This is a genomic window from Cellulomonas sp. P4_H12 (assembly GCF_056400905.1).
Map to the genome: position 1 here is coordinate 1 of NZ_JBFUKJ010000004.1, position 57266 is coordinate 57266.

Below are 57266 nucleotides of genomic sequence, written 5' to 3' on the forward strand. Positions count from 1 at the left end.
AGCCGCCGCCGTGCGCCGCGGCCCCGCCCGACCGGCGCGGCGCCGGCCGACGATGGGCGCCCCCGGCAGGACTCGAACCTGCAACCGACGGATTAGAAGGCCGTTGCTCTATCCGTTGAGCTACGGGGGCTGGACGTGCGCCCACAGCCTAACGGCGGGGCGCGCGATCCTCCGTTCCGGACGAACCGCACGTATCTGCCCCGCGTGGCGCGTTTTGCCAGGTCAGGTCACACCGCGACAATGGTCGGGTGAGCGCGCAGCCCGGCACCGCGCCAGTGCAACCCGCGCAACCCGTGCGGCCGCTGGCTGCACCGGCGCGCCACGCTGCCGTGGACCCGCGCGACGTCCTGGCCCGACCGCTCGCGGCGACCTCCCTGCTGGACGCGGTCCGTGACCTGCGGCGCGACGTGGAGGGGACCGGCTTCCCCCTCGAGATCGAGGGCATCGACTCCGCGCGGGCCTCCCGCGCGCGCCTGGTCGACCAGCTGGGCGAGCACCTGGTGCCGCGCCTGACGGAGCTGTCGGCACCCGCGGTCGTGGTGGTGTCGGGGTCGACCGGCGCGGGCAAGTCCACGCTGGTGAACTCGCTGGTCGGGGCCGAGGTGAGCACCGCCGGCGTGCTGCGACCCACCACCCGCCGCCCGGTGCTGGTGCACCACCCGCTCGACTCCGAGCTCCTGTCTCACCATCCCGTCCTCGAGTCGGTGACGGTCGTGTCGGACGAGCACGTGCCGCGCGGCATCGCGCTCCTCGACGCCCCCGACCTCGACTCCGTGCTGGAGTCCAACCGGGAGTCGGCGCACCGGCTCCTCGAGGCCGCGGACCTCTGGCTGTTCGTCACCACGGCGGCGCGGTACGGCGACGCGCTGCCCTGGCGGGTGCTGCAGGGCGCCGTCGAACGCGGTGCCTCGATCGCGATGGTGCTCAACCGGGTCCCGCCGGAGTCCCTGCCCACGGTCCGCGGCGACCTGCTCGAGCGGCTGCGCGGGCACGGGCTGCAGGGGTCCCCGCTGTTCGTCGTCCCGGACCTCGGCCCGCACGAGGGGCTGCTGCCCGCGGCGGTCGTCGCGCCGATCCAGCGCTGGCTCGCGATGCTGGCCGGCCCGGACCGGGCGCGCACGGTGATCGGCCGCACGCTGCGGGGGTCCCTGGCGGCGCTGCGCCCGTGGGTCGACGAGCTGGCCGAGGCGGTGCAGGCGCAGGCGGACGCGGCGAGCATGATCGCGACCGTGCTCGACCAGGTCATCGAGGCGCCCACCGCGCAGGCGGTCGCGTCGATCCGCGGCGGGGCCGTCGCGGACGGCGCCGTCCGGGCGCGCTGGTCGGAGCTCACCGCCGACGGGGCTCCGCTCGCGGGCGTGGTCCGGTCGTCCGGCCGCGTGCGCGGCTCGGCGCGCGAGGGACGGGCGCGGGCCGCCGCGGTCGCCCCGCTCGTCGACGACCTGACCCGGTCAGCCGCCGCGGTGCTCACCGCCGCGGGCGCGCACACCGAGGAGGTGCTGCGCGCGGCGCTGACCGCGCCCGACCAGCCCGAGGGCGGCGCCTCGGTCGACGCGGCGTGGGCGGCCACCGGGGTGCGAGCCGGGCGGCGCACCGCGGCYGAACAGGCCGCGCGCGCCTGGACCGCGCAAGGACCCCGCGTGGTGCGGGCGGCCCTCACCACCGGCCCGGCGGAGGCGTCGGCGGACGGCATCGCCCGGCCGCGCCGGGACGTGACGCGCGAGGCTCGTCGACGCCGCAAGGCCGAGCACGCGCTCGGCGACGACGGGCTCGCCGCCGTCGCGCTGGCCGCCGCCGCCGGCGTCCGCGAGGCGCAGGACCTGCTGGTGGACCTCATCGACACCGCGGGGGAGCGTGCGATCGACGAGCTGCGCGCCGACCTGGTCGCGCAGGTGGCGGGTCAGGTCGCGGTCGAGCGTTCCGCCGTCGGCGACGTGCTGGCCGACCCCGACCTCGCCGAGGACGCCGCCTCGCGGCTCCGCCTGCGGCTCGCCGTGCTGAAGGGACTCACGTGAGCACGCTGCCCGACGGACCGCTGCACGGCGACGAGACGGCCGCGCTGGCGGCCCGGGTCGACGCGCTCCACGACGCTCTCGCGGTCGGCGGCGAGCGGCTCGCTCCCACCGTCGTGGCCAGCGTCGTCGCGACCGTGGACGGCGTGCGGGAACGGCTCGCGCTGGGCGTGGACCACACGGTGGTCGCGCTGGTGGGCGGCACCGGCTCCGGCAAGTCCAGCCTGTTCAACGCGATCTGCCGGCTCGACTTCGCGGACGTCGGCGTGCGACGCCCGACGACGTCCGAGATCACCGCGTGCGTCTGGGGGCACGACGGAGGACCGCTGCTCGACTGGCTCGGCGTCGTGCCCGACCGCCGCATCGAGCGCGAGAGCCTGCTCGACGGGGAGTCGGAGGCCCCCCTGCGCGGCCTGGTGCTGCTGGACCTGCCCGACCACGACTCCATCGCCCCCGAGCACCGCGAGGTGGTCGACCGCCTCCTGCCCCAGGCCGACCTGCTCGCCTGGGTGGTGGACCCGCAGAAGTACGCCGACGACGCGCTGCACAGCGGCTACCTGCGCCGGCTGGTCGGGCACGAGGCGTCGATGGTGGTGGTGCTGAACCAGGTGGACACGGTCCCCGAGGAGGTCCGGGCCGAGCTCGTCGCGGACGTCGAGCACCTGCTCGTCGACGACGGGCTCACCGGCGTGCCCGTCCGGGAGGCCTCGGCGCGCACCGGCGAGGGCGTCGGGGTGCTGCGCGAGCTGCTGGCGACGGCCGTGAGCTCGCGCTCGTCCGCCGCCCGGCACGCGGGCGCCGAGCTCAACGACGCCGCGGCCCTGCTGGCCGCCGAGGTCGCCGCCCGGGAGCCGTCGCCCGCCGCGCTGTCCGTCGCCGACGTCGTCGACCGGCTGTCCACCGCGGTCGGGCTGCCGTCCGTGGCCGCCGGTGTCGGCTCCGCGGTCCGCACCGGCGCGGCCGGCGCCCCCGCGTTCGGCGTCGTCCAGGAGGACACGGTCGCGCTCGCGCGCGCGTCCTGGCTGGACGCCGTGACCAGCGGGCTGCCCCGGCGGTGGGGGCAGGACGTCGCGTCCCGGGTCGCCTCGACCACGGAGCTGCGGCTCGCGGTGTCCGACGCGGTCACGCAGCTCGCGGTCTCCACCCGGCGCTCCACGCTGTCCGTGGCGCTGCTGGTCGCCTCCGTGGTCCTCGCGGGTGCGGCGGTGCTGGTCGGCTCGATCGCCGTCGGCTCGCTGGTCGGCGGGGCGCGCTCGAACACGTGGGCGCCGATCGCGGCCGTCGTCCTGCTCGTGGCCGCTGTCGCGGCCGCGATCTGGTCCGTCGGGGCCCGTCGCTCGGCGGCCCGCCGGCGGTCCGCCCGGGTGCTGCAGGACGGGCGTGTGGCGCTCGAGAGCGTGGCCCGCGCGCGGCTCGCCGTGCCCACCGAGGCCGTGCTGGCCGAGCACCGCACGGTGCGCGAGCGCATCGAGGCCGCGCGCGGCTGAGTGTGGGCGGCCCGCTGAGCCGCCCACAGCCCCCGGTCCGGTGCGCGGCGTCCCCGATCCGCGGGATGGGGCGGTCGCACCCGCCGGTTCGCGCGCAGCCTGGTCGCACCAGCCCCGCAGCCGCCGGGGCGCAGCGCACTGGAGGCATCGCATGAGCACGCAGACCCTGGACCTGACCGTGGTGGGGTGGATCGGCACCGAGCCCAAGATCTTCCACGAGACCGACGGCGGTGTGCCGTACGCGACGTTCCGCGTGGGCAGCACGCGCCGGTGGTTCGACAAGGGCCTCGGTGCCTGGCGGGACGCGCAGACGGAGTGGTTCCACGTGAAGGTGTTCCGCGCGACCGCCGTCAACGCCGCCCGGTCCCTGCGCAAGGGAGACCCGGTGATCGTGCAGGGCCAGCTCTCGACCGAGGAGTGGGTCGGCCCCGAGGGGCCGCGCACGACGCTCGTGCTCGAGGCGAGCGCGCTCGGCCACAACCTGGTCTTCGGCAGCAGCCACTTCGCGCGCACCGTCAGTGCGGCCGCGACGCCGGGGTCCGACGACGCCCCAGCCGACGTCTCCGGCCTCGAGGAGCTCCCGGACGACGACGAGGCGGGCCGGGAACCCGTCGACGAGCCCGAGGTGGAGCCGGAGCTCGCGCTGGCCGCGGCCAGGTGATCGCCTAGGCTGGGGGACCGGCGACCCGACGACGCGACAGGTCGGACCGCGCGCACCCGTGCTGCGCGGTCGGCCCGTCGCCGACGGCGCCGGTCAGCAGTGCCCCGGGCCCGTTCGAGCAAGGTCAGCGCCGGGGCGACCCCCACGAGCACCGAGGCGGACGAAGAGCCAGTGGCTGAGTTCATCTACTCCATGTACAAGACGCGCAAGGCGCACGGCGACAAGGTCATCCTCGACGACGTCACCCTGAACTTCCTGCCGGGCGCGAAGATCGGCGTCGTCGGCCCTAACGGTGCCGGCAAGTCGACGATCCTCAAGATCATGGCCGGCCTGGACCAGCCGTCCAACGGCGAGGCGCGCCTGAGCCCCGGGTACACCGTCGGGATCCTGCAGCAGGAGCCGCCGCTGAACGAGGCCAAGACGGTGCTCGGGAACGTCGAGGAGGGCGTCGCCGAGATCAAGGGCAAGCTCGACCGCTACAACGAGATCTCGGCCCTCATGGCCGAGCCCGACGCCGACTTCGACGCGCTGCTCGCCGAGATGGGTGTGCTGCAGGAGGCCATCGACGCCGCCGACGCGTGGGACCTCGACGCCCAGCTGGAGCAGGCCATGGACGCGCTGCGCTGCCCGCCGGCGGACGCCGACGTGACGGTGCTGTCCGGTGGTGAGCGCCGCCGGGTCGCCCTGTGCAAGCTGCTGCTGGAGAAGCCGGACCTGCTGCTGCTCGACGAGCCGACCAACCACCTGGACGCCGAGAGCGTGCTCTGGCTCGAGGCGCACCTGAAGGACTACCCTGGCGCCATCCTGGCCGTCACGCACGACCGGTACTTCCTCGACCACGTCGCGGAGTGGATCTGCGAGGTCGACCGCGGCCGCCTGTACCCGTACGAGGGCAACTACTCGACGTACCTCGAGAAGAAGCAGGAGCGCCTGGCCATCCAGGGCAAGAAGGACCTCAAGCTGGCCAAGCGCCTCAAGGACGAGCTGGAGTGGGTCCGGTCCAACGCCAAGGGCCGCCAGACCAAGTCGAAGTCGCGCCTCGCGCGCTACGAGGAGATGGCGGCGGAGGCGGACCGCACGAGGAAGCTCGACTTCGAGGAGATCCAGATCCCGCCGGGCCCGCGCCTGGGCTCGATCGTGCTCGAGGCGAAGGGCCTGGGCAAGGGCTTCGACGGGCGCGTGCTCATCGACGACCTGAGCTTCACGCTGCCGCGCAACGGCATCGTCGGGGTCATCGGCCCGAACGGCGTCGGCAAGACGACGCTGTTCAAGACGATCGTGGGGCTCGAGCCGCTCGACAAGGGCGAGCTCAAGGTCGGCGAGACCGTGTCGATCTCCTACGTCGACCAGTCGCGCGGTGGCATCGACCCCAAGAAGACCCTCTTCGAGGTGGTCTCCGACGGGCTCGACTTCCTCAAGGTCGGCAACGTCGAGATGCCGTCGCGGGCGTACGTCGCCGCGTTCGGGTTCAAGGGTCCGGACCAGCAGAAGCCGGCCGGCGTCCTGTCCGGCGGCGAGCGCAACCGCCTCAACCTCGCGCTCACGCTCAAGCAGGGCGGCAACCTGCTGCTGCTCGACGAGCCCACCAACGACCTGGACGTCGAGACCCTCGGCTCGCTGGAGAACGCCCTGCTGGAGTTCCCCGGCTGCGCGGTCGTGGTGTCCCACGACCGGTGGTTCCTCGACCGGGTGGCCACGCACATCCTGGCCTACGAGGGGACCGAGGAGGACCCGGCGAACTGGTACTGGTTCGAGGGCAACTTCGCCTCCTACGAGGAGAACAAGGTCGCCCGTCTCGGGGCCGACGCGGCGCGCCCGCACCGCGTGACGTACCGCAAGCTGCGGCGCGACTGAGCGGCCCACCAGCGCTGGACCGATCTCGACCGGCCGCCCGTTCCTCCGGGAGCGGGCGGCCTCGTCGTCGGTGAGCCGCCTGCGACCTGCGCGGATACGCTCGTGGCGACCCGGGAGAGGCGGTGCCGACGATGGAGCACGACGAGCTCGTCGCTGCGCTGCTCGCGCTGCGCTCCGAGGTGGCCGACCTGCGGCTCCCGCTGGAGACCGCGACGGCCGCGGCCGGCCGGGCGGACCGCACGAGGGTCCTGGACCAGCTCGACGACTACCTGCTGCCGCGCCTGCGCGACCCCGGGGCGCCCGTGCTCGTGGTGGTCGGCGGCTCGACCGGCGCGGGCAAGTCGACGGTCGTGAACTCCCTCGTCGGCGCGGAGGTCAGCCCGTCGGGGGTGCTGCGGCCGACCACCCGGTGGCCGGTGCTGGTGCACCACCCGCTGGACGTGCGCTGGTTCAGCTCGGACCGGGTGCTGCCGACCCTCACGCGCGCCACGGCCGGGCAGGAGGCGAGCCTCGCGGGCGCGCGGCCCGGGCTGCGCCTGGTGGCCTCGGAGGCCCTGCCGGTGGGGCTCGCGCTGCTCGACGCGCCCGACGTGGACTCCGTCGAGGAGGGCAACCGGATCCTCGCGGCCCAGCTGCTCGGCGCCGCCGACGTGTGGCTGTTCGTGACCACGGCGGCGCGGTACGCCGACGCGGTGCCGTGGGAGCTGCTGGCCGACGCCGCACAGCGCGGGACGCATCTGGCCCTCGTGCTGGACCGCGTGGACCCGGGCGCCGAGACCGCGGTCGGGGACCACCTGCGGCAGATGCTCGCGGAGGCGGGCCTCGCGTCCGCGACGGTCATCGTCGTGCCGGAGGTCCCGCTCGAGGACGGGCTGCTCCCCGAGGCGGCCGTCGGTCCGATCGCCGACTTCCTCACCAGCACGGCGACCGACCCGCAGGTGCGGGCGACCGCGCTCGCCGAGACGTGGGACGGCGCGGTGGCGGACGTGTCCCGCCGGGCGCTCGACCTCGCGGCGGCGGCCGACGACCAGCGGGCGGCGGACGAGCGGCTGCGGGGCGCCGTGACGTCCGCGTACAGCCTCGCCGCGACGCGCGTCGCGACCGCGACGTCCGACGGCTCGCTGCTGCGCGGTGAGGTCCTGGCGCGGTGGCAGGACGTCGTCGGGACCAGCGAGTGGTTCCGGGCTCTGGAGCAGGGCGTCTCCCGGGTGCGCGACCGCGTCGTCGGCTTCGTGCGCGGGCGCCGGCCGGCCGAGCCGGCGCTGGTCGAGGCCGTGGCGCACGGGCTCGCGGCGGTGCTGCAGGACGCCGCCGAGGAGGCCGCGGAGACCTCGCACGCCGCGTGGCGCCACGACMCCGCGGGACGGGCGCTGCTCGACGGCCTCGCCCTGTCGAGGGCATCGGGGGACCTGCGCGCGCGGGCGGCCGAGCAGGTGCGCGCCTGGCAGAGCGACGTGCTCGCGCTGGTCGAGACCGAGGGCGCCGGGCGGCGGACGGCCGCGCGGGCGTACTCGTACGGGATCAACGGGCTGGGCGCCGTCCTCATGGTCGCCGTCTTCGCCTCGACCGGCGGGCTCACGGGCGCCGAGGTCGGCATCGTCGGCGGCACGGCGCTCCTCGCGCAGCGCGTGCTCGAGGCCGTGTTCGGCGACGACGCCGTCCGCCGGCTCACGCAGGAGGCGCACGAGCGGCTCGCCGTCCGCACGGACGTCCTGCTCGACGAGGAGGCGGCCCGGTTCACGCGGCAGCTGGACGCGACGGGCGCGGCGTCGCGCGACGGCGAGGGCCTGCGCGGGTCCGCCGAGCGGCTGCGCGCGGCGATGGCGGCCCGGTCGACAGCGACCGCCTGGGGTGCCGGAGAGCTCCCCGCCGGGGGCGACGGGCACCTGCGCGGGACGGGCGTCGTCGCGCGGGCGGCCGCGGTGGCCGATCACGCGCCGTCGTCACAGGAGCGTGGCCACTGGTGGACCCGGTGGCGCGGGGGGACCGGGTGAGCCGGGGCGCGAGCCCCGGGGCGACCCTCCGCGACCGGGTCGCCGCCCTGGACGAGGCGGTCGGGCTGGCGCGGGGTCGGCTGCCCGACGCGACGCTCGACGTGCCCGCCGCGGTCGTGGCCAAGGCGCGGGACCGCGCGGCGCTCTCGGGCGAGTACACGGTCGTCGCGCTCGCGGGCGCGACGGGGTCGGGGAAGTCGTCCCTGCTGAACGCCCTGGCCGAGGCGCGGATCGCGGAGCCCGGGATCCGCCGACCGACCACGGGGCGGCCCGTCGCCGTCATCGTGCCGGCGCTGGGCTCGACGGACGACGGCGCCGACGAGCTGCTCGACTGGCTCGACGTTCAGGAGCGGCACGTGGCCGGCAGCCGGGTGCTCCAGGAGTCGGCCACCGGGCTGGTGCTGCTGGACCTGCCCGACCACGACTCGGTGGTGACCGAGCACCGCACCATCGCCGAGCGGCTCTACGAGCGCGTCGACCTTCTCGTCTGGGTGGTCGACCCGCAGAAGTACGCCGACGCCGCCCTGCACGCGCGCTACCTGCGCGGGCTCGCCGACCACGCGGGTGTCGTCGTCCTCGTGCTCAACCAGGCCGACCGGCTCGGTCCCGCCGAGCAGCGGGCGATGGTGGCCGACCTGCAGCGGCTGGCCGCCGACGACGGGCTCGCCGCGTCGCCCGTCCTGGCGGTCAGCGCGGCCACCGGCGCCGGTGTGCCGGAGCTGCGGGACCTGCTCGCCCGGGCCGCCCAGCGCCGGCTCGCCGCGACCCAGCGCGTGACGGGTGACGTGCGGCTCGCGGCGCGGGGGCTGGTCGACGCGTGCGGTCGCCCGCCGAGCACCCGCCGCGAGGCCGGCGCCGCGGAGGCCCTGGTGCGCGCGTGGGGGTCGGCGGCCGGGATCGACGAGGTCGCCGACGCCGTGCGCCGCTCGACCCGGCGGTCCGCGCGGGCCGCCACCGGCTGGCCCGTGACGCGGTGGGTCGCCCGGCTGCGCCCCGATCCGTTGCGCCGGCTCGGCCTGGGACACGAGCGGCTCCAGGCCGGCCAGGACGACCTGCTGCGGTCGTCGCGCTCGGCGCCGGCCGCGGGGGAGCGCGCGGCGGCCGTGAGCGCGGTCCGCACGTACGTCGACGCGGCGACGTCCGGAGCGCCCGACGACTGGGTCCTGGCCGCGCGCTCGCGGGCCGCCGGCGTGGACCTCGACGACGTGCTGGACCGGTCGGTGGTGCGCGTGCCCGTCGGGAGCGCCCGGGTGCCGTGGACGTGGCGGGCGCTCGGGCTGCTGCAGTGGCTGCTGCTCGCCGTCGCGGCGGCGGGGCTCGTCTGGCTGCTGCTGCTCGCCGGGCTCGGCTGGCTCCAGCTGCCGGCGCCCGAGACCCCGATGTGGTGGGGCCTGCCCGCGCCGACGGCCCTGCTGCTCGCCGGGGTTCTCGCAGGCCTCCTGGTGGCCGGCCTCGGGTGGGTGCTCGGCGCGCTCGCGGGCAGGCGCCGGGCCGCACGCGCCCGGCGGAGCCTCGGCGCGTCGGTGGCGCTCGCGGTGCAGGAGCATGTCATCGGCCCGGTCAGCACCGAGATGGACGCGCTCGCCCGGTGCCGGGCGGCCGCGTCGAGGGCGGCCGCCTGATCCTCCTAGGATCGAGCGCATGACTCGGCTCGAGGTCCCGGTCCAGCTGCGCTGGTCGGACATGGACGCGTACCAGCACGTCAACAACGTGGAGATGCTGCGGCTCCTCGAGGAGGCTCGCATCGAGGCGTTCTGGAGCCACCCGGCGGCGCCCGACGGCAGCCGGGTGGAGAGCTCCTGGCCCACGGCCGTGCTGGACGCAGGCCCCGGTGCCGAGCTGTCGACGCTCGTCGCCCGGCAGGAGATCGAGTACCTCAAGCCGCTCGGCTACCGCCGCACCCCAGTCATCGTCGAGATGTGGATCGGGCACCTCGGCGGCGCGAGCCTCGACGTCTGCTACGAGGTGCGCGACGCCGGCGAGCCCGGACCCGAGCGCGTCACCTACGCCCGCGCGCTCACGACCCTCGTGCTCGTGGACGCCGCGACCGGGTCGCCGCGGCGCATCGACGCGGCCGGGCGCGCGGCGTGGAGCGCGTTCCTGGAGGAGCCGGTCGTCATCCGCCGGCGGCGCTGACCCGTCGGTCCGTGCGGGCGCGCTCGGCGGTCTCCGCGGCCCGGGCGATGTTGCGCTGCATCCCGCCGAACACCACGCCGTGGAACGGGTAGACCGACCACCAGTACAGCTGCCCGACCAGGCCCTTCGGATGGAACAGCGCGCGCTGCGCGAACACCGTGGGTGCGGAGTCGGGCGAGGAGCCGGCCGGCTCGACGCGCAGCTCGAGCCACGCGAGGCCCGGCACCCGCATCTCCGCTCGGAGGCGCAGCAGCCGGCCCTCCTCGATGGCCTCGACCCGCCAGAAGTCCACGGCGTCGTCCACCAGCAGCAGCCGCGGGTCGCGACGACCGCGGCGCAGGCCCGGACCGCCGACGAGGCGGTCGGCCAGCCCGCGCACCCGCCACGCGAGCCCCCACGAGTACCAGCCGTGCTCGCCCCCGACCGACTCGAGCACGCGCCACAGGGCCGCCGGCGACGCGTCGACCGTGACCTGACGCTCGTCGACGAACAGGGAGCCACCCGCCCAGTCGGGGTCGCCGGGCAACGGGTCGCTCGGTGCTCCGGGCACGGCTGCCGACGACCACCGCGTGGCGACGGCCGCCTCCTGCACCCGCCGCAGGGCGAGCCGGACCGCCCGGTCGAACCCGATCAGGCCGTCCGGCGGGTCGGGCACGTGCGCGGCGATATCGTGCTCGTCGCAGACGACCTCGTGCACCAGCGACTCGACGAGCGGGCGCGCGAGCCCGGACGGCACGGGCGTGACGAGGGAGACCCAGAGGCTGGACAGCCGCGGGGTGAGCACGCCGACGCCGACGATGACCCGCCGGTGCAGGCCGGCCGCCTGGGCGTAGCGCTGCATCATCTCGCGGTACGTCAGCACGTCCGGGCCGCCGATGTCGAAGCCCCGGCTGACGTCCGGAGCCATCGCGGCGGAGCCCACCAGGTAGCGGAGCACGTCGCGGATCGCGATCGGCTGGATCCGGTTCTCCACCCAGCGCGGCACCGTCATCGCCGGCAGCCGCTCGGTGAGGTAGCGCATCATCTCGAAGGACGCGGAGCCCGAGCCCAGGATGACCGCCGCACGCAGGACGGTGGTCGGGACGCCGGAGGCCAGGAGGATCTCGCCCACCTCCGTGCGCGACGCCAGGTGCGGGGAGAGGTCCTCGCCCTCGGGGTACAGCCCGCCGAGGTAGACGATCCGCCCGACGCCGGCCTCGCGCGCGGCCTGCGCGAACGTCAGCGCGGTGTGCCGGTCGGTGGACTCGAAGCTGCGGCCCGAGCCGAGCGAGTGGATGAGGTAGTACGCGACGTCCGTGCCGTCGAGCGCCTTGCGGATCTGCTCGGGCTCGTTGGCGTCCGCCGAGGCCGTCTCGACGTCGGCGTACCAGGGCCGCCCGCGCAGCCGGTCGGGGTGGCGGGCGATCGCGCGGACCCGGTAGCCGGCGGCGAGCAGCTCGGGGACGAGGCGGCCGCCCACGTACCCGGTGACGCCGGTGACCGCGACCAGCGGGGCGTCTGCGCGGGGGCGCCCGTCGGGCCCGAGCCCGGGCACGAGCCCCTCGAGGGTGTCGGCGACGGGCGCGGGCAGGAGGTCGTCCGGAGCGGTGGCCATCTGGGCAGTCTGCGATGTCGCGCTCGGACCCGCACCCGGTCGCGCTCGATCCTCAGCCTGCGCTCAGCAACCGGAGCGTCTCCTTCTCGGCGACCGCCTGCGACCGCGTGGGCCGGATCGTCCGGCCGTGCTCCCAGAGGTCGACGATCCGGGGGTCGATGTACGACGCGCGGCACACGGCCGGCGTGTTCCCGAGCTCCTCGGCGACCTCGCGCACCACCTCGGTCACCACGCGGCGGCGCGCCCGCTCGGAGGTCGGCGGGGCGCCGGCGTCCGCGAGGCCGCGCGCCGCCAGCACGGTCGCGTGCCAGGTCCGGAAGTCCTTCGGGGTGGCCTCGGGGCCCAGCTGCAGCTTGACGTAGGCGCCGACGTCCGCGCTGGTCACGTCGTGCCACGTCCCGGCGTCGTCGCGCCACGCCAGCAGCTCCTCGCCCTCGTCCCGCCGGCGGACGAGCGCGCGCACGATCGTCGCGACGTCGTCGTCCTCGACCACCGTGTCCCGCACCTGGCCGGACTTGGCGGGGAAGTGCAGGTGCACCCGACCGGGGTCGCCCTCGTTCTCGGGGGCCAGGACGCGCACGTGCGAGCGGAGCAGCGTGGCCAGGCCGTAGGAGCCGTGCTGGAGCGCGTAGCCCTCGCCGCCCACCCGCAGGTACGCCAGGTCGAGCAGCCGGAACGCCAGGGCGAGCACCTTCTCGCGCGGCATCCCCTCGAGCTCCAGGTGGGCGCGGACGCGTCGCCGGGCGCCCCGCAGCCGTCGCGCGATCTCGAGCACGCGGTCGTGCTTCAGGCGGGCGCGGCGTCGCGTCCACTGCTGGTGGTAGAGGTACTGGCGGCGCGCGGCGTCGTCGAGGCCTGCGGCCTGGATGTGCCCGTTCGGCCACGGGCTGATCCAGACGTCCTTCCACGCGGGAGGGATGGCGAGCGTGGTGATGCGCTCGAGGTGCTCCTCGTCGACGATCCGGACCTTGTCGAGGTCGAGGTAGACGAACCCCCGGCCGGCGCGACGTCGCGACCAGCCGGGGGCGTCGATGCGGACGCGGCGCAGGCGGACCATGCCGGAAGTGTCACCCGGCGGCGGTCACACCGCGCGGGGAGCGCGGGTGTCAGTCCGGGAACCGGACCATGCCCTCCTGCGCGACGGAGGCGACGAGCACGCCGTCGCGGGTGAACACGCGCGCGGCCCCGAGCCCGCGGCCGCCCTGGGCGCTGGGCGTGGACTGCACGTACACGAGCCAGTCGTCGACGCGGACGTCACGGTGCCACCACATGGCGTGGTCCAGGCTCGCGATGGACAGGCCCCGCGTCATCCACGACTTGCCGGCCCGCCGCAGGATCGGCTCGAGCATCACCTGGTCGCACGCGTACGCCAGCAGCGCGCGGTGGAGCAGCTGGTCGTCGGGCAGGGGGCCGCGCGACCGGAACCACACGCACTGCTGCCCGGAGGGCTCGGCGGGCGGCCCGAGGTAGATCGCGCCGCCGACGTGCCGCACGTCGAACGCCGCCTCCTGCGTCCAGAACTTGGCGACGGGGTGGTCGATCCCGCCCAGCATCTCCAGCGCCGACGGCACGTCCTCGGGCGCGGGGATGCCCTCCGGCATGGCATCGGCGTAGTCGAGGCCCGGCTGCTGCTCCTGGAACGACGTGATCATCGAGAGGATCGCCTCGCCGCCCTGCAGCGCGTGCGTCCGGCGCGCGGTGAACGAGCGGCCGTCGCGCAGCCGCTCGACCGCGAAGGTGATGGGCTCGCGCACGTCGCCGGCGCGCAGGAAGTAGCCGTGCAGCGAGTGCGGCAGCCGGCCCTCGGGGACCGTCCGGCCCGCGGCGAGCAGCGCCTGGGCCAGCACCTGGCCGCCGAACACGCGCCCGCTGGGCTGCGGGAGGCTGCGCCCGGTGAAGACGTCGGGGGTGACCGGGTCGTTCTCCAGCCGCAGGATGTCGAGGACGGGAGCGGTCAGGTCGGGCTCGGTCGTCATGGACGGCAGCGTCTCACGACCGCGCCGCCCGGCACGGTGTCCTGGCGGCGTGACCTGCGTCGCTCAGTCCTCGAACGTGTTGAGCATCGAGTGCGCTGCCCGCTCCAGGTAGTCCCACAGCTGCGCGCGGTGCATCGGCGCCAGGTCGAGGCTGTCGACGGCCGCGCGCATGTGCAGCAGCCAGCGGTCGCGCGCGTCCGGGTTCACCTTGAACGGGGCGTGCCGCATGCGCAGGCGGGGGTGGCCGCGCTCGTCCGAGTAGGTGGTCGGGCCGCCCCAGTACTGCTCGAGGAACAGGGTGAGGCGCTCGGCCGCCGGGCCGAGGTCCTGCTCGGGGTACATCGGGCGCAGCACCGGGTCGTCGGCGACGCCGCGGTAGAACTCGTCGACCAGGGCGACGAACGTCTCGTGGCCGCCGATCGCCGCGTAGAAGGAGTCGGATCTCACCCCGTCATCCTCACACGCGGGCTCAGAGCCCCAGGTCCTCCAGCACGGGCAGCGCGGCGCGGACGACCGCCCGCGCGTCGGCGGCGCTCGAGGCGGCCAGGGCCAGCTGCGCGAGCCGTCGGCACTCCTCCAGCGACGTCGCCGCGAGCAGGGCGGCGACGTCGGGCAGCGCCCGCGGGGTCATCGACAGCGACKAGACCCCGAGCCCGACGAGGACCACGGCGAGGGCCGGGTTGGCGGCGGCCTCGCCGCACACGCCGACCGGGCGACCCTGCTGGGCGCCGCCGTTGCACGCCGCGGCGACGAGGTGCAGGACGGCCGGCTGCCACGGGTCGGACAGCTCGGCCACCGCGCCCAGCAGGCGGTCGGCGGCCATCGCGTACTGCGTGAGGTCGTTGGTGCCGATGCTCGCGAAGCTGGCGCGCGCCAGGATCGGCCCGGCCAGCAGGGCGGCGCTGGGGACCTCGATCATCACGCCGGCGACACCGAGCCCGTGGGCCGCGCACGCCGCGACGAACCGCTCCGTCTCCTCGACCGTCGACACCATCGGCGCCATGACCCAGACCTCGGCCGTCTCGGCGGCGGCGGCCCGGGCGATGGCCGCCAGCTGGTCGTCGAGGACCTCGGGGTGCCGCACGGCGGTGCGCAGGCCGCGGACGCCCAGCGCCGGGTTGACCTCCGGGTCCCCGGCGAGGAAGGGCAGCGGCTTGTCGGCGCCGGCGTCCAGGGTGCGGACGACGACCTTGCGTCCGGGGAACGCCGCGAGCACGCGCCGGTAGGCGGCGACCTGCTCGTCGATGCTCGGGGCCTCCTCCCGGTCGAGGAACCCGAACTCCGTCCGGAAGAGGCCGACGCCCTCGGCGCCCGCGGCCGCGGCGGGAGCGGCGTCGGCGGGGTCGCCCACGTTGGCCAGGAGCTCGACGTGGTGCCCGTCGGACGTGTGCCCGCGCCCGTCGAACGTGCGCACCTGCGCGGCGAGCGCCAGGGCCGCCGCGACCTGCTCCTGCGTGGGGTCGACGGTGACGGTGCCCGCCGAGCCGTCCACGAGCACGAGCGTCTCCGCCTGGACCACGGCCTCGGCACCCCGGGCGGCGACGACCGTCGGGATGCCGCGGGCGCGGGCCAGGATCGCGGTGTGCGAGGTGGGTCCGCCGGTGCCGGTGACGATGGCGAGCACGCGGTCCACGTCGAGGGTGGCGACGACGGCCGGCGCGAGGTCGGCCGCGACGAGCACGAACGGCGCCTCGTGCGCGGGCACGCCCGGCGCGGGCCGCCCGGTGAGCTCGGCGACCAGTCGGTCGCGGACGTCGGCGATGTCCCGCGTGCGCTCCGCGAAGTAGCCGCCGAGCGCCTCGAACTGCGCGGCGACCGCCTCGGCGGCCTCCCACACGGCCCGCTCGGGCACCAGGCGGTCGTCGATGACCCGCTGCTCGGCGTCCGCGACCAGGGTGGGGTCGGCGGCGATCGCCGCGGTGGCGTGCAGCAGGTCGGCGCTCTCGCCCTGCGCGCGGTCGGCCGCCGCGTCGAGCGCGGCGCGGACCACCTCGGAGGCCGCGCCGATGCGCGTGGCGGCCTGCGCGTAGTCGGTGCCCGGGGGCAGCCGCCGGCCGGAGGGCGGCTCGGCGATCGGGTCGGGCATGAGCACGGCGGGCGCGACGACGCGGCCGGGGCTCACGCCGATGCCGGTGAGGACCGTGGGGTTGACGGCATGCACAGGACTCACCTTGCGTGACCTCCTCGTCGACTGTTCGCAGTGTGGTCCCTCCGCGTCGGCCGACGCCAGCCGGACACGGCGCAGCGCGGGTTGTGAGCGCCGTCTCAGGGTTAGGCTGTGGCGGTGCGCCGACCGGCGCGACGTGAGCTGGGGAGTTCCATGAGCAAGGCAGAGCAGATCCTCGCAGCGCTGGGTGGCGACGCGAACGTCGTCGACCTTGAGCCGTGCATCACCCGGCTCCGCGTGGAGGTGAGCGACGCCCACCTCGTCGACGAGGTCGCCCTCAAGGCGAGCGGCGCGTTCGGCGTCGTGCGCTCGGGCCGCATCGTCCAGGTGATCGTCGGCCCCGAGGCCGACAACCTCGCGGCCGAGCTCGACAGCCTGCGCTGACCCGCCCGCCGCAGCCGATGACCACGATCCGGCTGCTGAGCCCCCTGACGGGCGTGCTGCGACCCGTCACCGTGGTGCCCGACCCCGTCTTCGCCGAGGGCATCGTCGGCCCCGGCGTCGCGCTCGAGCCGCAGTCGGTGCAGCGCCAGACCGTCCTGGCGCCCGCCGACGGCGTCATCGGCGCCCTGCACCCGCACGCGTTCGCGCTCGAGCTGAGCGAGGGGCGGGTGATCCTCGTGCACCTCGGGATCGACACCGTCGGCCTCGCGGGGCAGGGGTTCACGCTGCACGTCGAGGGCGGCCAGAGCGTGCGCGCGGGGGAGCGGCTGATCACGTGGTCGCCCGTCGACGTCGCGGCCGCCGGYCTGGCGACCATCTGCCCGGTCGTCGCGCTGCAGGCGGACACCGACGTGCTGCGCCTGCTGGTCGGCGACGGAGAGCTGGTCGAGGCCGGGCAGCCCCTGCTGGACTGGGCCTGACGGAGGGGTTGCCGTCGAGGACCGGCGCGTGCACGGTGGACCCGGGAGGATCCGATGGCAGAGCTGCTGGTCGACTTCATCACCTCGCTCGACGGGTACGCGTCGGCGGAGGGCTGGCCGGGCTGGTGGGGCCTCGAGGGGCCCGAGTACCTGGCCTGGCTCGAGGCGTCGCCCGAGGCCGGCTGGACGGTGCTCATGGGCGCGACGACGTACCGGCTGATGTCGCAGTTCGCCGCCTCGGGGGAGGCGGGCGTGGACCCGCTGACCGCGATGCCGAAGGTCGTGTTCTCATCGACGCTGCGCGAGCCGCTGACCTGGGACAACACCCGGCTGGTCGACGGCGACGCCGTCGAGGCCGTCCGGGCGATGAAGGAGGGCGACGGCCCCGGGCTGCGCACGATCGGCAGCCTCGCCCTGTGCCGGTCCCTGCTGGAGGCCGGTCTCGTCGACCGCTTCCGGGTGGTCGTCTTCCCGGTGATCACGGGGCGCACGGGGCACGAGCGGATCTACGACGGCTACCCCGACGTCGCCCTCGAGATGGTGGACAGCCGCACGTTCGACGGTCGCATCCAGCTGGTCGAGTACGTGCCCACCGTGCTGACCGGCCCGCCGGGCTCCGGCGGATAGGTCAGCGCTCCTCCGTCGGCCCCGGCTCCTCGGTCGGCTCGGGCTCGTCGCCGGTGGCCGCCACCCGGGCGTCGCGGTTGGCGACCAGGTCGTCGAGCGGGGTGTTGCGGGGGTCGCGCGGCGTCGCGCCTCCCTCGGCCCCGACCGACGCGCGGTGCGCGGCCATGAGGTCCCGCTGGCCTGCGAGCGGGACGTCGGCCCGCTCCAGCGCGTCGCGCGTGGCGATCCGCAGCTCGCGCGCGACCTCCCACTGCATGGCCGGCGACGTCTTGACCTTGAGCCGCAGGGTGACGGCGTCGGCGCTGAGCCGCTCGATGCCCGTGATCGTCGGGCTGCCCAGCACGTGCGCGCCCACCACCGGGTCCTTGACCACGCGCGACGCGGCCTCGCCGAGCAGCGCCCGCACCTGGTCCAGGTCCGCGAAGTAGTCGACGTCGATCTCGACGACCGCCGTGGCCCAGCCCTGCGTCTTGTTGCCGACACGCAGCATGGTGCCGTTCGGGACGTACCAGAGCGTGCCGTCGGCGTCCCGGATCTTGGTGATGCGCAGGGTGACCGCCTCCACGGTCCCGTTGGCGGGCCCGACGTCGACCACGTCCCCGACGCCGTACTGGTCCTCCAGCAGCATGAACAGGCCGGTGAGGAAGTCCTTGACCAGGCTCTGCGCGCCGAAGCCGAGCGCCACGCCGATCACGCCCGCCGACGCGATGAACGGCGCGAGGTTCACCCCGAGCTCGGCGAGGACGAGGAAGAAGGCGGTGCCGCCGACGACGATCGTGGCCGAGGAGCGCAGGACCGAGCCGAGCGTGCGCGCGCGCTGGGCCCGTCGGGCGCTCGACAGGGGGTTGGCCTTGGCCAGCACGCCCCCGACCTCGGACTGCCCGATGGGCTTGAGGATCCCGCGGTCGAGGAACGGGGTGCCGTCCGCGACGTGGTTGGTGATCGAGCGGATGCTCCGGCGCAGCAGGACGAGCACGATGCCGCTGATGCCGACGATGAGGATGATGCGCAGGGGCAGGCCGACGAACCAGTCCCACCACGTGCCCGGGGCCTTGACGTCCGGCACCAGACCGTCGCCCGAGGGCGACGGGGACGGGGTCGCCGCGATCATGCGCCGCCCCCGGCGAGGCCGGTCCGGTCGGCGACGAACTGCAGCTGCTCCACGGTCAGGGCGATCGTGCGCGACAGCGCCCGGCCACCGTGGCCGACCCCCCGCTCGCGGCGGACAAGGATCGGCCGGTCGCCGCTCGTGGCCGCCTGCAGCGCCGCGGCGAGCTTGCGGGCGTGCAGCGGGTCGACGCGCGTGTCGCCCTCGAACACCGTGAACAGCGTCGCGGGGTAGTCCGTGCCGTCGACCACCCGGTGGTAGGGCGAGTAGCCCAGCAGCCAGCCGAGCTCGGTGGGGTCGTCGGCGTCGCCGTACTCCTCGGTCCACGTGACGCCCAGGCCGAACCGCTGGTAGCGGACCATGTCGAGGAGCGGCGCCGAGCAGACCACCGCGGCGAACAGGTCGGGCCGCTGCGTCAGGGCCGCGCCGACCAGCAGGCCGCCGTTGGAGCCGCCCCAGCACGCCAGCGCGTCGGAGGTGGTCCAGCCCTGCGCGACGAGGTGGTCGGCGACGGCGTGGAAGTCGTCGAACACGTTCTGCTTGTGCTCCCGCATGCCCGCGCGGTGCCAGTCCTCGCCCTCCTCGCCCCCGCCGCGCAGGTTGGCGACGACGTAGACGCCGCCCGCCTCGACCCACGTGAGCGTGCTGGCGGAGAAGGCGGGGTCGAGCGAGATCTGGAAGCCGCCGTACCCGTAKAGGATGGTCGGCGCGGGGGCCAGCGGGCGGCCGCTCGCGTCGAGGGCGTCCGTGCGGGCGACGACGAACGCGCGGACCGTGGTGCCGTCCGGGCTGGTGACCTCGATCTGCTGGGCGCGCACGTCCGGCAGATCCGCGACCAGGCCCGGAGGCGCGGCCCACAGCGAGGTGTCGCCGGTGCGCGCGTCGAAGCGGTGCACGCTGGTCGGAGTCGTGTGATCGGCGTAGGAGAACCAGACCTCGCGGCCGCCCTCGGGGCGCGTCGCCAGGCCGGAGATCGAGCCGAGCCCGGGCAGCTCGACGGCCCCGGTCCGTGCCCCGGTCCGCGGGTCGTGCACGGTCACCTCCGACACGGCGTGCCGGCGCCACGACACGAGCAGCAGCTCGGGCGTCGTGTGCTCGCCGCCGCCGTCGGTGAACGCGACGTCCTCGAGCACGGCCGTCGGGTCCTGCGCCACCAGCGTCGTCCAGTGCTCGACGCCCGGTGCGGTGGGGTCGGTCACGGCGAGCCGCCCGCGTGGGGCGTCGAGGTTGGTGTGCACGTACAGCCGCCCGTCGCGCGCCACCCAGGCGCCCGTCTCGGCGTCGATCCCGACCGCGACCTCGACGAACGCGGGAGCCGACGGCCCCGAGGTGGCCAGGTCGGCGATCCACACGTCGGTGCGCGGGGCCGTGCCCGCGGACGCCGACACGATCAGCCAGCGCCCGTCGCGGGAGACGGACACGCCGTAGTAGTTGGTGTGGTCCAGCCCGGCACCGAACACCTCGACGTCGTCGGTCGCCGGCGTGCCGACGGTGTGCAGCCAGACGCGCCGGTGGTACTGCGCCTCGTCCTCGGGGAGCTCCTCGGGCGGCAGCCGTCGCACGTAGTAGAACGCCTCACCGCCGGGCAGCCACGCCACGGGGGAGTAGCGGGCGCGGTCGACCGGGCCGTCGACCAGCGCACCCGTCGCGACGTCGAGCACGTGCAGCACGCTCTCCTCGGTGCCGCCCGCGGACACCTGATACGCCACGAGCCGGCCCTCCTTGGACGGCTGCCAGGCGTCCAGCGTCGTCGTGCCGGCCGGGTCGATCGCGATCGGGTCGAGCAGGACCCGCTCGTCGTCGCCCTCCGCGACCACGACGACCGCGTGCTCCTGGTCGCCCGACCGCCGGGAGAAGAAGCGCCGCTCGCCGCGCCAGGCCGGCGGGCTGACGAAGCCGGCGCCCAGCAGCTCGCGCAGGCGGGCCGTCAGGGGCTCGGTCGCGAACGCGCCGGCGCTGCCGACCTCGGCGCGGTAGGCGGCGTACAGGTCGTCCTGCGCGAGCGACCAGGCCTCCGTCTCGTCGGCGGACGCGTCCTCGAGCGCGCGGAACGGGTCGGCGACCGGGCGTCCGTGCAGGTCCTCGACCAGGTCGCGTCGCGGGGCCGGCGGGTACGTGCGCAGGGCGGGTGCGGTCATGGTCCGCAAGGCTACGACGCGTGGCCGTGACCTCGCGCAAACGGGTACGCCCCCGGCGCGCGTGACGCAGTCGAGAGCGTTCGTCCTGCGTGCGCGCGTGCGGCTCTGGCAGGATCGGCGTGTGGCAGACGACTCCGGCACCGCGTCCGACGCCCTCCTGCGCCTCGCCGCTGCCTACGGCGTCGTCCCGGACCACTGGGACTTCCACGGGCGCAACCGCCGTGCGTCCGCCGCCACGCTGCAGGGCGTGCTCGGCGCGCTCGGGGTCGACGCGTCGTCCCCCGAGCGGGTCGACCTGGCCATCGCCCACGTCGAGGACATGCCGTGGCGGCGCGTGCTGCCCCCGGTGCTCGTCGTCCGCGAAGGGCGCCAGGCCCACGTCGCGGTGCACGTGACCCACGGCGACCCGGTCGAGGTGTGGATCGAGCTCGATCCCGAGGCCGGCGGTGGTCGTCGGGAGGTGTCCCAGGCCGACGTGCCCGTCGATCCGCGGACGGTCGACGGCCGTCTGGTGGGCCGCGCGACGTTCACGCTGCCGACCGACCTGCCGCTCGGCTGGCACGAGATCGTCGCCGAGGGGCCCAGCGCGAGCGCGCACAGCCCGCTCGTCGTGACGCCGTCGCACCTGCAGCTGCCCGAGGCGCTGCAGGACCGCCGTGCGTGGGGGCTCATGGCCCAGCTCTACTCGGTGCGCTCCCGCACGTCGTGGGGCGTCGGCGACCTCGCCGACCTGGCGGAGATCGGCTGGCTGGCCGGCCGCGAGCTCGGCGCCGACTTCCTGCTCATCAACCCGCTGCACRCCGCGGAACCCACGGCTCCGCTCACGCCGTCCCCGTACCTGCCCACCACCCGCCGGTTCGTGAACCCGCTGTACATCCGCGTGGAGGACGTGCGCGAGGCGGGCTACCTCTCCTCGGCGGACCGCACCCTGGTCGAGTGGGCGGCCGAGCCCGTGCTGGCCACCGACTCGGACGCCGGGCCCATCGACCGCGACGCCGCCTGGACCGCCAAGCGCGCGGCCCTGGAGGTCGTCTTCGCGGCGCCGCGGTCGGCCGCCAGGCAGGCGGCCTTCGACGCGTTCGTCGCGCAGGAGGGCGCCGGGCTGGAGACGTTCGCGCTGTGGTGCGCGCTCGCGGAGAAGTACGGCGACGGGCCGTGGCCCGCCCGCGCGCAGGACCCGTCGAGCGTCGACGACGCCTTGCGCGCCGAGCTGGCGGAGCGCGTCGAGTTCCACACGTGGCTGCAGTGGCTCGCCGACGAACAGCTCGCGGCGGCGCAGCGGGCGGCGCTCGACGGCGGCATGGCGCTCGGCATCATGCACGACCTCGCGGTCGGCGTGCACCCGGAGGGCGCGGACGTGTGGGCGCTGGGCGACGTGCTCGCCCGCGGCGCCACCGTCGGCGCCCCGCCGGACATGTACAACCAGCAGGGGCAGAACTGGTCCCAGCCGCCGTGGCGTCCGGACGCGCTGGCGCGGGCGGCGTACAAGCCGTACCGCGACATGCTCCGCACCGTCCTGCGGCACGCGGGCGCCATCCGGATCGACCACGTGATCGGCCTGTTCCGGCTGTGGTGGATCCCGGAGGGCGCGGACGCCGGCGACGGCGCCTACGTCCGGTACGACCACGAGGCGCTCGTCGGCATCCTCGCGCTCGAGGCCCACCGGGCCGGCGCCGTGGTCATCGGCGAGGACCTCGGCGTCGTCGAGCCCTGGGTCCGCGACTACCTGTCCGACCGCGGGATCCTCGGCACGTCCGTGCTGTGGTTCGAGCGCGACATGCACGGTGCGCCGCTGGACCCGGAGCACTACCGACCCCTCGTCCTCGCGACGGTGACCACGCACGACCTGCCGCCGAGCGCCGGGTACCTCGCGGGCGAGCACGTGGCCATCCGCGAGCGGCTCGGGCTGCTCACCGAGCCCGTCGAGGTCGTCCGGGCGGCGGCGCTCGCCGAGCGCGACCAGATGCTCGGGGTGCTGCGCGACCGCGGCCTGGTGGGCGACGACCCCTCCGAGCGCGAGATCGTCGAGGCGCTGCACCGCTACGTGATGGCGACGCCGTCCGTGCTGCTCGGCGTCTCGCTGGCCGACGCGGTGGGGGAGCGGCGCGCGCAGAACCAGCCCGGGACCGACCAGGAGTACCCCAACTGGAAGGTGCCGCTCGCCGACAGCTCGGGTCGCGTGGTGCTCGTGGAGGACCTGTTCACCAACCAGCGCCTGCGCTCCCTGGCGGCCGTCCTCAACGGCTGAGCACGATGTCGCAGCAGCTCCGCCGGGTGCGAGTCGTCGGCAACTCCGGCGCCGGCAAGACGACCTTCGCGCGGCGGCTCGCGGAGGCCCTCGGCGTGCCGCACCTGGAGCTCGACGAGGTGTTCTGGGACGCCGGCTGGACCAAGCGGGACCCGGACCAGGCGCGCAGCCTGATCGAGGACTTCGTGTCGACGTCGGACCGCGGCTGGGTCACCGACGGCAACTGGACGGCCGGGACCGCCGGGCTGCTCACCGACGCCGACGCGTTCGTGTGGCTGGACTACCCGCGCCGGACGGTGATGCCGCGCGTGGTCCGCCGCACGCTGCGCCGCGGGCTGCTGCGCACCGAGCTGTGGCACGGCAACCGCGAGGACCTGCGCAACCTGCTGGACCGCGACCCCGAGCGCAACGTCGTGCTCTGGTCGTGGACGGCGCACGCCCCGAACCGGGCCCGGTACGCCGAGCTGAGCGCCGAGTCGCCGATCCCCGTGATCCGCCTGCGCACCCCGCGCGAGGCGCGCCGCTGGCTGGCCACGTTCGCCCGCTGACCCGCGCGGCCGTCAGCCGCCTCGCACGGCTCGCGGGAAGACTCCCTTCCGCTGGGCGAAACAAAGTCTTCCCGCGAGCGTCTGCGCGACGGGCCCACACCCCGCGGGGAGCGGGCCGGATGGCGCGACAGGCCCCGCGCCCCAGCGGGGCGCGGGCCCGTCGTGGTCAGGCGCGGCGGCGGTCCGCCTCCTGCGCGGCGAGCGCACGACGGACGCCGTCGCGGGACTCGAGCACGAGCCGGCGCAGGGCGGCGGGGGCGTCGGGGTGGGCGTCCAGCCACGCGTCGGTCGCGCCGAGCACGTCGACGGTCGCGTCGTCGGCAAGGTCGGTCGGGTAGAGCCCGACGACGATGTTCTGCGCCATCTCGCTGGTCTTGTCGGCCCAGACCTTCTCGAGGCCCGCGAAGTACGGCTCGACGAACGGCACGAGCAGCGCCCGGTCGTGCACGCGACCGAAGCCGGCGATCGTCGCGGCCTGCAGCGCGTTCGGCAGCCCGTCCTCGTCGACCACGGAGGCCCAGGCCGACGCCTTCGACTCGGGAGTCGGGACGGCGGCGCGGGCGGCGGCCGCGGCGCGCTGCCCGGTCGCGGTCGCGTCGTCGGCCAGCTGCGCGGCGATGTCGGGCTCGGCGGCACGGCCGCCCGCGACGAGCGACGTGAGCAGCTCCCAGCGCAGGTCCGTGTCGATCGACAGGCCGTCGAGGGTGGCCTTGCCGTCCAGCAGGTCGCGCACGGCGTCGAGCTGACCGGGCGTCGCGGMGCGGCCGGCGAAGGACTTCACCAGCTGCAGCTGCGTGTCCGAGCCGGCCTCCGCGGCCCGCGCGAGCTCGAGCAGGCGGTCGGCGGCGGCGACCTCGGTGGCGGACCGGTGCTCGGGCGCCACGTAGAGGTCGAGCGCGGTCGACAGCTGGCGCAGCAGCACCAGCACCACGGACGAGTCGGTCTCGTGCGCGATGTTGTTCAGCACGAGGTCGACGAAGTCGCGCGCGGGGGCCTCGCCGTCGCGCGTCGCGTCCCAGGCCGCGGTCCACACGAGGGTGCGGGGGAGCGAGTCGTCGAACGAGCCCAGCAGGTCGATCGACGCGGCGAGCGACCGGTCGTCCAGGCGGACCTTGGCGTACGCGAGGTCGTCGTCGTTGACCAGCACGAGCGCCGGGCGCGCCTGCCCGACGAGCGCGGGCACCTCGGTGCGCGGGCCGTCGATGTCGAGCTCGACGTGCAGGGTCCGCACCAGCCGGCCGGTGGTGGCGTCGACGTCGTACCCGCCGATGGCCAGGCGGTGGGGGCGCTGCACCGGGTACTCGGCGGGCACCTCCTGCAGGACCGCGAACGAGGTGATCGTGCCCGCGTCGTCGACGGTGATCTCCGGGCGCAGCAGGGTGACCCCGGCCTTCTCCAGCCAGAGGCCCGACCACGCCGACAGGTCGCGGCCGCTGGTGGCCTCGAGCTCCGTGAGGAAGTCGCGCAGCTCGGTGTTGCCCCACGCGTGCTTGGCGAAGTAGGCCCGCACACCCGCGAAGAACTCGTCCTGACCCACCCACGACACCAGCTGCTTGAGCACGCTCGCGCCCTTGGCGTACGTGATGCCGTCGAAGTTGACCTCGACGTCCTCGAGGTCGCGCATGTCGGCCACGATCGGGTGCGTCGAGGGCAGCTGGTCCTGGCGGTACGCCCAGTTCTTCTCCAGCGAGGAGAAGGTGGTCCACGCGCTGGTCCAGCGGGTGGCCTCGGCCGTCGCGAGCGTCGACATGTACTCCGCGAACGACTCGTTCAGCCACAGGTCGTCCCACCAGCGCATGGTCACCAGGTCGCCGAACCACATGTGCGCGAGCTCGTGCAGGATCGTGACCGCGCGCCGCTCGATCGTGGCCTCGGGGACCTTGGACCGGAAGACGTACGACTCCAGGAACGTCACCGCGCCCGCGTTCTCCATGGCACCGGCGTTGAACTCGGGCACGAAGAGCTGGTCGTACTTGGCGAACGGGTACGCGACCCCGAAGGCGCGCTCATAGAAGTCGAAGCCCGCGCGCGTGATGTCGACGATGTTGTCGGTGTCCAGGTGCTCGGCCAGCGACCCGCGGCAGTAGACGCCGAGCGGGATCGTGCGGCCGTCCTGGCTGGAGAGCTCGCGGTGCTCGGCGTGGTACGGCCCGGCGATGATCGCCGTGATGTACGACGCGATCCGAGGCGTGGTCTCGAAGGTCCAGGTCGCGGTGCCCTTGTCGAGGCCGCCGTTGCGGTTGACGCCGTCCTCGACGACCACGGGCATGCCGACCTGCGGGTAGTTGGACACGACGGTCCAGTGCGCGGGGGCGGTCACGGTGAACGTGAACGCCGCCTTGAGGTCGGGCTGCTCGAACACCGCGAACACGCGCCGCGAGTCGGCGACCTCGAACTGCGAGTACAGGTACACCTCGTCGTCCACCGGGTCGACGAAGCGGTGGAGGCCCTCGCCGGTGTTCATGTACGCGGCGTCGGCGACGACGAGGAGCTCGTTGCTCGCGGCGAGGTCGTCCAGCCGGATCCTCGAGTCCGCGACCACGTCGGCGACGTCCAGCGACCGGCCGTTGAGGACCACCTCGTGCACGGTCGGCGCGATGAGGTCGATGAAGGTGCTCGAGCCCGGCGTCGCCGCGAACCTCGCCACGGTGCGGGAGGCGAACGTCGTCGGTCCCGTCGTCAGGTCGAGGGCGACCTCGTACGACTCGGAGCGGACGACGGCGGCGCGCTCGCGCGCCTCGGCACGGGTGAGGTTCTCTCCAGGCACGCAGGTACTCCTTGGGACGCGATCGGCTGGCTCTTGGCCGGGTCGATCATCGCACCTGCGGGCCGTCGATCTCCTGCCGTGGCGGGCCTAGGGTCGACGCGTGCACGCGACCTACGACGCCGTCATCGTCGGCGGGGGCCACAACGGCCTGACCGCCGCGGCCTACCTGGCACGCGCGGGGCGGTCCGTGCTCGTGCTCGAGCGCGCCGACCACCTGGGTGGCGCGACGCAGTCGACGCAGGTGTTCCCGGGCGTCGACGCCCGCGTCTCGCGGTACTCCTACCTGGTCTCGCTGATGCCGCGGCAGGTCCGCGACGAGCTGGGCCTGCGGCTCGACCTGCGGCGGCGTCGTATCGCGTCCTACACCCCGTCCGGAGACCGCGGGCTGCTGGTCGACACGGCGGACGACCGGGCGACCGCCGAGTCCTTCACCGCCGTCGGGGCCGCCGGCGACCTCGACGCCTTCCGCGCGTTCGGCGCACGCACGGTCGCGCTCGCGGGACGGCTCTTCCCGACGATGACCGAGCCGCTCCTGTCGACCGCCGACGCCCGGCGCCTGCTCGGCCCGGACGACTGGCGCGACCTGGTCGAGCGGCCGGTCGGCGAGGTGGTCGACGCGACGTTCGGCTCCGACCTCGTCCGGGGCGTCGTCCTCACCGACGCGCTGATCGGGACGTTCGCGCGCCCGCACGACGCCGACGGGCGGGCGAACCGGTGCTTCCTGTACCACGTGATCGGCGGCGGGACGGGGGACTGGGACGTGCCGGTCGGGGGCATGGGGGCGGTCGCCGGCGCGCTCGAGGCCGCGGCCCGGGCGGCCGGCGCGGACATCAGGACGTCGGCGCAGGTGGTCGCGATCGACCCCGGAAGCGCGTCGACGCCGGCGGAGGTGGTGTGGACCGACGGCACAGAGCGCCGGGTGGGTGCCCGCCACGTGATGGCGGCCTGCGCGCCCGCGGTGCTCGACCGGCTGCTCGGGCGCGCGCCGTCCGGACCCGCGCCCGAGGGTGCGCAGCTGAAGGTGAACATGCTGCTCACGCGCCTGCCGCGCCTGCGCTCCGGCATCGACCCGCGCGTCGCCTTCGCCGGCACGCTGCACGTGCACGAGTCCGCGACCGAGCTCGAGGCCGCCTATCGCGAGGCGGCCGACGGCAGGATCCCGGCCACGCCCCCGGTGGAGACGTACTGCCACTCGCTCACCGACGACTCGATCCTGGGCCCGGGGCTGCGGGCGACGGGCCATCAGACGCTCACCGCCTTCGGCCTGCACATGCCCGCGCGGCTGTTCGTCGCGGACCCCGACGGTGCCCGTGCGGCGGCGCTCGCCGCGACGCTGCGCTCGATCGACAGCGTCCTGGCCGAGCCGTTGGCGGACTGCCTGGCGCGGGACGAGCACGGCGAGCCGTGCCTGGAGGTGCGCAGCCCCGTCGACCTCGAGGCGGACGTGGGCCTGCCCGCCGGCCACATCTTCCACCGGGACCTCGCCTGGCCGTGGGCCGAGGCCGACGACGAGGTCGGCCGGTGGGGCGTCGACACGCCCGACCTGCGCGTCCTGCTCGCGGGGGCGGGCGCCCGGCGCGGCGGCGGGGTCAGCGGCATCCCCGGCCGGGCGGCCGCGTTGCAGGTGCTGCAGCACCGCTGACGGGAATACGGCGCCGTCGCCGGATGGTTGCGCGAGGCACCCACACCTTCGGAGGACCTTGTGACGAGCACGCCCACCACCCGCCCCGTCGTCGACCTCTGGTTCGACCCCGCCTGCCCGTGGGCGTGGATGACCTCGCGCTGGATCGACGAGGTCAGCACCATGCGGGACATCGACGTCCGGTGGCACGTGATGAGCCTGTCGGTCCTCAACGAGAAGCGCGACGACCTGCCGCAGACGTACCGAGAGATGCTCGACGAGGGGTGGGGACCCGTGCGCGTGATCATCGCCGCGGCGCGCGACCACGGCGACCAGGTGATCAAGCCGCTGTACGACGCCATGGGCACGCGCCGGCACCCGGGCGGCCAGCGTGACTGGGCCGCGATCATCGCCGAGTCGCTCGCCGAGGTCGGGCTGCCGGCCGAGCTGGCCGACGTCGCCGGCACCGACGAGGTCGACGTGCTGCTGCGCGAGTCGCACGGCGAGGGGATCGGGCTCGTCGGCGAGGAGGTCGGCACGCCGGTCGTCGCCATCGACGGCGTCGGGTTCTTCGGACCGGTCGTCACGCCCGCGCCCCGCGGCGAGGACGCCGGGCGCCTGTTCGACGGGCTCGCGCTCATGACGAGCGTCCCCGGCTTCTACGAGCTCAAGCGCACCCGCACGGCCGGTCCGTCGTTCTGATCGCCTGACCAGGACGATTGGCCCGTCCGGTTCGTCCCGTGTGATCCTGGTCGCCGAGCCCGCCCGACCACCGGGCGGGCCGGTGTCCCCGCGGGGAGGATCGGAGCGGTATGACCTCGGCGCGCAACCTGCGGCTCTTCGTCATCGTCGACGTGGTGCTCGTCGTGCTCGCCGTGGTGCTGCTGCTCGTGTTCCTGAACAACGGCGGGAGCGGCGACGACGGCTCGGCCGGGCAGACGCCCGCGTCGTCGGCGTCCGCGGGCCCGTCCTCCAGCTCGTCGGCGACGTCCACCGAGCCCGTCTCGTTCGCGCTGCCCAGCGGCAACATCCAGTGCGCGATGTCGGTCGACGGCGTGACCTGCACCATCGCCAGCTACACGTACGCGCCGCCCGTCGTGGCCGGCTGCGCCGAGGTGACGGGGCACGTGCTGGTGCTCAACGGCTCAGGGGTCGCCTTCGACTGCGTGAGCGGACCGCCGCCGGCGGTCGCGGGCGACGACGTGCCTGTGCTCCAGTACGGCCAGTCCACGAGCGTGGGCGACTACACCTGCCGCAGCGCGACCGACGGCGTGCAGTGCGTGGACGGGTCGGGCGTCGGCTTCCAGCTGGCCCGGGCCGCCTGGTCCGAGCTGCCGGCGTAGGCGGCCCGGACCAGGCGTCGGGCGGTCACCAGATGCGCACGCGCTCCTGCGGCGGGAGGTAGAGCGCGTCGCCGGGCTGCACGTCGTAGGCCGCGTAGAACTCGTCGACGTTGCGCACGACGCCGTTGCAGCGGAACTCGTTGGGGGAGTGCGGGTCCATGGCGAGGCGGCGGACGATCTCCTCGTCGCGGCCCTTCGCCTGCCACACCTGTGCCCAGCCGAGCAGCACGCGCTGCACGCCGGTCAGCCCGTCGATCACGGGTGCCTCGTCGAGCGGTCGGCCCAGGGCGATCCGGTAGGCGCGCAGCGCGATGGACAGGCCGCCCAGGTCGCCGATGTTCTCGCCGATGGTCAGCTCGCCGTTGACGTGGTGCGAGCCGCCGAGCTGCACGGGGGAGAACTCCGAGTACTGGTCGATCAGCGCCTTGGTGCGTGTCTCGAACTCCGCGCGGTCGGCGGCCGTCCACCAGTCCTCGAGCCGGCCGTCGCCGTCGTACTTCGAGCCCTGGTCGTCGAACCCGTGGCCGATCTCGTGCCCGATCACGGCGCCGATGCCGCCGTAGTTGGCCGCGTCGTCGGCATCGGCGTCGAAGAACGGCGGCTGGAGGATCGCGGCCGGGAAGACGATCTCGTTCATGCCCGGGTTGTAGTACGCATTGACCGTCTGCGGCGTCATGAACCACTCGTCGCGGTCGATGGGCTTGCCGATCTTGTTCAGCTCGCGGTCCTGCTCGAACGCGTTGGCGCGGCGCACGTTGCCGACCAGGTCGTCGGCCGCGACCTCGAGCGTCCCGTAGTCGCGCCAGCGGGCGGGGTAGCCGATCTTCGGCGTGAACGCCTCGAGCTTGGCCAGCGCCTTGGCGCGCGTCTCCTCGCCCATCCAGTCCAGCTGCGAGATCGACTCGCGGTACGCGGCGACCAGGTGGGCGACGAGCTCCTCCATGCGCGACTTGTGCGCGGGCGGGAAGTGCCGCTCGACGTACACCTTGCCCACGGCCTCGCCCAGCACGCCCTGCACCAGCGACACGCCGCGCTTCCAGCGGTCCCGCAGCTCCTGCGCCCCGGTGAGCGTCCGGCCGTAGAAGTCGAAGTTCGCCTCGACCAGCTCGTCGGTCAGGTACGGCGCCCGGTCGGAGATCACGTGGTAGGCCGCCCAGGCCTGCCAGTCGGCCAGCGGCTCGCTCTGCCACAGCACAGCGAACGCCTCGGCGAACGACGGCTCGCGCACCACGAGGCGGTCGAACGACCCGGCGGGTGCCCCGAGCGCGAGGACCCACGAGCTCCAGTCGAAGCCCGGCGCCCGCTCGGCCAGCTCGGTGAGGCTCAGCGCGTTGTAGGTGAGGTCGGCGTCGCGGTCCTTGACCACGTCCCAGTGGCCCGCGGCGAGCTTGGTCTCGAGCGCGACGACGCGGCCCGCCAGGTCGTCGGCGGCCGCGTCGTCAGCGGCCACGCCGCCCAGGCGCAGCATGCGCGCGACGTGCGGCCGGTAGGCCGCGAGGACCTCGGCGTACTGCGCGTCGCGGTAGTACGCCTCGTCCGGCAGGCCCAGGCCGCCCTGCACCAGGTGCACGGCGTAGCGCGTCGGTTCCTTGGCGTCGTTGTCGACGTAGAAGCCGACGACGCCGCCCGCGCCGGTCCGCTGCAGCGCGCCCAGCGCGCCGGTCAGCTCCGCCTGCGTGGTCGCGGACTCGAGCAGGGCGAGGTCCGTGCGGAGCGGAGCCGTGCCCGCAGCGGCGACGGCGGCGGTGTCCATGAACGACGCGTAGACGGCGCCCACCTTGGCCTCGACGGGGTCGCTCGACGTCCCGGCCGCAACGGCAGAGCCGGCGTCGGCGATGATGTCCMGCACCTGCTCCTCGGCCCGGTCGTGCAGCGCGCGGAACGCGCCGTCCATCGCCCGGTCGGCGGGGATCACGTGCGACGCGATCCACCGGCCGTTCACGTACGAGTAGAGGTCGTCCTGAGGACGGACCGAGGGGTCGAGGGCGGTGAGGTCGATGCCACTGCGCGTCATGGCGACAGCCTAGGTACGGCGGCAAGCGTGCCGTCGTCTCTTATGCCGAGGGCGGACGACCGCGAGCCGCGACGTCCGGCAGGATGGGCCCATGCGCATCCACGTCGCCTCCGACCACGCCGGCTACGAGCTCAAGGTGGCACTGGTCGAGCACCTCGGCGCCGCCGGCCACGACGTGGTCGACCACGGGGCCCACGCGTACGACGCCCAGGACGACTACCCGCCCTTCTGCTTCGCCGCCGGCGAGGCCGTCGTCGCCGACCCGGGTTCGCTCGGCGTCGTCATCGGCGGGTCCGGCAACGGCGAGCAGATCGCCGCCAACAAGGTCACCGGGGTCCGCGCCGCGCTCGCCTGGAACCTGGTCACCGCCCAGCTCGGCCGGCAGCACAACGACGCCAACGTCGTCGCGATCGGGGCGCGTCAGCACTCCGTCGACGAGGCGATCGCGCTGGTGGACGCGTTCGTGGCCGAGCCGTTCAGCCACGACCCGCGCCACCAGCGCCGGATCGACCTCCTCGCGGACTACGAGGCTGCGCGCTAGCTACCAGACGTACGAGCAGAACGGCGCGACGGGCCACAGGAAGGCCGCCGCGGCGGACTGCACCGCGCCGGCGCGCTCCTCGACCACCAGGCCGGCCCTGGCCTGCGCCGCGAGCGACCGACCGCCGAGGTAGGCGGCACCGAGCTCGCGGACGTCGAGCCGCAGGTCGGCCGGCTCGTGCGTGCGCACGACCGTCGCCGTGAACGCGCCGTCCGCGTCCCGCTCGTCGGCGGTCAGGCGCCAGCGACCGGCGTTCGCGGGCAGCCGCGCGTCGGTCACCTCGAGGACCACGTCGACCGGCGCGGCGTACCGGCGGCCGGCGAGGGCGACCGGCAGGTCGAGGAGCCTGACCCAGAGGTTGTCGTTGACCTTGGGCACCACGGCCCTCGGGTCGACGAGCAGGTGCAGCAGCGCGTCGTCGACGGGCAGCATCGGCCCCTCGACGGTGGCGGTGAGGTCGAGGTCGAGCAGGAACGACCACAGGGCGTGCGTGGCGGCGGCGTCGAGCGCGACGGCCTCGCGGACCTTGACGGTGCCGGCCGGGCCGCCCTCCGCCCAGTTCTCCTTGCGCCGGAACAGCGCGTACGCGCGGACGTCGCCGGCCGGGTCGTGCACGGTGGCGATGCGCAGCGGCTCGCCCCCGTCCCGCCACGCCGGGGGGTCGACGACGGCGCGCGTGCGCCAGCCGTCCGTCCTGCGGGTGATCCAGCCCGGCCGGCCGGCTCCCGCCGCCCGATGGATCTCGGCGACCAGCGCGCTGTGCGCCGCGACGTCGGCCGTCGCGAACCGGACCGTCAGGTCGTCGGTGCCGGCTACGTCGCGCAGCGCGGCGCCCCGGGCGACCTTGACGCGGACGTCGTCGGCGGCCGAGCCGTAGCCGTACCGGCCGTAGATGGCGTGCTCGGCGGCGAACAGGGCCGAGACGGCTTCGCCGCGCGCGAGCGACCGGTCGAAGTGCGACTCGATCATGGCCGTGAGCAGGCCGCGACGGCGCTGGTCGGGCCGCGCGCCCACCCAGGTGAGACCGGAGCAGGCGATCGACCCGCCCGGCACCGGCATGTCGTGCTCGTACGAGGCGTGGACCGCCGCCAGGCTGCCGGCGGCGTCCTCGACCGCCTGCGCGCGATCCCAGGCGAAGGTGATCGGCACGAGGGCGTCGGTCTCGGGTGTCGAGTCGAACGCGAACGCGAGCCGGTCGACCTCGAGGAACTCGTCCTTGCGGCTCTCCGGCACGTCGACGAGGCGGTATCCGGCGGGAAGGGGACTCATGGCAGCCATCGTCCGTCATGACGGGCGGCAGCGGCACCCCAATTCCGGTGGCGGACGCGCCTGGGCGGCCCCGCGACCTGCGGATACGCTCGCCGGGTGCGGGGGAGAGCGTGGGCGCCGAGGCAGGGCGTCTTCACGCGCGCCTCGCTGGTGCTCCGCCGGTGGAGCGGGCGGTCGCAGGCGAGCCTCACGGCGGCTCTCGTCCTGTGCTGCGTGGCCGTCACGATCGGCATCGCCCAGCAGCCCGAGTGGGTGCCCCCGTCGGCGTTCCTGCTCCTCGAGCTGGTCGCCGCCTTCCTCCTGCGGCTGCGCACGCTCGTCGTGCTGGGGGTCGTCGTCCTCGCCTGCACCTGGGGCCTGTGGTGGTGGGGCGCGCCCTCGATGATCCCCGGCATCCTCGTGGTCATCACGCTGTCGGTGGTGGCCGTGGTGGCGTTCGCGCGGGAGCGGCAGCGGCTGGGGCTGCAGGGGGCGCCGGGCGACCTGATGCTGGTCGACCTGCGTGACCGGCTCGCCGCCCACGGACGCGTCCCGCCCCTCCCCTCGGGATGGCGAGTGGACAGCGAGATCCGCTCCGCGCACGCCGACGGCTTCTCGGGCGACTTCATGGTCGCGGGGGCCCGGCCCGGGGGCACCGCCCTCGAGATCGTGCTCGTCGACGTGTCCGGCAAGGGCCTGGACGCCGGCGTGCGCTCCCTGCAGCTGTCGGGGGCGTTCGGCGGCCTGCTGGGCGCGATGCCGCGCGAGCAGTTCCTGGCGGCGGCCAACCAGTACCTGCTCGACCAGGCGTGGGACGAAGGGTTCGCCACGGCGATCCACGTGGCCGCCGACCTGACGACGGGCGACTTCTGGGTGTCGTCCGCGGGACACCCGCCCGCGGTGCAGCTGCACGCCGGGTCCGGTCGCCTCGAGCTGCTCGACACCGTGGGCAGCCCGGCGCTCGGCGTCGTCGCGGGGGTCCGATGGCACGCCCGGGCCGGCCGTCTGGAGCACGGCGACGTGCTCCTGCTCTACACCGACGGGCTCATCGAGGCGCGCGGTGGCGATCTCGACCAGGGGATCGACCGGCTGATGGGGGTGGCCGACCGGGTGCTCGTGTCGGGCCGGGGCACCGCGGCGGCGGTGCTCGCCGGGGTGCGCAAGGGCGACGACGACGACCGTGCGGTCGTCCTGCTGCGCCGGGGCTGAGTCAGGGCTGGATCGCGGCCGCCAGCCAGTCGGCGTACCCCTCGCGGCCGCCGCCGGGCCGCAGGTGGATGTCGTCGCCGTAGAGCCAGTCACGGTGCTCGCCGGCCAGCGCGTTCCAGTCGAGCACGTGCGCGTTCGGGTACTCCGGGCCCACCCGGGCGAAGAGGTCGTTGTCGTAGGCGGCCCACGTGCGCGGGACGTGCACGTTCACCAGGTAGACCCGGCGGTCCCGGGTGAGCTCGAGCAGCTCGCGCAGCGTCGCCTCGTCGATGGGTCCGTTGGTCCCGCCGTGCACGACGACCGTGTGGCCGAGCGTGCCCGCCGCGAGCGCGGCGCGGACCTGGTCGACCATGGTGCCGAACTGGCGGGACTCGACGGCGTCGACCGCGATGCCCCGGGCGGTGAGCTCGGCAGCGGCGCCGAGCATCACGGAGTCGCCGAAGCCGGAGGCCCCGCCGATCTGCTCCGGCGGGGGAGGCGGTGGCGCGGCCACGACCGTGGGCGTGGGCGTGGGAGTCGGGGTGGAGCTCGCCGTCGGCGTCGTGGTGTGCGTCGGTGACGGCCGCAGCGCGGTCACGGTCGGCTGGGCTCCGGGCGCCCAGGCGTCCGCGTCGGTCGTCGTGCTCGGTACCTGGGCCAGGGCGGCGGTGGCGACACCGCCGACGACGACCAGCCCGACCGTCGCGGCGACCACGCGCAGCAGGGTCCGCGGTCGGTCGCCGGCGGGTCGGCGCAGAGCCGCGAGCGCGCGACCGAGCGTCCCGTCGCGCACGGGCAGCTCGACGCAGCGGTACGACAGCTCGGCGATGCCGAGCACGGCCACCAGGCGCAGCGGGGTCGCGAGCCACGGCGAGGCCTCGAGGTCGACGCCGGGGCGGGTCAGCATGAGCACGGGCCAGTGCCACAGGTAGATCCCGTAGGAGCGCTCGCCCAGCCACCGCCACGGCTGCCGCCCGAGCGCGCGGCCCAGGAGACCCGCGGGGTCGGCGACCGCCGCGATCAGCACGGCGGCGAGCACGGAGAACGCGAGGAAGCCTCCGCGGTAGAGCACGGCGCTGAACTCGTCGACCCACACGAACGCGGCGAGGACCCCGAGCAGGGCGAGCACGCCGAGCACGTCCGTCACGCCGGCCTCGAAGCGGCGGACCGAGTCACCGCGCTCCCGCCACCAGGAACCCGTGCGCTGCCAGGTGCGCCACGGCGTCCAGACCGTGGCCATGGCCGCACCGACCAGCAGGCCCATCGAGTGCGTGTCCGTGCCGAAGTACACGCGGCTCGGGTCGTTCGGCACCGGTGCGGAGCCCCGGACGGCCAGGACCGCCATCGCCGCCGTGGACAGCAGCGCGAGCACGGCCGCGACCTGGCCCACGCGGGCGCGACCGGCGCGCAGCGCCAGCAGCACCACGAGCGGGAAGACCAGGTAGAACTGCTCCTCGATCGCGAGCGACCACAGGTGCTGCAGCAGGGGTGGTCGGCTCACCATCTCGAAGTACGACCGCTGCGCGAGCACCTGCCACCAGTTCGACACGTACCCCGCCGCGGCGGCGATGTCGCCCCGCAGCTCGCCCGCCTCGCTCGGCATGGCGACGGCGACGCCGGCCATCGCGAGCAGCAGCAGCGCCAGCGCGGGGAGCAGGCGCCGGGCTCGACGGGCGTAGAAGCGCCGGAACGAGAAGCGCCCGGTGCCCTCGACCTCGTCGAGCACGAGCGTGGTGATGAGGTAGCCGGACAGGACGAAGAACACGTCCACCCCGAGGAACCCGCCGCGCATCCACGGCGCCCCGAGGTGGTAGACCACCACGCCCGCGACCGCCAGTGCCCGGATCCCGTCGAGCCCGCGCAGACGGGGCATCCGTCCGGGCGTCGACGGGAGGGCTGCCGCGGGCGCAGGGCGCTGCGCGGTGACGGTCATGGATCCCCCGGTCGGTGCTCGATCGCGGGCAGCGGGCCACCCGTGCGGTCAGGGTAAGTGGGTCGGTCGGGGGCGGAGCGCGGGGACACGCGGGACGGGTCAGGTCTCCGGGAACCAGATGGCCTGACGCAGTGCGACCCGTGTCCCGTCGGCGCTCAGCGGCGTCTCCTCGTCGGCCAGCAGGTCCAGCGCGCGGCTCAGGTGCCGGGCGGGAGGACGCCCCGCGGCGTTGACCACGCGCCACCAGGGCACCCCGGAGCCGGCCCGGCTCAGCACCTGACCCACCTGCCGCGGGCCGCCCCGGCGTCGGCCGTCGAGGGCCTCGAGGCGGTCGCCGACGAGCTCGGCGACCGTGCCGTACGTCATCGCCCGGCCCGCGGGGATCTCCTCCACGAGGTCGAGCACCGCCTCCGCGTAGTCGTCGTCCACGGCCGGGGTCAGCCGCGCAGGGCGTCGGCGATCGCGGGGAGCGTCCGGGGGTCGGCCTGCACCAGCATGGTCGTCACCGCGGTGGCCTCCCAGGCGGGCAGCTGCGCGCGGATGTCGTCCGCCGTGCCCACCAGCGCGATGTCCTGCACAAGCTCGAGCGGCACCGCGGCCGTGGCCCGCGCCCGGTCGCCCGCGAGGTAGTGCGCCTGGATCTCGTCGCACGCCTCGGTGTACCCGAGCCGGTCGAGCACGGCCCGGTGGTAGTTCGCGCCCTTGGCGCCCATCCCGCCGGCGTACAGCGCGATGAACGGCCGGACGCTGTCGGCGGCGGACTCCACGTCGGCACCGAGCACGACGGGCACCGTGGCGACGACCTCGAAGTCCTCGACGGCGCTGCGTTCCGGTGCCCGGGCGGCGAAGCCCTCGGCCAGCAGCGCCCGGTACTCGGCGTCCATCCGCGGCGAGTAGAACAGCGGGAGCCAGCCGTCGCCGATCTCGGCGGACATCGCGATGTTCTTGGGTCCCTCGGCGGCGAGGTGGATGGGCAGGTCGGCGCGCAGCGGGTGCACGGTCGAGCGGAGGGCCTTGCCCAGGCCGGCGCCCTCGTCGGGACCCAGGGGCAGGCGGTAGAACTGGCCGTCGAACGTCACCGGCGCCTCGCGGGCGAGGACCTGTCGAACGATCGACACGTACTCCCGGGTGCGGGCGAGCGGGCGGGGGTACGGCTGGCCGTACCAGCCCTCCACCACCTGCGGCCCGGAGGCGCCGAGGCCGAGCACGAACCGGCCGCCGGACAGGTGGTCGAGCGTGAGGGCCGCCATCGCGGCGGCGGTGGGGGTGCGCGCGGAGAGCTGCGCGATCGCGGTGCCGAGGCGGATGCGCGACGTGCGCGAGCCCCACCACGCGAGCGGGGTCAGCGCGTCCGAGCCGTACGCCTCGGCCGTCCACACCGAGTCGAACCCGAGCTGCTCCGCGCCGAGGACGGCCTCCTGCGCGCCCGGCGGCGGCCCCGCCGACCAGTAGCCCGTGTGGTAGCCCAGCCGCATCGTCAGTCCTCCCGGTCGCGGCGTCGCCGTCGACGCCCGCGCCAGGCTACCTGGTACCGCGGGTATCGCGTGCCGTCGGCTCCACACGCTCCCGGGCCGCGAGCGTGTTGAGCAGGGCGGCTCCCGTGGCGGCGTCGTCGACGGTCACGACGAACGAGCGGCCGCCCGTGCGCTCCACCTGGAGTCCGTCGCCGGTGCGCAGCACGACGCCGACGCGCCCCCCGCGCCCGACGCGGTAGCCCCAGCCACCGAACTCGGGGAGCGGGCGCACGCTGACCACCTCGGCCTTCAGCACCTCGTCGAGCGGCACGACGAACCGTGGCCAGCCCACCGCGGAGCGCACCGTCAGGCCGCGCCGGTCGACCGTGACGGTGAACCACGTGCTCGACAGCACCGCGCCCGCGACCACCACCGCCGGGACCAGCACGAACGGCGCCGACAGCAGCAGCCCGAGGGCGACCACGAGCACCGTGACGCTGGCGCCCACCACGAGCGCCGCCCTGCTCTCGGCGTGCGTGACCCAGGTGGCCGACTCGTCGGGCGCCAGAACGAGCACCGCGGCGTCCCGTGGCACCGGCGCACCCGTGGGCTGCCGACGGTCGCCCGGGGTGAGCCACGCGCCGAGCGCGGCGCCCGCGAGGCCGACGGCGAACGCCAGCGTGATGACCAGCCCGGTCCCGCCGGCGTCGGCGGCGTCGGACAGGCCGCGCTGCAGGTCGAGCAGCCCGACGGTGAGCGCGCTGAGGAAGGCCGTGAGGCCGACGGCCGTCCCGGCGCAGATCCGTCGGACGACGGCCGTCCGGCCCCAGAAGAACGCCAGCGCCCAGCACAGGGCCGCGACGACCGCAGAGCCGAGCGCGACGGGCCAGAGGGCGTCGGCGAGCGACGCGAAGCCGTCCGGCCCGTCGGTGCCGAAGTGGACCGCCACGGGGTCGGGCAGCTCGGCGGACCAGGCGCCGGCGACGACGAACGTGCTGGCGACGAGCGCGCCGGGCACGACGAGCGTGAGCACCGACGTCATGGTGCGGTGGGGGACCGGGGTCACCGGAGGGCCTCCTTGACGAGGGCGGTCGTGGTCTGGGGGGCGATGCCGAGGGACCGGGCGACGCGCACCAGGGTCTCGATGGCGGCGTGCAGCTCGGCGTTGTCCTGCGCGGGGGCGACCACGACGGCTCCGCGCCCGCGGCGCAGCTCGATCAGACCTTCGTCCCGCAGGTCCTGGTAGGCGCGCAGGACGGTGTGCAGGTTGATGTCGAGCGAGGCCGCCAGCTCGCGGGCGCCCGGGAGGCGCTCGCCGTCCGCCAGCTCGCCGCGCGCGACGGCGGCGCGCACCTGTGCGGCCAGCTGGGTGAACAGCGGGTCGGCGGAGGAGGGGTCGACGCGGAACAGCACACGTCCACCCTAGTTGTTAGAGGACAACTAGAACAATCGCGCCCGGAAACGCGACGAGCCCGGCCGGAGGACCGGTCGGGCTCGTCGCGAGGTGCGAGGTGCGAGGTGCGTCAGATGTAGATCGCCGGGTCGTCGATCTCGGCGTCGAACGGCGCGGCCTTCGGGCGCAGGCGGATGGTCGCGGGGACCCCGACCGCGATCGCCCCCGCGGGGACGTCGTGGATGACGACCGCGTTCGCGCCGATCTGCGCGCCCGGCCCGATCCACACGGGACCGAGCACCTTGGCGCCCGCGCCGACCACGACCCCGTCGCCGAGCGTCGGGTGCCGCTTGCCGTGCCGCATCGACTTGCCGCCCAGCGTCGACCCGTGGAAGAGCACGACGTCGTCACCGACCTCGGCGGTCTCGCCGATCACGACGCCCATGCCGTGGTCGATGAACAGCCGGCGGCCCAGGCGGGCCCCCGGATGGATCTCGATCCCGGTCAGTGCCCGCGCGAGCTGGGAGACCAGTCGCGCGGGCAGCTGCAGGCCGGGCTGGTGCCACATCCGGTGCGCCAGCCGGTACACCCACACCGCATGCACGCCGGGGTACCCGAGGGCGACCTCGGCGAGCGACCGGGCCGCGGGGTCGCGGTGCCGGGCGGCCTCGAGGTCCTCCCTGAGGGTGGCGAGGAGGTGCTGGTGCTCGGACATGGAGCCTTCGTCCTGTGGGTTCGTGCGGGGGGACGGGACGCGGGCGCTCAGTCGAGCAGGTCCGCGTAGAGCACGGTCGACAGGTAGCGCTCGCCGAACGACGGGATGATCGCGACGATCAGCTTGCCGGCGTTCTCCGGGCGGTTGGCCAGGATGGTGGCGGCGTGCAGGGCGGCGCCGGACGAGATGCCGACCAGCAGGCCCTCCTCGGCGGCGGCGCGGCGGGCGACCTTGACGGCCGTCTCGGCGTCGACGTCGATGATCTCGTCGTAGATCGTGGTGTCGAGGATCTCGGGAACGAAGTTGGCGCCGATGCCCTGGATCTTGTGCGGGCCGGGGGCGCCGCCGTTGAGGATGGGCGACTCGGCCGGCTCGACGCCGACGATCTGCACGCCGGGCTTGCGGGCCTTGAGCACCTGGCCGACGCCGGTGATGGTGCCGCCGGTGCCGATGCCGGCGACGAGGATGTCGATCTCGCCGTCGGTGTCCGCCCAGATCTCCTCGGCGGTGGTCGTGCGGTGGATCTCGGGGTTGGCCTCGTTGGCGAACTGGCGGGCCAGGATGGCGCCCTCGCGCTCGGCGACGATCTCGTCGGCGCGGTTGACCGCCCCCTTCATGCCCTCGGAGCCCGGCGTGAGGATGAGCTCCGCGCCGAACGCGCGCAGCAGCGCGCGGCGCTCCTTCGACATGGTCTCGGGCATGGTCAGCACGACCTTGTAGCCGCGAGCCGCGCCGACGAACGCGAGCGCGATGCCGGTGTTGCCGCTGGTCGCCTCGACGATCGTGCCGCCGGGCTTGAGCTCGCCGGACGCCTCGGCCGCGTTGATGATCGCGACGCCGATGCGGTCCTTGACCGAGTTGGCGGGGTTGTAGAACTCGAGCTTGCCCACGACGGTGGCGGGGGCACCGTCGGTGATCTTGTTGATGCGGACCAGCGGGGTGTTGCCGATGAGCGCCGTCGCGTCGTCGTAGATGCGTGCCATGGTTCCTCTTCGGTCGAAGCTGCCGGCCGGCCGGCAGCTGGTGGGGGACTAGCGGAGTCTGGGGCTCCGGCGGCGGCTGTGCGCCGGACGAGCGGCCCGGATCGCGGATCCCGGGCCTGGGGCGAGCGCTGGCGCGGGAGACGGTCCCCGCTCAGGGGTCCGCACGCGTGGGAGCAGCCAGCGCTCTACAGACAGCGACAACAGGGCAGCGCCACGCGGGCGTGCACGAGGACGGCGGGGGCGGCAGGCAGCACGCTCATCGCTTCGTCCTCCGAGACCGGTTCGGTCGTTCACCGTCGTCCCGCGGGTGCGGGACACGATCGGCCACGACGCTAGCGTCAACGTCCCGACCTGCGCAAAGCATCCCCATCAGGTGGACGGTCGGTCGATCCCGACCGCGCGCAGCCACGCCTCGGCGAGCAGCCCGTGCCCCGCCGGCGTCGGGTGCACGCCGTCGAACGCCCACGCCTCGGGCGTCGTGCGGACCGCCGCGGCCGCGAACAGGCCGTCGGCGGGCACGAGCACCGCGCGGTGCTCGGCGGCCACCCGGCGCACGACGGCGAGCCGCGGGTCGAGGTCCTCGCGCCAGGCGTGCTGCTCGGCGCGGACGGGAACGAGGAACGGCTCGACCAGGACGAGGCGGTCGACGGTCGAGACGATGGCCCGCAGGTTGTCCTCGTACTCGTCGGTGGATGTCGGGTCGCCCGAGTCGTAGCGGCGCCACGTGTCGTTGATGCCGACGAGGATCGAGACGACCGTCGGCGCCAGGGCGACCGCGTCCCGGTCCCACCGCGCGCGCAGCATCCCGGACGTGTCACCGCCCACGCCCCGGTTGAGGAAGGTGAGCGCGAGGTCCGGCCGGCGGGCGCCCGCCAGCGCCGCGACGATTCCCGCGTACCCGTGCCCGAGGCTCGTCGGGTCGGCGCGGTCCCGCCCCCAGTCGGTGATGGAGTCCCCGGTGAGCAGGACGCGGTCGTGGGGCTGCAGGAACGTCACGGCCGTACGCTAGCGAACGGCTACCCCTGTGCGGGCGTGATGTTCACCAGCCAGTGGGTGCCGTACTTGTCGTCCAGCATGCCGAACGTCGCGCCCCACGGAGCGGCCGCCAGCGGGACCACGATCGTGGCGCCGTCGGCGAGCTTGTCCCAGTAGCCGCGCAGCTCCGTCTCGTCCTCACCGCTGAGAGACACCGAGACGCTGCTCTCCGCGGGGAGCCCCATGTGGGCGGGCGTGTCGGCGCCCATGAGCACGAACCCGTTCGGCGTCTCGAGCTGTCCGTGCATGATGTTGTCGACCTCGGCCGGGTCCTCGGTCGCCTGGAACTCGCCGAACGTGCTCAGCGTCAGCTCGCCGCCGAACACGGACTGGTAGAACTCCATCGCCTGGCGCGCCGTGTCGCGGAAGTTCAGGTACGGGTTCAGGTACGTGGCCACAGGGGTCTCCTTCGACGGTGGTGGGCTGTGCCTGTCACCCTTCCACGGGCCGCCGACATGGAACAGGAGCGCCCTGGGTGCAGGGGGCATCCATGCGTGGTGGACACATGACCAGGATCCGTGTATAGTTCAACTTTGGATCTCCCGGTCTGCGCGGTGGTGTCAGCATCCCATCGCGAAGGATCGGCCCGGAGGTGGAACGCGCCGCTACGAGAGCGGCTGACGGCCATGGTCCGGGTGGCTGATCTTCGACAGCCCCCAATGGCGCTGGGGGCGGTTCAAGCCGCGCGCAACAAGGACAAGCGGGCGCGGTGGGCGAAGGCCAACAGGTGCTGACGGACATGCGGCCCCGGTGCAGCCCGCGACGAGAGTCGCGGCGCAGCACCGGGGCCGTTGTCGTCCTCACCCCTGGTACAGCCAGACCACGTTGGCGTCGGGGTCCCGCACGGCCGCCGACCGCGGCATGCCGTCGGACTCGTGCGGGCCGAGCACCTCGGTCGCGCCCGCGGCGAGCGCTCGGCGGTGGGCCGCGTCGAGGTCGTCGACGAGCAGACCGATCGTCGCCGGGCCGGCGGCGCCCGGGTAGTCGGCGGTCTGGAGGTGGACGAGGAAGAAGTCGCCCTCGCCGTACCGGCCGAAGGTGAAGCCGAAGAAGTCCTCGTCCGCGGTGCGCTGGGTCACCTCGTAGTCGAACCCGAAGGCGTCGATGTAGAACGCGGCCGCGGCGTCCTGGTCGGCCACCAGCAGCTTGATCTGCACGGGCCGGGCGCCTGCGTGACGGGTCGCCGTGGGCAGTCCTTCGTCCGCGACCCGTGAGGTGTCCCCGAGGCTCGCGGCGATCCGTGCGTGCTCGCGCTCGAGGCGGGCGCGGTGGGCGTCGAGCACGGCCGATGCCCCTTCGGGGTCGTCGAGGACCGTGCGGGTGTCCTCGACGGAGAGGTCGGTCCACCGCAGGGAACGGATGTGACGGGCGCGTTCCAGCTGGTCGGCCCGGTAGTAGCGGTAGCCGGTCGACTCGTCCACGCGGGCCGGGGTCAGCAGCCCGACGTCGTCATAGTGCCGCAGCGTGTGCACGGAGAGTCCACAGAGGCGCCCGAACCTGCCGATGGTGAGGTCGTCGGTGTCCACAGCAGAACTGTGGACCCTCGGGTGGCCCGAGGGTCAACGGCCGGCCCGCAGAGCACGGAGCTCGTCGAGGTCTCCGTGGAAGACGTTGACGTCGATGGACGGCTCCTCGCCCTCGTAGCCGTCGAGTCGGTCGTGGTCCGAGTACTGCCAGAACGTCCACCGACGGTGGTCGGTCAGGCGGGGTGGCGCGTACACCGCCCGGATCCAGATCGGCGTGCCGGGGAAGTGCCCGGCGACGTAGCGGGCGTAGGCGGACTGCGTCGCGTAGATCACGGGTTCGACGCCGTAGTGCTCGCGCAGCGCGTCCAGGAGGGCGGTGAGCTGCACCCGCACAGCCTCGGGGTCGGGCGGGTGCCCGACGTGCTCGCCGTAGTGCTCGACGTCGATCGCGACCGGGAGCAGGTCGCCGTCTTCGGGGACCGTCGCGATGATCCGCTCCGCCTGGGACCGCCCCGGGCTCTCGAAGCTGAAGAAGTGGTACGCGCCGACCAGCAGTCCCGCCTCGCGAGCCCCTCGCAGGTTGTCCTCGAAGCGTTCGTCGACGAATCCCGACCCCTCCGTCGCCTTGACGTAGGCGAAGTCGACGTCCTGCGCCGCGAGCGTGGGCCAGTCGATACGGCCCTGGTACGCGGACACGTCCACCCCGCGCACGTCGTACCGGGCGGCGAGGAGCCGGTTGGGCCAGAGCACCCCGCGCGCGACGAGGACGGCGAGAAGGGCGAGCACCACGGCGACGGCGGCGAACCACACGAGGACGGCCCGAGAGCGTCGTAGGGGCATCGGCGAATTCTGGCGCACCGCGACCGGTCCCGAGGGCCTTTGGTCATGCCTGCGGGGCGGTCAGCGGCGGAACCATGGATGCAGGGGCGCGCGACCCCGGACAGGAGACCGACATGGTGCTGAGCTACACCGAGGGCTGGCTGCGGCTCGCGGGCAACGACCGCAGGCAGCACTTCTTCCGCGACGGGATGAGCCTGTGCGGTCGGTTCGTCACGCCGGCGACCCAGTTCCCCGAGGACGACGGGCCGGACCGGGGCGAGTGCACCGGCTGCCGGCACATCTTCGACGCCGAGCACGGCCCGACGTCGTACTGACGACGTGCACTGAGCTCCTCAGTCCTCGCCCGGGTAGACCACGCCGACCTGACGGCGGATCTCGTCGGCCGTCTCGAGGATGGTGACCGTCTCGTCGAGAGGCAGCAGGGGTGAGTCGGTGCAGCCCTGCGCCGCGTACGTCGCGAGCGCGGCGGCCTGGAAGGACAGGCCGCCGTAGCCGTGCACGCGGTTGGCGTCCCAGGTGCCGGTGCGTCCGTCGACGGTCAGCGTGACGCCGGCAGGCACGTAGCACCGGTCGTCCACCTCGATCCGGCCGAGCGAGCCGTACACCTGAGCCGTGTGCCCCGAGGCCGTGAGCATGGACGTGAACAGCTGCGCCTGCGCTGCGCCGGGGCCGATCTGGGCGCTCACCTGCGCGTCCACCCCCGTCGTGGTCAGCGAGCCCGCGGCCTGCACGCTCGTCGGGCGCGTGGACAGGCCCGCTGCGCGCGCGACCCCGGAGGCGAACGACAGCGGATAGATGCCCAGGTCCAGCAGGACGCCGCCCGCGAGCGCGGGGTCGAGCAGGCGGTGCGACGCGTCCTGGTGCGCACGCACGCCGTAGTCCGCGGTGATCCGGTGCACCTCTCCGAGCAGGCCATCCTCGAGGACCTGACGGATGACGTCGCTGTGGGGGAGGTACCGCGTCCACATCGCCTCCATGAGCAGCACGCCCGCCGCGCGCGCGGCCGCCACGAGCTCGCGGGCCTCGGCGGCGTTGCGCGTGAACGCCTTCTCCACGAGCACGTGCTTGCCGGCGCGCAGCGCGAGCAGGGCGTGGTCGCGGTGGTGGCTGTGCGGGCTCGCCACGTAGACGGCGTCCACGCCGGGGTCGTCGACGAGCGCCTCGTACGACGCGTGCACCCGCTCCACGCCGTGCGCGGCCGCGAAGGCCGCGGCACGTTCCGGCGAGCGCGACCCGACCGCGACGAGCCGCTGCCGGGTGTGCTCGCGCAGGGCGGTCGCCCAGTGCCCGGCGATGTGGCCGGGGGCGAGGATCCCCCAGCGCAGGGGAGGTGCGTCAGCCGGGTCCGGGGTCCGCGGCTCGGGGAGGGTTAGGTCCGGCATGCGCACAGCCTGGCACCGGCGCCAAGGTCCCGTGCCGCCGCCCAGGCGGCGGACCGCCATCCGGCCGGCCCGGAAGGCGTCGAGTACGCACCGAACCTGAGAGCTCTGCCAGGAACTCGACGAGCCGGTCGCCCAGAGCCGACCTAGCATCGGCCGTGCCGCAACGAGTGTCGTGTCGGCCGCCGCAAGGAAGCAGGTGACCGGCATGGGCATCCAGACCGCGCTCGACGAGCTCCGGGCGGCCGAGCGCATCGTCGACGGCATGCGGCTCGCCGACGAGCTCGCGTTCGAGAGCACCCGCGATCCCGGCGTGCGGACGATCCGCGTGCTCACGGGCGCCCTGCACGACACGGACCAGCTCGTGGCGGTGGCCGCCGTGCACGCGCTGGGAAAGATCGGCGACGACGAGGCCTCGCGCGCCGTCGCGCGGCTCCTGTCGGACGAGCGGCCCTTCGTCCGGGAGCACGCCGCGTGGGTGATCGGCTCCGGGCTGCCGCGCGCCGACGCGGTCGCGCGGCTCATCGGCATGACCGAGGCCGGCGGGTTCGGCGGCATGCTCGCCCAGCGGACGCTCGAGCAGTGGTCCGCGGGAGCGCCGGAGCCCGTGGCCGTGGGTCTGGAGTCGGCCCTGCTCGGGGTGACCGAGCCGGGGGCGCGCGCCCGCGTCGTGGAGACGCTGGGCCTCGTCCGGCACGCCGTCGCGGTCCGACCCCTGCTGGCGCTCGCCGGCGACGCGGCCGAGGACGTCCGGGTGCGCGGCGCGGCGGTGGCGGCGCTCGGCCAGCGCCCGGGGGACACCTCGGTCGTCGGGCTGCTCGACCGCCTGGCCGCCGAGGACGGCGAGCTGGCGGACCTCGCCCGGCTGGCGCTCGTCGACATCGGCGCAGGGTCGTCGTGGCGGCGGGAGCCGCAGGCCGACGGACTGAGCGTCGCGCAACTGTTCCTGCACGCGGACATCGATGCCGGGCTCAGCGCCGCGGGCGCGGGCGACAACGGGGGGATCGCGACCCTGCTGGTGCGGCTGGGCGACGCGCTCGTCGCCGGCGACTCCCGCGCGCGGCCCGTGGACCGGGTGCTCACCCTGTCGCGCGGGTCGGTCGCCGAGGCCGCGGCCGATCTCGGCGCGCTGGCCGGGAGCGGGCACCACTACGGGCGGGTCCCGCTCCGGCACGAGCCGGTACCGATGGCCGCCGCCTGGTCGCTGCGAGTGTCCGCCCGGCGGGGCATCCGGCGCGTGCTGCGGGCGGCCGGCGGGGTCGACCTGATCCACCTGCGCATGGCGGACGTCGGCAGCCTGGCCGCCGCCGACGTCGCCAGCGAGCTCGACATCCCCGTCGTGTTCACGGTCGCGCCCGACCCGCACGCCGTCATCCAGTCGCTCGACCTGGCCGGCCGACTCACGCGGGAGAACTTCGGCACGGTCGACGAGGTCGAGCACTTCTGGTTCCGCGCCCGGCTGGTGCAGCGGCTGGCCGCCAACGCCGCGCACACGGTGCTGTTCCCCCGCCCGGCGCTGCGGCGCGACATGCGCGAGCTGGTCGGGATCGACGTCACGGCGCACCCCGAGCGGCACACGATCGTGCCGGAGGGTGTCGACCTCGTCGTCGTCGACCGCGCCGTGGCGGAGGCGGAGGCGCACGCCGCGGGCGACGAGCCGACGGACGCGCTGCGCGAGCTGCGCGACCTGGTCGGGGCGCTGCCGAGCGAGCGGCGGTCGCTGCCGCTGATCGTGAGCGTGGGTCGGCTCCACCGGGTCAAGGGCGTGGCCACGCTCGTGCAGGCCTGGGCGGCCGGCGGGCTGCGTGACCGGGCGAACCTGCTCGTCGTCGGCGGTGACCTGGCCGACCCGTCGGCGGACGAACGGGAGCAGCTCGCCCTGATCGACGCCGTGGTGCCCGCGGACGGGCGCGCCGCCTGCGGCCTCCTCCTGCCCGGCCACCGACCCAACGACGTGGTCGCCCGGTGGGTCGCGGCGGTCCGCACCGGCCTGCCCGGGCTCAGCGCCCCACGCGGTATCTACGTGTGCGCGAGCCTCAAGGAGGAGTTCGGCATCGCGCTGCTCGAGGCGATGGCGTCCGGCCTCGTCGTCGTCGCTCCCGACGGGGGCGGCCCCGCGACGTACGTGGAGGAGGGCGTCACCGGCTTCTTGACCGCCACGTGGCACGCAGACCGGCTCGCCGCGGCGATCGGTTCCGCGCTGGACGCGTCGCTCGCCGAGACCGACGCCCGTCGCGCGGCGACGTCGCACCAGACCGTGGCGAAGAGCTTCACCATCCAGCGCATGGCCGAGACGCTCGGGGCCCTCTACGGACGGGTCGCGGCCGACGAGCTGGCCGCCCGGTCGTCGTTGGTCGGCCTGGGATGACCCTGCTGATCATCAGCCCGGACTACGCCTCGCACCTCCTCCCGCTGGCAGCCCTGGGCACGGCGTGGCGCGACGCGKGGGAGCGGGTGGTCGTCGCCAGCGGTGACGCGACCGCCGGCATCGTCGACTCGTTCGGCTACGAGCCGGCCTTCCTCCAGCTCGGGCGCGGGTCCAACCCGGGCGTGATCCGGGCGGAGAAGCAGCCGGACGACGAGGCGGACTCGCTGCGCGGCTTCTTCGAGGCGACACGCCACGGCATGGTGCCGACCCTCGCGTACCAGGCCCGCGAGCGGCTGGTCGACCTCATGTGGCAGCCGGTCGAGAAGGCCCGCGCCACCCTGGACGTGGTGGACGCGGTCCGTCCCGACGCCATCCTCGTCGACCACCTCGCCTACGGTGCGCGGCTCGGGCTGTGGGCCGGCGAGGTGCCGTACGCGGACGTGGTGCTCGGCCACCCGACGGCGCTGCCGGTGGGGGGTGAGGTCTACGGTCGGCCGCCGGTCTGGCCCCGCGCGTTCCGGCCCGACGCGGACGAGCTGGCCGCGCTGGACACGCTGTGCCGTCGGGTCGCCGCCGGCTTCACGACGGAGTGGAACGCCGCGGGCGCGGTGCTCGCGCCGGGGAGGGCGCCCGTGGAGGATGCGTTCGCCCTGCACGGGCCGCTCGTGCTCTTCCACTACCCCGAGCAGCTCGCCGCGCCGGAGCGCGCGTCGCATCTCCCGCCGCACGAGTACCTGGGTGGCAGCCTGCGCCCCGAGCCGGCCGACCCCGAGGTCGACGCGTGGCTCGGCGCGGAGGAGCCGTTCGTCTACGTCAGCTTCGGCAGCTTCCTGTCCGTCCGGGGCGACGTGCTGCGCACCGTGGTGGCGGCGCTGCGCGCGGCGGGGGTCCGGGCCGCGGTCGCGAGCGGCGCCACGCCCGTCGCCGAGCTGGGTCAGCTGCCCGCGGGGTGGCTCGTGCGCGAGTACCTGCCGCAGGTGCGCCTTTTGCGGAGGGCCGCGGTGCTGGTGACGCACGGCGGCAACAACTCGGTCACCGAGGCGGTCGGCACCGCGACGCCGATGCTGGTGCTGCCGTTCTCGACGGACCAGTTCGCCGGCGCGGCGGCCGTCGAGCGCACCGGCGTCGGCGAGGTGCTCGACCCCAACACCGCCTCGGTCGGCGAGGTCCGCGACGCCGTGGTGCGGCTGCTGAGCCTCACCGGGCCGGGCGCCGACCTCCTGGCGTCCGTGGCGGACTCCCTCGCCCGGGAGTCGGGCCCGGCGAGAGCCTTCCGCGCGGTCGGTGCCTCGGCGATCAGCTCTCCCAAGCGTCAGCGCACGATCGGCAGCACCAGTCGCGTCTCGTTCTGAGCGGGGTCGGCGACCTCGGACGGGTCGCTCAGGTACACCTCGAGGAAGTCGCCACGCATCCCGGCGCCGTCCTGCGACAACCACACCCGGAGCTCGCCCCACGCGGCGGGCAGGGTGTCGTAGGTGCCGACGTGCACGCCGACCGCGGCCGGGCCGCCGGGCACCTCGACCACCTCGACTCCGTCGCCCAGGGCGCCGACCGCCGCGCCGGCACCGACCTCGAAGCCGGCGGCGAGGTCGACCGAGTCGGTCGGCATGTCGCGGTACCAGCCGAACGCGGGACCGGTGACGTCGAACCCGGCGGCCGCGACCTCCCGCGCGACGAGGGTGTAGGCCCGGTCGTAGAAGGCGGGCAGGGCGTCCATCGCGACGCGCTCACGCAGCACGGCGACGAGCGTGGCCGGCTGGTCCTCGACGGTGATGTCCACGGTGCGTCACGCCTCCCTGCGGGTCAGGCGCAGCACGGGGATGGTGCGCGACGTGCGCTGCTCGTAGGAGCGGAACCCTTCCGACCGGGCCGTGAACCGCGCCCACGCGGCGTCGCGCTCGTCCCCGAGCAGCTGCGTCGCGTGCACCGGCACGGTGCCGTCGTCGGGCGTCTCGATCTCGACGTCCGGGTGCGCGAGCAGGTTGAAGAACCAGGCCGGGTTGTCCGGTGCGCCGCCCTTGGAAGCCGCGACGAGCCACGCGGAGCCGCCCTCCGCGATGCCGGCCACGGGGCTGACGCGCTCGGTCCCGGTCCTGGCGCCGCGGTGGTGGAGCAGCACGAGGCCCTTCCCGAACCCGTTCGTCCGCACGTCGCCGCCGTTCGCACGGAACTCGTCGATGATTCGCTGGTTCCAGTCGCTCATGCGCTCAGTGTCGCGCCGTCCGGTCAGGGTCGCCCCCGCGGCTCTCCGCGAGCCGTTGCAGCTGCGCCTCGTGGACGTCGGCCACCCATTCCCAGCCGTCCCCGGCCGAGGAGCCGATCCGTGGGTCGCGCGGGGTCCGGCCGTCGCGCAGGGCGAGCGTGTACTCCCGGTCCTGTGCGATCCGCTCGCGCGCCTGACCGCGTCCGCCGACGGACCCGTGACCGGGGACGACGACCTCGACGCCACCCGCCACGTCCTCGAGCAGCTGGAGCGCGGCGAGATAGTCCTCGACCGGGTCGGGGGCGAACCCGTCGAGCATCGGGATCAGGACGTCCGACAGCATGTCGCCGGCGACCAGGACGCCGCGCCCCTCGATGAGCAGCGCGGCGTGGCCGGGCGCGTGGGCCCGGTGCTCGACGATCCGCACCTCGGGACCGTCCCAGGGGATCTGCGCCGTCCCGGCGGGCAGGCCGGTGACCAGGCCGAGCAGGTCGAGCCGCACCTCGTCCGGGATGCCGACCGCCTTGGCCACTGCCGCGACGCCGCCCGCCAGCCGGTCTCGGGCGGTCGCCGCGCAGGTCCCTGTGCCGTAGCGGGGCGCGTCGCCGAGACCGGGATGCCACAGCAGGTGGTCCCAGTGCGGGTGCGTCGAGAAACCCAGGGCCACCCTCTGTCCGAGGCCACGGACGTCGTCCGCGAGGCACGCGAGCTCGTCGTCGTGCACCCCCGCGTCCACCAGCAGCACGCCGTCGGCACCGCGCACGACGACCGCGTTGCTCTGGCAGAACCGGCTCTCGTGGACCAGCACCCCGTCGGCGACCTCGGTGAGCATCAGCCGGCCTCCACCACGTCGCGGATGGCGTAGCGCCGCATGGTGACGCCCGAGTCGAACGATCGCTCCTCGAGCAGGTCGAGGTCGATCGGCAGGGTGTAGTCGTCGAACAGCGGCCGGCCGAAGCCGAGGATCGCGGGATGGGTGGTGAGCAGCAGCTCGTCCAGCAGTCCGGCCCGGAGCAGCTGGGTGGCGAGCCCGGCCCCGCCCACGCCGATGGCGCCCTCGGTCGCGGCCCGCAGCGCCGCCAGCTGCTCGATCGCGTCGTCGCCACCGATGACCCGCGTGTGGTGACCGGCGCTCGTCCGGGTGCGGGAGACCAGCACCTTGGGCTTGGCGGTCCAGATCTCGCCGTACTCGCGCAGCACCTCCGGGAGGGACGCGTCGTCGCGCGCCCGGGGCTGGTACTCCTCCATCAGCTCGTAGAAGCGCCGGCCGTGCACGATGAGCGCCACCGCCCGGGTCTGCGCGTTCAGCTCCCGGTGCAGCTCCTCGTCGATGCGCAGCCACTCGCCCGCGCCGTCGTCTCCGGGCACCTGCTCGATGCGGAGGTCGAGGGAGACGTTCATCGCGTAGACGAAGCGGCCCATCGTCCCTCCTCGTCGCGGATAGTGATTGCGGATTGCAACCACTATAGTGAGGGCGAAACGCGTGTCAAGGAGGGGTCGTGGAACCGTCCAGGGATCCGATCAGCGCCGCCGTCGACGTGCTCGGGGACCGCTGGTCGTTGCTCATCCTGCGTGACGTCGTCTTCGACGACCGGCGCTACTTCCGGGCGCTGCTCACCGGGTCGAGCGAGGGCATCGCCTCGAACATCCTCGCGGACCGCCTCGTGCGCCTGGTCGAGGCGGGGCTCCTCACCCGCGGCACGGCGGCCCGCGGTCAGCGCGCGCGCTACAGCCTCACCGAAGCCGGCATCCGCACGGTCCCCGTCCTCGACGCGCTCGGCACGTGGGGCCTCGACTGGCGCCGAGACAGCGCCCAGCAGCGGAGCCGACAACAGCTCGTGCGCGACAGCGGGCCCGCATTCCTCGAGGAGCTGATGGACGAGCTCCGCACCCGTCACCTCGGCGCTCCGTCGCGGCCGCGCGCCGGCCCGGGGCCGTTCGAGCGTCTGGAGGCCGCCGAGGCCTCGGCGGCTGTGCTGGAGCGGACGACGGGGACCGAACCGGCGTAGGCAGCCTCGAAGACGCGACAGCCGCACCGACGCCGAGGTGTCGGACCAGATGCGCTGCCGGGCGGATGGCCGGCGGCTGTCACCCCGCGACGTCGCCAGAACCCGCGCGCGACCGCGGCGACCCGATCGCCCGCACGGCCGAGCGGGGCATCGCCCGTGCCGCGGCGGCCCCCAGGCGGTACCGCATGCTCGGTGTGGAGATGACGGCGCCGCGCCGCACGGCGGCGAGGGCGGCGGCGACGACGTGGTCGGCGCGCAACCAGGCGATCTCCGGCAGCCACGTCATGTCGATGCCGGCGCGGTCGTGGAACTCGGTGTGGACGAAACCGGGGCACACGACGGTCGCGGTGACCCCGGTGCCCCGCAGCTCGACGGCGAGGCCCTCGGTGAACGTCCGGACCCACGCCTTGTGCGCCGAGTAGGTGCCCAGGGTGATGAGAGCGGCGACCGACGCCACGTTGAGGATGGCGCCGCGCCCGCGCGCGGTCATCGGCCCGACCGCGGCGTGCGACAGCACCAGGACGGCACGCACCATGACGGCGTAGACGTCCTCCTCGCGCCCCAGGGTGCCGCCCACGAACCGCTGCCCCGGAGCGGCGCCGGCGTTGTTGACCAGCAGCCCCACCGGGCGCTCGGCCGACCGGAGCCGCTCGGCGACCCGCTCGACGTCGCTGCGGACCGACAGGTCCKCGACGAGGACCTCGACCTCGACGCCCGCGACGGCGCGCAGCTGACCGGCCAACCGATCGAGCCGCCCGGCGTCCCGGTCGACGAGGACCAGGTCGTGTCGCGCGGTCGCAAGCTGCCAGGCGAACTCGGAGCCCAGACCGGCAGCTGCCCCGGTGACCAGTGCGATACCCACGACACCACGGTAGGGCGGGCCGCGGCGGGCCAGATCTGGCGACGACGTCATGCGTCGACGCCTTCACCGAGCGGGAAGATAGGGCGTCGCCGACGTCGATCCGCATGCACAAGGAGCCGCTGTGTCCAGCCTGCCTCGACTCGAGCGCACAGCCAGCCACACCCAGCTCATCGTCGATGGGTCGCCTTTCCTCTGTCTCGGCGGTGAGCTGCACAATTCGAGCTCCTCCGACGAGGCGCACATGGCTCCCGTGTGGGCGTCACTGGAGCGATCCGGGATCAACTCGGTCGTCGCTGCCGTCGGGTGGGATCAGGTGGAGCCGACCGAGGGCGCATTCGATTTCGAGGTTGTCGACCACCTTCTTGCCGGTGCGCGTTCCGCCGGAGTGCGTCTCGTCCTGATCTGGTTCGGTGCGTTCAAGAACGCCTCGTCCACCTATGCGCCGACGTGGGTGCGTGCGGATCCGGTCCGCTTCGAACGCGCCAGCCTCGGAGCGTCCCCGTTCCCGGCGCCTTTCACCTACGACGGTTCCATGCCGCGGCCCGCGCTCTCCGTGTTCTCGAGCGAGCTGCGGGCGGCCGATCGAACCGCGTACGCGGCCCTGATGGCGCACGTCGCACGCGTCGACGGGGAGCACACCATCATCCTGATGCAGGTCGAGAACGAGGTCGGCCTGCTCGGTGCCAGCCGCGACCACTCGGGACCGGCGCTGACGGCGTGGAGCTCGCCGATACCGTCGGAGCTGCTCGACGCGGTGCGCGACGATCCCGGGAGCTTCCACGACGATGTCGTCGCGCTGTTCGCGCAGAGCAACGAAGAACGCCGCTCGTGGGCAGATCGCTTCGGCGACAACAATGCCGTCGCCGACGAGGTGTTCATGGCGTGGGGATTCGGTCGGTACCTCGGCGACCTGGCCGCTGCAGGCAAGTCGATCAAGGCGTTGCCCGCGTATGCGAATGCGTGGCTGGGTCCGCAGCCGGGCCAGGACGAGCCCGGCCGGTATCCGAGCGGGGGACCGACGGCGCGGATGAGCGGGATATGGCGTATCGCCGCGCCCGCAATCGATTTCGTCGCCCCAGACATCTATGTCCGCGACAGCGAACCCGTCATGCGGGAGTACGCGTCCGCGACCAGTGCACTCTTCATCCCGGAGGCGCGAGTGCTGACCGGCGACGCGTTCCGTGCGATCGGCGGATTCAATGCCATCGGCTACCACGTCTTCGGGGTCGACGACGTCCGCGAGGGCAGTCAGCTGTTCGACGCGTTCCGGCAGATCCTCGCTCTCGCACCCGAGATCGTCGACGCGCAACGTGACGGCCGGATCATGGGGTTCGCGCTCGACGAGGGCACCGAATCGGTCACCGCGACGCTCGACTCCATGACCGTCGTGGTGAGAAGCGCACCGAAGCTCCTGGCGAAGATGCTTCTCGACATCGGTGTCCGGCTTCCCGAGCCCGTGACCCGGCCGAGCGAGTCGATCAACGACTCCCACGGGCCGCAGCCGGCCGACGCCAGGCCGTTCGGCATCGTGATCGCGACCGGTCCGCTCGAGTTCGTGGCGGTCGGTCAGCAGGCGATGATCGACTTCAGCCGAGACGGATCGCGCGTCGAGATCGACAGCGTGCGCGAGCTGCGACTGCACGACGGGGTATTCGTCGAGGGACGTCTCCTCAATGGAGACGAACGGCTCACGATTCTCGGAACCGACACGGTCACCGCCGTCAAGATCACGCTGCTTGCGCTATGAGGGCGGATCCACCACGGCGTCGCTGACTGTGACGGTGCCACCTGGGAGCCGTGGCGCGACCCCGTCGCTCTTGCGGCGCTGCGAGCAGCTACGTGCGGCGCGGCTTGGTGCCCGAGTGGTCGGGCAGCCGGCGGCGCTGCCAGGCGTCGATGATGTGCGAGTACATCGCGTGCTCGGCCGCCTCGGTGGTGCGGGCCTCGATCGTCGCGAACACGGCTTCGTGCTCGCGCAGCGTCTGCTCGTGGAACGACGGGGGCGTCATACCGTGGTACCGCGCGCTGTCACGCGCACGCTCGAACAGCGACCGGGCGATGCTCTCGGCGAGCCGGTTGCCGGAGATCTCCATGACGATGTCGTGAAAGCGAACGTCGGACGCACCGAAGGCGCTGGGGTCGTCGAGCGACGCGCGCATGGACTCCAAGGCCTGCCGCAGCGCCTCGAGCTCCTCCGACGAGCGGACGCGAGCGGTGTCGGCGGCCATGGCAGCCTCGAGGCGGGCGCGGACGATGCTGAGCTCGTCGAGAACGCCGAGCGTCTCGTCGTGCGCGATGAGAGCCGTCAGGACGACGCGGTCCATCATGTTCCACGACCGGGTGGGCTGCACGGTGGTCCCGCGGCCCTGGCCCACCGAGACGAGACCCTTCTCCTCCAGTCGCTTGACCGATTCGCGAAGGACGGTCCGGGAGACGCCGAACTGCTTGGCGAGCGGGACCTCCGGCGGCAGCGTGTCGCCGGGCGCGAGCTGCCCCGTGACGATCACGTTGACCAGCGCCTCCACGACCGCCACGCCCAAGCGCTGCGCGGGCATCCGATCTTGGATGGACGGGATGCGCGGGCCGTCGGCGCCCGGGTCAGGAACGGTCATGACGGGAGTATATGCGGGAGTACCTACTGTGCAGACGTGTGATGTATGCTCTTTTCGTGGCGGCACTGCGGCCGACCGCGCGCCGAAGAGGACGTGTGAGCGAATGAGAATCACCGGGTACCGGACCGTGACGACACTCCAGGACTGGGGACGCCCCGTCGGGGACGTCAACGGCTTCATCCGGGACGGCATCACCGAGGTGCCCGTGGTCGTCCTCGAGACCGACGAGGGTCTTGAGGGAATCGGCGTCGGGTCGCACACGGACATCGACCGGGTCTTTCCCGCCATCGAGGGCGAGGACCCGCGCGCGGTGGTCGCGCTGTACGACCGCATGCTGGCCCGAGTGTTCAAGAGCGGACACGTGGGGGCGACGTTCGGCGGCATCGGCGCACTGGACATGGCGCTCTGGGACCTCAAGGCGAAGATCGCCGACGAGCCCCTGTGGCGCACCCTCGGCGCGCGCGACCGGTTCGTCCCCGCCTATGCCTCGGCGCTGGAGATCGCGATCCCCGACGACGAGCTCGAGGACTTGTACGGCGAGTGGGTCGCCCGCGGTTTCACGAGCGTCAAGGTGAAGGGCGGCCTGAACCTGGACAGCGACCTCATCAGGTTGGCGCGCGTGCGTGACATCTTCTCGGCCAACACGCCCCGACCGGGCATCATGCTGGACGCCAACGAGTCCTGGAACCGCAAGCAGGCGATCCGATACATCCACGCTGTCGAGCAGCAGGTCGACCTGTCCTGGGTCGAGGAGCCGCTGCGTCGGTGGGACGCCGACGGCATGGCGATGGTCAGTCGCGCTGTTCGCGCCGGTGTCGCCACCGGCGAGAACCTCACCGGTCTGGAGCAGTTCAAGCCTCTGCTGGACGCCGGCGCCGTCGACATCGTGCAGGTCGGCAGCATGTGGGGGATCACGCACTTCCTGCGTGTCGCGGCCGTCGCCCACAGCCGTGACCTGCCCATCAGCCCCGTCGGCTCGACTGCGAACCCCGTCTTCCATGCCGCTGCGGCCGTCCCGAACCACCTCTCGGCCGAGCTGCAGGACCTCGGAGCCCCGCTCGGCATGACGGTGGACTACGAGATCGCCGACGGTGGCATCGTGCTCGGGGACAAGCCGGGACATGGCACGACGATCGACGAGACGCGCATCGCTCAGGCGGTGCCGCTGGACGGGTGGTGGGCCCAGAAGGACGGGCCGCACGTCCGCCCGGATCGCGCCGGCCTGCGACTCGTGCCCGAGTCGCAGTCGGACGACGCTCGCCAGAGCGGCCGATGAGCGTCGGCGACTCGTTCACGGTCCATCGGCTCGTCCCGGTGGTCGCCGCGGACGACGAACGGTCGGATGCTCTGCGGGCAACGGGCTGAGCTTCACGAGACGCGCTTAGGGGTACGCGGCGCAGTCGGGGTCTCCGACCGTGGCCACACGGCCATCGCACAGCTGGCGACGCAGCGCGACGGGTTGGAGATCTTCGCCCGGGCGGGAGGCGGTGACTCGTTCGCTGCGGGCCGAGGCTGGCGGACGTTCAAGGTCGCGGCCGGGGCGGTGCTCGGGTCGAACGGTAGGTGGCGCTCCGGTCAGGACACCGACGACGCCAGGAGATCGCGGCTCTGCAGATCGGCCCACAGCGCCGCCGGGACGTCCTCGGAGTACCGGTCCAGGTTCGCGTCGACCTGCGCGACGGTGCGCATCCCCAGAACGACTCCCGCGACCGCAGGGTGCTGCAGAGGAAACGCGATCGCAGCGGCCGGGAGCGTCGTGCCGTGGTCCTCGCAGACCCGGGCGAGCGCCTGTGCCCGTTCGATCAGCCCACGCGGTGCGCGCTGGTACTCGTAGCGGGCGTCCTCCGCGGGCCAGGGGCTGCTGAGGAGTCCGGAGTTG

Annotated in this window: 52 protein-coding genes and 1 tRNA gene (1 of these 53 running past the window's edge); 23 read left to right on the forward strand and 30 right to left on the reverse strand. The window is 74.2% G+C overall.

The annotated features are described in order from the left end of the window. Positions 1–57: 57 nt before the first annotated feature. A tRNA-Arg gene (locus tag AC1DQC_RS03490) sits at positions 58–130 on the reverse strand. A 118-nt stretch (positions 131–248) separates the two neighbouring features. Between AC1DQC_RS03490 and AC1DQC_RS03495 the strand changes: the two genes are divergently transcribed. The 7 genes from AC1DQC_RS03495 (at position 249) to AC1DQC_RS03525 (ending at position 10144) form a co-directional block, all read left to right on the forward strand. Then, on the forward strand, positions 249–2015 hold the full coding sequence (locus AC1DQC_RS03495) for a dynamin family protein (protein ID WP_477049826.1): 1767 nt from the start codon (positions 249–251) through the stop codon (positions 2013–2015). Continuing rightward, the gene (locus AC1DQC_RS03500) at positions 2012–3499 is read left to right on the forward strand and encodes a GTPase (RefSeq protein WP_477049827.1); all 1488 of its coding nucleotides are present in this window, start codon (positions 2012–2014) and stop codon (positions 3497–3499) included. The genes AC1DQC_RS03495 and AC1DQC_RS03500 overlap by 4 nt, the downstream gene beginning before the upstream one ends. A 151-nt stretch (positions 3500–3650) precedes the next feature. Continuing rightward, positions 3651–4160, forward strand: a complete 510-nt coding sequence (locus AC1DQC_RS03505; RefSeq protein WP_477049828.1) for a single-stranded DNA-binding protein — start codon at positions 3651–3653, stop codon at positions 4158–4160. Positions 4161–4331: 171 nt separating this feature from the next. Then, on the forward strand, positions 4332–6014 hold the full coding sequence (gene ettA / locus AC1DQC_RS03510) for an energy-dependent translational throttle protein EttA (RefSeq protein WP_477049829.1): 1683 nt from the start codon (positions 4332–4334) through the stop codon (positions 6012–6014). Between the two features lie 131 nt (positions 6015–6145). Next, positions 6146–8008, forward strand: coding sequence for a dynamin family protein (locus tag AC1DQC_RS03515; protein ID WP_477049830.1), 1863 nt, complete (start codon positions 6146–6148; stop codon positions 8006–8008). Beyond that, positions 8005–9630, forward strand: a complete 1626-nt coding sequence (locus tag AC1DQC_RS03520) for a GTPase (protein WP_477049831.1) — start codon at positions 8005–8007, stop codon at positions 9628–9630. The genes AC1DQC_RS03515 and AC1DQC_RS03520 overlap by 4 nt, the downstream gene beginning before the upstream one ends. A gap of 19 nt (positions 9631–9649) precedes the next feature. Continuing rightward, entirely contained in the window at positions 9650–10144 is a 495-nt protein-coding gene (locus AC1DQC_RS03525; protein ID WP_477049832.1) for an acyl-CoA thioesterase, read from the forward strand. Here AC1DQC_RS03525 and AC1DQC_RS03530 read toward each other — a convergent pair. From AC1DQC_RS03530 to ptsP, 5 genes are all read right to left on the reverse strand, one after another. After that, positions 10125–11738 carry an SDR family oxidoreductase gene (locus AC1DQC_RS03530; RefSeq protein WP_477049833.1) on the reverse strand — a complete coding sequence of 538 codons (1614 nt, stop codon included), beginning with the start codon at positions 11736–11738 and terminating at the stop codon, positions 10125–10127. The two genes, AC1DQC_RS03525 and AC1DQC_RS03530, sit on opposite strands and share 20 nt — an antisense overlap. A 52-nt stretch (positions 11739–11790) precedes the next feature. Continuing rightward, positions 11791–12795, reverse strand: coding sequence for a DNA topoisomerase IB (locus AC1DQC_RS03535; RefSeq protein ID WP_477049834.1), 1005 nt, complete (start codon positions 12793–12795; stop codon positions 11791–11793). Positions 12796–12844: 49 nt separating this feature from the next. Beyond that, on the reverse strand, positions 12845–13714 hold the full coding sequence (locus AC1DQC_RS03540) for an acyl-CoA thioesterase (protein WP_477049835.1): 870 nt from the start codon (positions 13712–13714) through the stop codon (positions 12845–12847). Between the two features lie 63 nt (positions 13715–13777). After that, the gene (locus AC1DQC_RS03545; protein WP_477049836.1) at positions 13778–14161 is read right to left on the reverse strand and encodes a globin; all 384 of its coding nucleotides are present in this window, start codon (positions 14159–14161) and stop codon (positions 13778–13780) included. A gap of 22 nt (positions 14162–14183) precedes the next feature. Then, positions 14184–15875 carry a phosphoenolpyruvate--protein phosphotransferase gene (gene ptsP / locus AC1DQC_RS03550; RefSeq protein ID WP_477049837.1) on the reverse strand — a complete coding sequence of 564 codons (1692 nt, stop codon included), beginning with the start codon at positions 15873–15875 and terminating at the stop codon, positions 14184–14186. A 159-nt stretch (positions 15876–16034) separates the two neighbouring features. Here ptsP and AC1DQC_RS03555 point away from each other — a divergent pair, with 159 nt between their 5' ends. From AC1DQC_RS03555 to AC1DQC_RS03565, 3 genes are read left to right on the forward strand one after another with little or no spacing between them, the layout of a single operon-like run. After that, entirely contained in the window at positions 16035–16265 is a 231-nt protein-coding gene (locus AC1DQC_RS03555) for a PTS sugar transporter subunit IIB (protein ID WP_055921493.1), read from the forward strand. A gap of 17 nt (positions 16266–16282) precedes the next feature. Continuing rightward, complete coding sequence (locus tag AC1DQC_RS03560) at positions 16283–16744, forward strand: PTS sugar transporter subunit IIA (RefSeq protein ID WP_477049838.1); 462 nt, start codon at positions 16283–16285, stop codon at positions 16742–16744. A gap of 54 nt (positions 16745–16798) precedes the next feature. After that, positions 16799–17371 (forward strand): dihydrofolate reductase family protein, encoded by a 573-nt coding sequence (locus AC1DQC_RS03565; RefSeq protein ID WP_477049839.1) that lies wholly within the window; start codon positions 16799–16801, stop codon positions 17369–17371. A gap of 1 nt (position 17372) precedes the next feature. Here the strand turns inward: AC1DQC_RS03565 and AC1DQC_RS03570 are convergent, their stop codons facing one another. Next, positions 17373–18482, reverse strand: a complete 1110-nt coding sequence (locus tag AC1DQC_RS03570; protein WP_477049840.1) for a mechanosensitive ion channel family protein — start codon at positions 18480–18482, stop codon at positions 17373–17375. Further along, complete coding sequence (locus tag AC1DQC_RS03575) at positions 18479–20617, reverse strand: prolyl oligopeptidase family serine peptidase (RefSeq protein WP_477049841.1); 2139 nt, start codon at positions 20615–20617, stop codon at positions 18479–18481. Before AC1DQC_RS03575 ends, AC1DQC_RS03570 begins: the two co-directional genes overlap by 4 nt. A gap of 121 nt (positions 20618–20738) precedes the next feature. Between AC1DQC_RS03575 and malQ the strand changes: the two genes are divergently transcribed. Next, positions 20739–22865 (forward strand): 4-alpha-glucanotransferase, encoded by a 2127-nt coding sequence (gene malQ / locus AC1DQC_RS03580; RefSeq protein ID WP_477049842.1) that lies wholly within the window; start codon positions 20739–20741, stop codon positions 22863–22865. A gap of 5 nt (positions 22866–22870) precedes the next feature. Continuing rightward, on the forward strand, positions 22871–23413 hold the full coding sequence (locus AC1DQC_RS03585; RefSeq protein WP_477049843.1) for a P-loop NTPase family protein: 543 nt from the start codon (positions 22871–22873) through the stop codon (positions 23411–23413). 166 nt (positions 23414–23579) lie between these two features. Here the strand turns inward: AC1DQC_RS03585 and pepN are convergent, their stop codons facing one another. Continuing rightward, a complete protein-coding gene (gene pepN, locus AC1DQC_RS03590) occupies positions 23580–26180 on the reverse strand; it encodes an aminopeptidase N (protein WP_477049844.1) in 2601 nt (866 codons plus the stop codon). Positions 26181–26280: 100 nt separating this feature from the next. On the opposite strand from pepN, the gene AC1DQC_RS03595 reads away from it, so the two are divergent. The 3 genes from AC1DQC_RS03595 (at position 26281) to AC1DQC_RS03605 (ending at position 29144) form a co-directional block, all read left to right on the forward strand. Then, positions 26281–27822, forward strand: coding sequence for a phytoene desaturase family protein (locus AC1DQC_RS03595; RefSeq protein WP_477049845.1), 1542 nt, complete (start codon positions 26281–26283; stop codon positions 27820–27822). Positions 27823–27882: 60 nt separating this feature from the next. Beyond that, positions 27883–28503: a mycothiol-dependent nitroreductase Rv2466c family protein gene (locus tag AC1DQC_RS03600; RefSeq protein WP_477049846.1), complete on the forward strand. Its 621-nt coding sequence runs from the start codon at positions 27883–27885 to the stop codon at positions 28501–28503. A gap of 110 nt (positions 28504–28613) precedes the next feature. After that, positions 28614–29144, forward strand: a complete 531-nt coding sequence (locus tag AC1DQC_RS03605) for a hypothetical protein (protein WP_477049847.1) — start codon at positions 28614–28616, stop codon at positions 29142–29144. A gap of 25 nt (positions 29145–29169) precedes the next feature. Here the strand turns inward: AC1DQC_RS03605 and AC1DQC_RS03610 are convergent, their stop codons facing one another. Continuing rightward, positions 29170–31158, reverse strand: coding sequence for a M13 family metallopeptidase (locus tag AC1DQC_RS03610; RefSeq protein ID WP_477049848.1), 1989 nt, complete (start codon positions 31156–31158; stop codon positions 29170–29172). A gap of 91 nt (positions 31159–31249) precedes the next feature. Here AC1DQC_RS03610 and AC1DQC_RS03615 point away from each other — a divergent pair, with 91 nt between their 5' ends. Then, a complete protein-coding gene (locus tag AC1DQC_RS03615) occupies positions 31250–31699 on the forward strand; it encodes a ribose-5-phosphate isomerase (protein WP_477049849.1) in 450 nt (149 codons plus the stop codon). On the opposite strand, the gene AC1DQC_RS03620 is transcribed toward AC1DQC_RS03615, so the two are convergent. Next, on the reverse strand, positions 31700–32968 hold the full coding sequence (locus AC1DQC_RS03620) for a GNAT family N-acetyltransferase (protein WP_477049850.1): 1269 nt from the start codon (positions 32966–32968) through the stop codon (positions 31700–31702). It abuts the gene before it with no gap. A gap of 96 nt (positions 32969–33064) precedes the next feature. On the opposite strand from AC1DQC_RS03620, the gene AC1DQC_RS03625 reads away from it, so the two are divergent. Further along, positions 33065–34156: a PP2C family protein-serine/threonine phosphatase gene (locus AC1DQC_RS03625; protein ID WP_477049851.1), complete on the forward strand. Its 1092-nt coding sequence runs from the start codon at positions 33065–33067 to the stop codon at positions 34154–34156. A 1-nt stretch (position 34157) separates the two neighbouring features. On the opposite strand, the gene AC1DQC_RS03630 is transcribed toward AC1DQC_RS03625, so the two are convergent. From AC1DQC_RS03630 to AC1DQC_RS03680, 11 genes are all read right to left on the reverse strand, one after another. Beyond that, positions 34158–36008, reverse strand: a complete 1851-nt coding sequence (locus tag AC1DQC_RS03630; RefSeq protein WP_477049852.1) for an acyltransferase family protein — start codon at positions 36006–36008, stop codon at positions 34158–34160. 159 nt (positions 36009–36167) lie between these two features. Further along, the gene (locus AC1DQC_RS03635; protein ID WP_477049853.1) at positions 36168–36497 is read right to left on the reverse strand and encodes an MGMT family protein; all 330 of its coding nucleotides are present in this window, start codon (positions 36495–36497) and stop codon (positions 36168–36170) included. An 8-nt stretch (positions 36498–36505) separates the two neighbouring features. Beyond that, a complete protein-coding gene (locus AC1DQC_RS03640) occupies positions 36506–37543 on the reverse strand; it encodes an LLM class F420-dependent oxidoreductase (protein ID WP_477049854.1) in 1038 nt (345 codons plus the stop codon). A 46-nt stretch (positions 37544–37589) separates the two neighbouring features. Beyond that, positions 37590–38588, reverse strand: coding sequence for an SdpI family protein (locus AC1DQC_RS03645; RefSeq protein WP_477049855.1), 999 nt, complete (start codon positions 38586–38588; stop codon positions 37590–37592). Then, positions 38585–38935, reverse strand: coding sequence for a GntR family transcriptional regulator (locus AC1DQC_RS03650; RefSeq protein WP_477049856.1), 351 nt, complete (start codon positions 38933–38935; stop codon positions 38585–38587). Before AC1DQC_RS03650 ends, AC1DQC_RS03645 begins: the two co-directional genes overlap by 4 nt. A gap of 110 nt (positions 38936–39045) precedes the next feature. Further along, positions 39046–39630, reverse strand: a complete 585-nt coding sequence (epsC, locus tag AC1DQC_RS03655) for a serine O-acetyltransferase EpsC (protein ID WP_477049857.1) — start codon at positions 39628–39630, stop codon at positions 39046–39048. 47 nt (positions 39631–39677) lie between these two features. Then, a complete protein-coding gene (cysK, locus tag AC1DQC_RS03660) occupies positions 39678–40613 on the reverse strand; it encodes a cysteine synthase A (protein ID WP_477049858.1) in 936 nt (311 codons plus the stop codon). Between the two features lie 369 nt (positions 40614–40982). After that, positions 40983–41609, reverse strand: a complete 627-nt coding sequence (locus AC1DQC_RS03665; RefSeq protein ID WP_477049859.1) for an SGNH/GDSL hydrolase family protein — start codon at positions 41607–41609, stop codon at positions 40983–40985. Between the two features lie 20 nt (positions 41610–41629). After that, positions 41630–42046 (reverse strand): VOC family protein, encoded by a 417-nt coding sequence (locus AC1DQC_RS03670; RefSeq protein ID WP_477049860.1) that lies wholly within the window; start codon positions 42044–42046, stop codon positions 41630–41632. Positions 42047–42448: 402 nt separating this feature from the next. Beyond that, positions 42449–43174 carry a MerR family transcriptional regulator gene (locus AC1DQC_RS03675; RefSeq protein WP_477049861.1) on the reverse strand — a complete coding sequence of 242 codons (726 nt, stop codon included), beginning with the start codon at positions 43172–43174 and terminating at the stop codon, positions 42449–42451. Between the two features lie 33 nt (positions 43175–43207). After that, complete coding sequence (locus AC1DQC_RS03680) at positions 43208–43954, reverse strand: GH25 family lysozyme (protein ID WP_477049862.1); 747 nt, start codon at positions 43952–43954, stop codon at positions 43208–43210. Positions 43955–44067: 113 nt separating this feature from the next. Here AC1DQC_RS03680 and AC1DQC_RS03685 point away from each other — a divergent pair, with 113 nt between their 5' ends. Then, the gene (locus AC1DQC_RS03685; protein WP_477049863.1) at positions 44068–44268 is read left to right on the forward strand and encodes a hypothetical protein; all 201 of its coding nucleotides are present in this window, start codon (positions 44068–44070) and stop codon (positions 44266–44268) included. Between the two features lie 18 nt (positions 44269–44286). Here AC1DQC_RS03685 and AC1DQC_RS03690 read toward each other — a convergent pair whose 3' ends face one another. After that, positions 44287–45336 (reverse strand): Gfo/Idh/MocA family protein, encoded by a 1050-nt coding sequence (locus AC1DQC_RS03690; protein ID WP_477049864.1) that lies wholly within the window; start codon positions 45334–45336, stop codon positions 44287–44289. A 205-nt stretch (positions 45337–45541) separates the two neighbouring features. On the opposite strand from AC1DQC_RS03690, the gene AC1DQC_RS03695 reads away from it, so the two are divergent. After that, entirely contained in the window at positions 45542–47701 is a 2160-nt protein-coding gene (locus AC1DQC_RS03695; protein ID WP_477049865.1) for a glycosyltransferase, read from the forward strand. After that, positions 47698–49053, forward strand: a complete 1356-nt coding sequence (locus AC1DQC_RS03700; RefSeq protein ID WP_477049866.1) for a nucleotide disphospho-sugar-binding domain-containing protein — start codon at positions 47698–47700, stop codon at positions 49051–49053. Before AC1DQC_RS03695 ends, AC1DQC_RS03700 begins: the two co-directional genes overlap by 4 nt. Here AC1DQC_RS03700 and AC1DQC_RS03705 read toward each other — a convergent pair. Genes AC1DQC_RS03705 through AC1DQC_RS03720 form a run of 4 tightly spaced genes read right to left on the reverse strand, consistent with a single transcriptional unit; the run spans position 49014 to position 51326 of the window. Continuing rightward, positions 49014–49481, reverse strand: coding sequence for a GyrI-like domain-containing protein (locus AC1DQC_RS03705; RefSeq protein WP_477049867.1), 468 nt, complete (start codon positions 49479–49481; stop codon positions 49014–49016). The two genes, AC1DQC_RS03700 and AC1DQC_RS03705, sit on opposite strands and share 40 nt — an antisense overlap. Before the next feature lie 6 nt (positions 49482–49487). Next, positions 49488–49904: a nitroreductase/quinone reductase family protein gene (locus AC1DQC_RS03710; protein ID WP_477049868.1), complete on the reverse strand. Its 417-nt coding sequence runs from the start codon at positions 49902–49904 to the stop codon at positions 49488–49490. Positions 49905–49908: 4 nt separating this feature from the next. Continuing rightward, positions 49909–50736, reverse strand: a complete 828-nt coding sequence (locus AC1DQC_RS03715) for an MBL fold metallo-hydrolase (protein ID WP_477049869.1) — start codon at positions 50734–50736, stop codon at positions 49909–49911. Beyond that, complete coding sequence (locus tag AC1DQC_RS03720; RefSeq protein ID WP_477049870.1) at positions 50736–51326, reverse strand: dihydrofolate reductase family protein; 591 nt, start codon at positions 51324–51326, stop codon at positions 50736–50738. Before AC1DQC_RS03720 ends, AC1DQC_RS03715 begins: the two co-directional genes overlap by 1 nt. A gap of 77 nt (positions 51327–51403) precedes the next feature. Here AC1DQC_RS03720 and AC1DQC_RS03725 point away from each other — a divergent pair, with 77 nt between their 5' ends. Then, positions 51404–51913, forward strand: coding sequence for a winged helix-turn-helix transcriptional regulator (locus AC1DQC_RS03725; protein ID WP_477049871.1), 510 nt, complete (start codon positions 51404–51406; stop codon positions 51911–51913). Positions 51914–51992: 79 nt separating this feature from the next. Here AC1DQC_RS03725 and AC1DQC_RS03730 read toward each other — a convergent pair whose 3' ends face one another. Beyond that, positions 51993–52775 (reverse strand): SDR family NAD(P)-dependent oxidoreductase, encoded by a 783-nt coding sequence (locus tag AC1DQC_RS03730; RefSeq protein ID WP_477049872.1) that lies wholly within the window; start codon positions 52773–52775, stop codon positions 51993–51995. Positions 52776–52896: 121 nt separating this feature from the next. On the opposite strand from AC1DQC_RS03730, the gene AC1DQC_RS03735 reads away from it, so the two are divergent. Continuing rightward, entirely contained in the window at positions 52897–54522 is a 1626-nt protein-coding gene (locus AC1DQC_RS03735; protein ID WP_477049873.1) for a DUF5597 domain-containing protein, read from the forward strand. Between the two features lie 88 nt (positions 54523–54610). Here the strand turns inward: AC1DQC_RS03735 and AC1DQC_RS03740 are convergent, their stop codons facing one another. Then, on the reverse strand, positions 54611–55387 hold the full coding sequence (locus tag AC1DQC_RS03740) for a FadR/GntR family transcriptional regulator (protein ID WP_477049874.1): 777 nt from the start codon (positions 55385–55387) through the stop codon (positions 54611–54613). 127 nt (positions 55388–55514) lie between these two features. On the opposite strand from AC1DQC_RS03740, the gene AC1DQC_RS03745 reads away from it, so the two are divergent. Next, positions 55515–56663: a mandelate racemase/muconate lactonizing enzyme family protein gene (locus AC1DQC_RS03745; RefSeq protein WP_477049875.1), complete on the forward strand. Its 1149-nt coding sequence runs from the start codon at positions 55515–55517 to the stop codon at positions 56661–56663. A 299-nt stretch (positions 56664–56962) separates the two neighbouring features. Here AC1DQC_RS03745 and AC1DQC_RS03750 read toward each other — a convergent pair whose 3' ends face one another. Then, positions 56963–57266 carry the 3' portion of an aldo/keto reductase gene (locus tag AC1DQC_RS03750; protein ID WP_477049876.1) on the reverse strand. It continues 683 nt past the right edge of the window, so only the last 304 of its 987 coding nucleotides appear in the window; its start codon lies beyond the right edge, outside the window — the gene reads right to left on this strand; it ends in the stop codon at positions 56963–56965.

Bases quoted from the DNA above. Each gene is read 5' to 3' on its own strand.
- AC1DQC_RS03505 (WP_477049828.1), top strand. From the start codon at position 3,651: ATGAGCACGCAGACCCTGGACCTGACCGTGGTGGGGTGGATCGGCACC.
- AC1DQC_RS03525 (WP_477049832.1), top strand. From the start codon at position 9,650: ATGACTCGGCTCGAGGTCCCGGTCCAGCTGCGCTGGTCGGACATGGAC.
- AC1DQC_RS03530 (WP_477049833.1), bottom strand. From the start codon at position 11,738: ATGGCCACCGCTCCGGACGACCTCCTGCCCGCGCCCGTCGCCGACACC.
- AC1DQC_RS03535 (WP_477049834.1), bottom strand. From the start codon at position 12,795: ATGGTCCGCCTGCGCCGCGTCCGCATCGACGCCCCCGGCTGGTCGCGA.
- AC1DQC_RS03540 (WP_477049835.1), bottom strand. From the start codon at position 13,714: ATGACGACCGAGCCCGACCTGACCGCTCCCGTCCTCGACATCCTGCGG.
- AC1DQC_RS03555 (WP_055921493.1), top strand. From the start codon at position 16,035: ATGAGCAAGGCAGAGCAGATCCTCGCAGCGCTGGGTGGCGACGCGAAC.
- AC1DQC_RS03565 (WP_477049839.1), top strand. From the start codon at position 16,799: ATGGCAGAGCTGCTGGTCGACTTCATCACCTCGCTCGACGGGTACGCG.
- AC1DQC_RS03570 (WP_477049840.1), bottom strand. From the start codon at position 18,482: ATGATCGCGGCGACCCCGTCCCCGTCGCCCTCGGGCGACGGTCTGGTG.
- AC1DQC_RS03585 (WP_477049843.1), top strand. From the start codon at position 22,871: ATGTCGCAGCAGCTCCGCCGGGTGCGAGTCGTCGGCAACTCCGGCGCC.
- AC1DQC_RS03605 (WP_477049847.1), top strand. From the start codon at position 28,614: ATGACCTCGGCGCGCAACCTGCGGCTCTTCGTCATCGTCGACGTGGTG.
- AC1DQC_RS03615 (WP_477049849.1), top strand. From the start codon at position 31,250: ATGCGCATCCACGTCGCCTCCGACCACGCCGGCTACGAGCTCAAGGTG.
- AC1DQC_RS03620 (WP_477049850.1), bottom strand. From the start codon at position 32,968: ATGAGTCCCCTTCCCGCCGGATACCGCCTCGTCGACGTGCCGGAGAGC.
- AC1DQC_RS03630 (WP_477049852.1), bottom strand. From the start codon at position 36,008: ATGCCCCGTCTGCGCGGGCTCGACGGGATCCGGGCACTGGCGGTCGCG.
- AC1DQC_RS03640 (WP_477049854.1), bottom strand. From the start codon at position 37,543: ATGCGGCTGGGCTACCACACGGGCTACTGGTCGGCGGGGCCGCCGCCG.
- epsC (WP_477049857.1), bottom strand. From the start codon at position 39,630: ATGTCCGAGCACCAGCACCTCCTCGCCACCCTCAGGGAGGACCTCGAG.
- cysK (WP_477049858.1), bottom strand. From the start codon at position 40,613: ATGGCACGCATCTACGACGACGCGACGGCGCTCATCGGCAACACCCCG.
- AC1DQC_RS03680 (WP_477049862.1), bottom strand. From the start codon at position 43,954: ATGCCCCTACGACGCTCTCGGGCCGTCCTCGTGTGGTTCGCCGCCGTC.
- AC1DQC_RS03685 (WP_477049863.1), top strand. From the start codon at position 44,068: ATGGTGCTGAGCTACACCGAGGGCTGGCTGCGGCTCGCGGGCAACGAC.
- AC1DQC_RS03690 (WP_477049864.1), bottom strand. From the start codon at position 45,336: ATGCCGGACCTAACCCTCCCCGAGCCGCGGACCCCGGACCCGGCTGAC.
- AC1DQC_RS03695 (WP_477049865.1), top strand. From the start codon at position 45,542: ATGGGCATCCAGACCGCGCTCGACGAGCTCCGGGCGGCCGAGCGCATC.
- AC1DQC_RS03710 (WP_477049868.1), bottom strand. From the start codon at position 49,904: ATGAGCGACTGGAACCAGCGAATCATCGACGAGTTCCGTGCGAACGGC.
- AC1DQC_RS03715 (WP_477049869.1), bottom strand. From the start codon at position 50,736: ATGCTCACCGAGGTCGCCGACGGGGTGCTGGTCCACGAGAGCCGGTTC.
- AC1DQC_RS03720 (WP_477049870.1), bottom strand. From the start codon at position 51,326: ATGGGCCGCTTCGTCTACGCGATGAACGTCTCCCTCGACCTCCGCATC.
- AC1DQC_RS03740 (WP_477049874.1), bottom strand. From the start codon at position 55,387: ATGACCGTTCCTGACCCGGGCGCCGACGGCCCGCGCATCCCGTCCATC.